Source organism: Aquamicrobium sp. (assembly GCF_023954335.1).
Classification (GTDB): Bacteria; Pseudomonadota; Alphaproteobacteria; order Rhizobiales; family Rhizobiaceae; genus Aerobium.
The window spans coordinates 165,441-220,069 of the sequence record NZ_JAMLIE010000001.1; the positions used below are offsets into that span (position 1 = coordinate 165,441).

Consider the following 54,629-nt stretch of genomic DNA (forward strand, 5'->3'; position numbering starts at 1 on the left):
GCCGATGAAGCCGAAGTTCCAGCCGAAGCCGAGCAGGATCAGCGAGACGAAGAAGTTGGCGAGGTCGAGCCCGGCCAACGCCACCACGCCGGACGCCGCGATCAGGACGAGGCCGAACGCGGTGATCTGCTCCTTGCCGAAGCGGGCGATCAGGTTGCCGGTGAAGAAGCTCGGCGCGAACATCGCCAGCACGTGCCACTGGATGCCGAACGCCGCCTCGCCGACGGTGAAGCCGCAGCCGACCATCGCCATCGGCGCGGCGGTCATGACGAAGCTCATCAGCCCGTAGGAGACGACGCCGGCGGCGACGGCGAGCATGAAGCGCGGCGTCTTCATGATCTCCCCGAGCGGCCGGCCTGCCGCCGCCTGCTGGCCGGCGGGCAGCGCGGCCGGCTTGGGCGCGCGCAGCAGCATCAGCACGGGCAGCGCCAGCAGCGCCAGCGCCGCCTGGCTGAGGAAGGAGCCGGCGAAGGGCGCCGCCGGCAGCGCGTCGCGCGTCCAGATGACGAGCTGCGGCCCGATCACGGCGGCAGCGAGCCCGCCGATCATCACCCACGAGATCGCCTTGGCCTTCAGCGCCCCGGTGGCGGCGTCGGCGGCGGCGAAGCGGTAGCTCTGGACATAGGCGCCGTAGAAGCCGGCGACGAAGGTGCCGAGGCAGAAGACGAGGAAGGTGGCGCCGACGATGCCGAGCGTGGCGACGAGGCCGGAGACGACGCCGATCGACGCGCCGAGCAGGTAGCCGGTGCGCCGCCCCATCCGCTTCATGATCATCGCCGCCGGGATGGTGCCGAGGGCGAGGCCGAGATTGTAGAGGCTGACCGGCAGCGTCGCCAGCGCCGGCACCGACGACAGCGTCTGCCCGACGATGCCGCCGAGCGAGATGATGATCGGCGGGCTGGCCGCGCCCAGCGCCTGCGCGGCGGTCAGAACGAGGATGTTTCTCTTGGCGGTCGCCTGGTCGGTCATGTCGCGTCTCGTCGTTGCCGGGCCGCGGGAGGAAGGGGAGCCGGCAGGGTGTGGCAAATGGCAGGTCGGGAGTGGCTGGGTGGTTCGCGGGAGCGGCCTGGCGGGATGTTTATGTCCGGGCTCGGCCCCGGGATCAACATTGCGGCGAGCAATAGGCGCCGTACAGCACCTCCATCACCGCGCGCGCCGGCCCGCTCTCGATGCGGTACCAGATCGTCTGGCCGTCGCGGCGGCCGGCGATGATGCGCTCGCGGCGCAGGAGCGCCAGATGCTGGGAGACCGTCGAATCGCGGATGCCGAGGAACTCGGCGAGCTGGCCGACGGATTTCTCGCCCTCGATCAGTTGGCACAGGATCAGCAGCCGGTGCTGGTTGGACAGCGCCTTCAGAAGCTCGCTGGCCTCGTCGGCGGCCGCGCGCATGACGTTCGGATCGATGGTCGTCTCGATATTCATAGTTGCGTATCTACATTATTGCGTATATACAGTCAATGCGAAAGACGCGTGCCAGGCCGTCCGGGCTCAAGCCCGTGAGGTCCGGCCGGCGCACATCGTCCCGAGGGAGTAGCACATATATGTCCGCCAGTCGCCAGATCGTCTGCCTCGCCTGCTCCGGCATCAACCGCGTGCCGCTGGACAGGCCGGCCGAGGCCGCGCTGTGCGGCCGCTGCAAGGCGCCGCTGTTTTCCGGCAAGCCGGCCGAGGTCGACGCCGCGATGCTCGACCGGCAGGTGCGGCAGGGCGAGGTTCCGGTTCTGATCGACGTCTGGGCGCCGTGGTGCGGCCCGTGCCGGATGATGGCCCCGGCCTTCGAGGCCGCCGCCGCGGCGCTGGGGCCAGAGATGCGGCTCCTAAAGCTCAATTCCGACGCCGAGCCCGACATGGCCGCGCGCCTCGGCATACGCGGCATCCCGACGATGATCCTGTTCGCCGGCGGGCGCGAGGTCGCCCGCGTGTCGGGCGCGATGGCGGCGCAGCAGATCGTTTCGTGGGCGCGCGGCAAGCAGGCCGCCACCGCCTGAGCCTTGCATAAAACGCGTTTCACTGGGGAGGAATAACGCCGATGAACAGACGCAAGTTTCTTTTGGGCAGCGGCGGCGCGGCCGTGCTCGCCGGCCTGCCTGTGGCCTTCGCAAGCCCGGCCGCCGCGCAGAGCTCCGATTCTCGCGCCCGCATCGTCATCGCTGGCGCCGGCGCGGCCGGCCTCGCCATGGCCGCACGCTTGCGTCGCGGCATGCCGCGGGCGAGCATCGCCGTCATCGACGCCAAGAAGGAGCATCACTTCCAGCCCGGCTACACGCTGGTCGGCGCCGGCTTGTGGACGCCGGGGCAAGTCACGGAACGCAACGCCGACTACATGCCGCGCGGCGTCGAGTGGATCGAGGAGGCGGTCGCCGAGTTCGATCCCGAGGCCAACGCCGTCGTCACCGCTTCCGGCAGGCGCGCCGATTACGATTTCCTGATCGTCGCCACCGGGCTGAAGCTCGACTATACAGCGATCGAGGGCATGGATGCGGCGCTGATCGGCAAGGACGGCATCGCCTCGATCTATGCCGGCCCCCATGAGGCCGCCGCCTCGGCCGCGGCCATCGACCGCTTCCTCGAGACCGGCGGCGTCGGCCTGTTCGGCCGTCCGGCCGGCGAGATGAAATGCGCCGGTGCGCCGTTGAAGATCACCTTCGTCACCGACGACAAGGCGCGCAGGCAGGGCCGGCGCGGCGCAGTCGAGCTGATCTACAACGCCCACGGCCCGGCCGTGTTCGCGGTTCCGCCGGTCAACGACAAGGTCAAGGAGATGTTTTCCGCCCGCGGCGTCGCGGTCAATTACGGCCATGTGCTGACCGCCATCGACCCCGGCGCGAAGCGCGCCACCTATCGCACCGAGGGCGGCGACGTCACGCTCGACTACGACTTCATCCATGTCGTGCCGCCGATGCGCGCGCCCGACGCGGTGCGCGCGAGCCCTTTGCCATGGCGGGAGGGCAACCTCGCCGCCGATGGCTGGGTCGAGGCCGACAAGCCGACGCTGCGCCATCCGCGCTATGCCAATGTCTTTGCCGTCGGCGACATCGCCGGCGTGCCGCGCGGCAAGACCGCCGCCTCGGTCAAGTGGCAGGTGCCGGTCGTCGCCGACAATTTGATCGCCGAGACGGCCGGGCGTACGGCGAGCGCCACCTATAACGGCTACACCTCCTGCCCGATGGTCACGGGCTACGGCAAGGCGATGCTGATCGAGTTCGACTATGACGGCACGCTGATCCCCTCCTTCCCCTTCATCGACCCGCTGAAGGAACTGTGGGTGTCGTGGCTGATCGAGGAAAAGGGCCTGCTCGGCGCCTATCGCGCCATGCTGCGCGGCCGGGCCTGAGGAGGAAAGACAATGAGCGATTTCAACCCCGTCACCCTGTTCTTCATCCTGTCCGAAAGCATGGGCGGCTGGCTGTGGCTGCTGCTCGTCGCCGCCGTGCTGCTGCTCGGCGGCATCGTCCTCGGCTTCTCCCGGCTGCGCCGCGCCGGCCGGCCGGCGCGGCGGCCGCTGATGGCGGCGGCGATCATGGGCACGCTGGCGACGATCGTCTTCACCATCCTGATGCCGGCATGGACGCTCGCCGGCATCGACGCCTTCGCGTCCGGCCTCGACGTCGCCATCGCTATCCTGCTGGCGCTGGTTCCCGGCGTCATGATCGCCGCGCTCGTCTTCACCATGGCGTCGCTGCGCTGCGCCTCGCGCGGCCTGCGGACGCAGACTGCGTAAGAGGGTCAGCCGCCGGCCGGCGGGGCCTTGCCCGCCAGCCGGCGGAACCAGCCGGACAAGAGGAAAGGCGTCAGGTACATCGGGATCTGGAAGCAGCCGATGAACAACAGCAGCTCGTCGATGGTCGCGGCCGGCAGCACGCTGAGGAACAGCGCCGCGTTGCGGTTGCCGGCGACGATGCCGATGGCCGGCGCGGCCGAGGGCTGGCGGCGCGCGACCAGCGCACTGACGGCGAGCTGGATCGGCATGTTGAGCGCAAAGGCGGCGGCGAGCGCGGCGAGGAGGCCCGGCCTGTCGTTGACGAGCGCCGGGCCGATCGCCGACATCAGGCCGATGACGACGAGGCCGAGCAGCAGCGCCGCCAGCCCGTCCATGGCGAGGTAGGACCGCTCGCTCGCCCGGACGATGCCGAGCTTGCGCAGCACCACCGCGGCCGCGCCGGCGAGCGCGATCAGCGCCAGGAGCTCGAGCGCGGCGCGCACCACCGCCTGCGGGCTGCCGAAGGCGGGCATGACCATGAACACCGGAATGACGGTCGCCGGCAGGAGCGCCGTGCCGAGGACGAGCTGGCGCAGGGCCGGGGCCGGGTCGCCCCCGGCCATCAGCGTGATGTTGGGGCCCCCTGTGATCGGCGCGGCGGCGAGCACCAGCACCGCGCCCATCGCCAGCGGATGGGCGAGGACCCCCGCCGCCATGAAGAGCGCCGCGGCGGCGAGCGGCAGCGCGAGCTGGAACAGGACCGCGAGCGCGGCGGCGCGATGCAACCCGCGCAAGCCGGCGACGAGCCCCTCGGGCCCCAGCCGCAGCATGGCGAGGAACAGCAGCCCGACGATCAGCGGGGCGATGGCCGGGCGGAACAGGAAGGCGAGGTCGGGCAGGAAGGCGCCGAGCAGAAGGCCCGCGATCAGCACGAGGCGCCCGTTGCGGGCAAGGAACGCCAGAACAGGCACGGCTAGACCGTTTCGGCTTTTGACGAAAACATGAAAACGCTCCTCCCCGTTTTGACGCGATCCCGAACGGAAAGGCGCTTCACGCCTTTCCCGGAACCGCCCTAGAGCGACGCCGCCGCCCGCGCGGCCTGGTCGTAGGCGCCCGACAGCGCCCGCAGCACGGCGGCGATGCGCGACAGGTCCTGCGGGTCGTGGCCGAGCTGGCGCGCGGCGCGCACCACCAGCGCCTCGCGCACCTCGCCGTAGCGCCGGCACAGCCGCGTGCCCTCCTCGGTGATGGCGATGGTCTTCTCCTTGCCGACCCGCCCGGTCTTCACCAGCCCGTGCTCGACCAGCTTCTTGATGGCGTAGCTGGCCAAATGCGTGTCCTCGATGTTGAGAACGAGGCAGATGTCGGCCAGCGTCTTCGGCCGCTCGCGGTGGTTGACGAGATGCACGATCAGCACCTCGAGCGGCGACATCGCCGGCCCGCCCGCCGCCGCCATGCAGCGCACCGTCCAGCGCTGGAAGGCGTTGTTGGTCATGGTCAGCGCGAACTCGATCTCCGACAGCGCCGGCAGGCTGGAATTCGCCAGATGCGCCGAGGAGACGACCGGCCCGATCGCCGCCGCTATCAATTGCTCATCATCGTGCCGGGCAGCCACAGCGCAATCTCCGGGAAAACGGTCAGGATGGCCGTCGCCAATACCAGAAGCAGGAAGAACGGCAACGCGTAATAGGCGATCTCGAAGATGTTGCGCCCCGTTATCGACTGGATGACGAACAGGTTGAACCCGACCGGCGGCGTGATCTGGCTCATCTCGACCACAAGCACGAGGAAGATGCCGAACCAGATCGGGTCGATGCCGGCGGCGAGCACCATGGGCAGGATGATCGACGTCGTCAGCACCACGATGGAGATGCCGTCGAGGAAGCAGCCGAGCACGATGAAGAAGACGAGCAGCACGGCCAGCAGCGCGTAGTGCGAGAAGCCCTGCTCGCCGATCCAGGCGGCGAGGATGCGCGGCACGCCGGTGAAGCCCATGGCGACGGTGAGGAACGAGGCGCCGGCGAGGATGAAGGCGATCATGCAGCTGGTGATCGCCGCCCCGCGCAGCGCGGTGACGAAGCTGTCGCGGTCGAGGCCGCCGGAGAACCAGGCGATGGCCAGCGCCCCGGCGACGCCGAGCACCGCCGCCTCGGTCGGCGAGGCGAAGCCGGCATAGATCGAGCCGATGACCGCGACGATGAGCAGCACCGTCGGCAGGAGCAGGCCGAGCGCGCGCAGCTTCTCGCCCGGGCCCGCCTTCGGTTCGGGCGGCGGCATGCCGTCGCGGTTCAGGAGCGCCCAGACCATGACATAGGCCGAGAACAGCGCGGCGAGCAGGATCCCGGGCCCGACACCGGCGAGGAACAGCCGCGCGATCGACTGCTCGGTCGCCGCGCCGTAGACGATCATGATGATCGACGGCGGGATCAGGAAGCCGAACGTGCCGGAACCGGCCAGCGTGCCGATGGCGATTCTGGGATCGTAGCCGCGCCGCTTCAGCTCGGGCAGCGACATGCGCCCGACGGTGGCGGTGGTGGCCGCCGACGAGCCGGAGACGCAGGCGAACAGCGCGCAGCCGAAGACGTTGACATGCAGCAGCCGGCCGGGCAGCCGGCGCGTGAACGGCGCCAGCCCCTCGAACATGTCGGAGGACAGGCGCGAGCGGAACAGGATCTCGCCCATCCAGATGAACATCGGCAGCGCGGTCAAATCCCAGACGTTCATCGACCCCCAGACGCGGCGGGCGAAGACGGAGGCGACCGGCGCGTTGGAGGCGAGCTCCATCGCCACCAGCCCGACGGCCATCAGCGCGAAGCCGACCCAAAGGCCCGCGAGCAGCAGGCCGAACAGCACGACGACGAGGAGGAGGGAAAGCAGGCCGATATCCATCTCAGTGCCCTCCCTCGGCGGCTTCGCGCCGGTTCTCGACGGTGCGGAAGGCGGCCTCGCCCCCGCGCAGCATGGAAACGAGCTCGTCGAGGAGCGCGATGGCGAAGATGACGAGCCCCAGCATCATCACGCCCTGCGGGATCCACAGCGGGATGGCGATGATCCCGACCGAGACCGAGCCGCGCTCGAAGGACGCCCGTGTCAGCAGCCACACCGACCAGACCGCGAAGGCGGTGAGGCCGAGCGCCGAGAGAAGGACGACGACCGTCATGATCCGGTCGCCGCGCGGGCCGAACCAGCGCATCAGCAGCGTGACGCGGACATGGCCGGCCGCGCGCAACGTCGCGGCCAGCGCCAGGAAGGCGGAGGCGACGAACAGGAAGCCGCCGATCTCGGCCAGCGACGGGATGGTGAAGCCGTAGCGCGGCAGGCCGAGGAAGACGGCGACCGCGTCGACCATGCGCGCCGCGACCTGGACGAATACCAGAACCGCGATGGCGATCATGGACAGGCACGCGCCGACGAGGGCGGCACCGTAGAGGGCATCGAGCGCCTTGCGCATCTTGAGCATCCCCGAAGCGAGGCGGCGGGCCGGAACGTCGGACCGAAAGCCGAAAGGCCGGCTTTCGGAACGCGCCGCCCGGCAGGAAGCGGGAGCCTTGCCGCGCCCCGGCGGGACGTTGCGGCGCTCCGGCCCGTCCGCGCTGCGCCTTACTGGTTGCGATAGGCCTCGACGGCCGCCTTGCCGGCCTCGGAGGCGCTGGCTTCCCATTCGGCGGTCATGGTCTGGCCGATCTCCTGGAGCTTGGCCGCCAGCGCCTCGGTCGGCTGCGACACCTTCATGCCGCCGGCCTCGAGCTCGGCGATCTTGGCCGAGGTCTCCTCCTTGGACATCTCGAGCCCGCGCGCCTCGGCGGCGGCGGCCGCGTCGAGCAGCGCCTTGCGCTCGTCCTCGCCGAGAGCCTCGAGCGCGGCCGTGTTGACGACGATGATGTTCTTCGGCAGCCAGGCCTGGGTGTCGATGTAATAGGTGACGAAGTCCCACGCCTTGGCGTTGGCGCCGGTCGAGGGCGAGGTGATCATCGCCTCGACGCGCCCGGTGGAGAACGCGGTCGGGATATCGGTCTCCTCGACCTGCGTCGGCGTCGCGCCGAGCAGGGTGGCGAGCCGCTCGGTGGCGACGTTGTAGGCGCGGAACTTCAGGCCCTGCATCTGCGCCGGGTCGGTCACCTCGGTCTTGAGGTAAAGGCTCTGGCCCGGCCACGGCACGGCGTAGAGCACGGTCAGCCCCTCTTCGGCCAGCTTGGCGGAGACCGCCTCGCGCGAGGCCTCCCACAGCTTCTGCGCCTCGTCATAGGAGGAGGCGAGGAAGGGGATGGAATCGAGCGCGAAGATCGGGTCCTCGTTGGCGAGGCGCGACAGGAGGAACTCGCCGATCGGCACCGAGCCGTCGACCACGGCGTCCTTGATCTCGGCATGGCCGAACAGCGAATTGGCCGAATGGACGGTGATCGTCAGGCCGCCGTTGGTCGCCGCCTTCACCTCTTCCGCGAACTGGTGGATGTTCTTGGTGTGGAAGATGCCGTCGCCATAGGGCGTGGGCATGTCCCATGCGGTCTGGGCAAAAGCGGCGGACGCCGCGAGCGTGACGAAAGCGGCGCCGAGCAGGCCTGCGCGCGTGAAATGCTTCATATCCCTGTTTCCCTCTGTCGGTTGCGATGCCGGTTATGATCGGTCTTTTCGCCGCGCCGGACGCGCGGCACTGATCGAAAGTTGACAGCTCACCCACAATTTGTCAACGATTTGTCAGCGAAGGGCGCAAGATCGCCACGCGAGGGGTTCAACCGGGAGAAAACCGATGGCTGAAGGCGTCCGCGAAAGCACGGACCAGCGGGGGATGATGGGCCAAGGGGGCACGGGCCTCTGGGATTTCTGGATCGACCGCGGCGGCACCTTCACCGACGTGATCGGCCGCGACCCGCAAGGCGCGCTCCATCCGCTGAAGCTGCTTTCCGAGAACCCGGAAGCCTATGAGGACGCGGCCATCGAGGGCATCCGCCGGCTGGTCGGCGCGGCCTCGAGCGACCTGCTGCCCGCCGCGCCCATCGGCACGGTGCGCATGGGCACCACCGTCGCCACCAACGCGCTGCTCGAGCGCAAGGGCGAGCGCACGGCGCTCCTCATCACGAGCGGCTTCCGCGACCAGCTCCGCATCGCCTATCAGGCCCGGCCCGACATCTTCGCAAAGGAGATCGTGCTGCCCGAGCAGCTCTACGAGCGGGTCGAGGAGGTCGGCGAGCGGCTTCTCGCCGATGGTTCGGTCGAGACCCCGCTCGACCTCGCCGGCGCGCGCGGCGCTCTGGAAAAGGCGAAGGCGGACGGCATCGACGCCGTCGCCATCGTGCTGATGCATGCGTGGAAGAACCCGGCCCACGAGGCCGAGCTCGCCGCGCTGGCGCGCGAGCTGGGCTTCGGCCAGGTCTCGGCCAGCCACGAGGTCTCGCCGCTGGTCAAGCTGGTCGGGCGCGGCGACACCACCGTCGTCGACGCGTACCTGTCGCCGATCCTCTCCCGCTACGTCTCGCGCGTCGCCCGCATCCTCGGCGCGACGCCGGCCGGCGAGCCCGGCCCGACGCTGCAATTCATGATGTCGTCGGGCGGGCTGACCGCCGCCGACCGCTTCCGCGGCAAGGACGCCATCCTCTCGGGCCCGGCCGGCGGCGTCGTCGGCATGGTGCGCACGGCGGCGCAGGCCGGCTTCTCCCGCGTCATCGGCTTCGACATGGGCGGCACCTCGACCGACGTCGCCCATTCGGCTGGCGAGTACGAGCGCGCCTTCGACACCGAGGTCGCCGGCGTGCGCATCCGCGCGCCGATGATGCGCATCCACACCGTCGCCGCCGGCGGCGGCTCGATCCTCCACGCCGACCCCGGCCGCTTCCGCGTCGGCCCGGATTCGGCCGGCGCCGATCCCGGTCCCGCCTGCTACCGGCGCGGCGGGCCGCTGACCGTCACCGACGCCAACGTCATGCTCGGCAAGCTCAACCCGGACTTCTTCCCGGCGATCTTCGGCCCCGGCCAGGACCAGCCGCTCGACCGCGACACGGTGGCCAAGAAATTTGCGGCGATCGCGAAAACCGTCGGCGAGGGCCGCTCGGCCGAGGAGGTGGCGGAAGGCTTCCTCAAGATCGCCGTCGAGAACATGGCCAACGCCATCAAGAAGATCTCGGTCCAGCGCGGCTACGACGTGACGCGCTACCTGCTCAACTCCTTCGGCGGCGCCGGCGGCCAGCACGCCTGCCTCGTCGCCGACGCGCTCGGCATGGAGCATATCCTGATCCACCCGCTGTCGGGCCTGCTCTCGGCCTACGGGATGGGGCTGGCGACGGTGACGGCGAGCCGCCAGCAGGGCCTCGTCCAGCCGCTCTCCGAGGAAAGCCGCGCCGCCATCGAGAGCCTTCAGGGCGAGCTGTCGGCGGCGGTGCTGGCCGAATTGTCCGAACAGGGGCTGGCTGCCGAGAAGGTCGAGACCCGCGCCAAGCTGCACCTGCGCTATGCCGGCACCGACACCGCGCTCGACATCGCCTTCGACGGCGACCTCACTGCTGCGCGCGCCGCCTTCGAGGCCGTGCACAAGGCGCAGTTCGGCTTCGTCATGCCCGACAAGGCCGTCACCGTCGAGGCGGTCGAGATCGAGGGCTGGGAACGGACCGCCGGGGACGGCGACGACGCGGTGGCCGAGACCGCCGGACGCGACGCGGCCACCGGGACGAAGACCCGCATCTTCTGCGGCGGCGAGTGGCGCGAGGCCGGCGTCTATCGCCGCGAGGGACTGGCGGCGGGGAACCGCGTGCGCGGCCCGGCGCTCATCATCGAGGCCAATCAGACCATCGTCGTCGAGCCGGGCTGGACCGCGCTCCTGACCGGCGCCGACCATGTCGTCCTGTCGCGCCACGAGAAGATGCGGCGCATCCAGGCGGTCGGCACGAGGCAGGCCGACCCGATCCTGCTCGAAGTGTTCAACAACCTGTTCATGAACATCGCCGAGCAGATGGGCGTCGCCCTCCAGAACACGGCGCATTCGGTCAACATCAAGGAGCGGCTCGACTTCTCCTGCGCCGTCTTCGACCGCACCGGCGCGTTGGTCGCCAACGCGCCGCACATGCCGGTGCATCTGGGCTCGATGGACCGCTCGGTCGAGACGGTCATCCGCCTCAACGAGGGCGCCATCGCCCCCGGCGACGTCTTCGCCCTCAACGCGCCCTACAATGGCGGCACCCATCTGCCCGACATCACCGTGGTCAGCCCGGTGTTCGACGATGCCGGGAAAGAGATCCTGTTCTGGGTGGCGAGCCGTGGCCACCACGCCGATGTCGGCGGCACCGCGCCCGGCTCGATGACGCCGCTCGCCACCACGGTCGACGAGGAAGGCGTGCTGTTCGACAATTTCCGCCTCGTCGAGCGCGGCAGCTTCCGCGAGAAGGAACTGCATCATCTCCTGACCGACCACCCCTACCCGGCGCGCAACCCGGCGCAGAACATCGCCGACATCAAGGCGCAGATCGCCGCCAACGAGCGCGGCGCGGCCGAGCTGCGCCGCATGGTCGAGGAGTTCGGGCTCGACGTGGTCGAGGCCTATATGGGCCACGTCCAGGACAACGCCGCCGAGGAGGTCGCGCGCCTGATCGGCCGGCTCGACGACTGCGAGTACGAGTATCCGACCGATACCGGGCAGGTCATCAGGGTCAGGATCACGGTCGACCGCGCCGCCCGCACCGCGACCGTCGACTTCACCGGCACCTCGGAGGCGCTGCCCAACAACTTCAACGCGCCCGAGCCGGTGGCGCGCGCGGCCGTGCTCTACTGCTTCCGCGTCATGGTCGAATCGCCGATCCCGATGAATGCCGGATGCCTGAGGCCGATCCGCATCGTCATCCCCGAGGGCTCGATGCTCAAGCCCGCCTATCCGCGCGCGGTGGTGGCCGGCAATGTCGAGACCTCGCAGCACGTCACCAACGCCATCTTCGGCGCGCTGGGGGCCATCGCCAACTCGCAAGGCACGATGAACAACCTGACCTTCGGCAATGACGAGTACCAGTATTACGAGACGATCTGCTCGGGCTCGCCGGCCGGGCGCATGAACGACGGCAGGGGCTTTTCCGGCACCTCCGGCGTCCATGTCCACATGACGAATTCGCGCCTGACCGACCCGGAAATCCTCGAAATGCGCTTTCCGGTCGTGGTCGAGAATTTCGGCCTGCGCGAGGGCTCGGGCGGCGAGGGCGCTTATCGCGCCGGCGACGGCACGACGCGCACGATCCGCTTCACGAAGAAGATGGATTGCGCGATCCTCTCCTCGCACCGCAGGGTCTACCCGCGCGGCATCGCGGGCGGCGGCGACGGCGAGCTCGGCCGCACCGAGGTCCGCCGCCTCGACGGCAGCATCGAGGTGCTGAAGGGCTGCGACCAGACAATGCTGGAAGCCGGCGAGGCGGTGACGGTGATCACCCCGACGGCAGGGGGCTACGGGAAGGCGTGAAGGCCGGCATGAAAAAGGGGGGCGAAAAGCCCCCTTTTCTCATTCGCCCGCGACGCGGTCGCTCAAGCCCACTCGCCCTTGCGGAACACCGGCACCAGCCCGCCGTCGGGCGTAATGCCGTCGATGTCGACCTTGTCGGAGCCGATCATCCAGTCGATGTGGATCAGGCTCGTATTGCCGCCCTGCGCCGCGATCTGATCCGGCGTGAGCTTGTCGCCGCCGACGAAGCACTTGGCATAGCACTGGCCGAGCGCGATGTGGCACGAGGCGTTCTCGTCGAACAGCGTGTTGTAGAACAGGATGCCGCTCTTCGAGATCGGCGACGAATGCGGCACCAGCGCCACCTCGCCGAGCCGCCGCGCGCCCTCGTCGGTGTCGAGCACCTTGTTCAGCACCGCCTCGCCGCGCGCCGCCTTGGCCTCGACGATGCGCCCGCTCTCGAAGCGCACGGAAATGTCGTCGATCAGCGTGCCCTGGTAGGACAGCGGCTTGGTGCTCGACACATGGCCCTCGACGCGCAGCGCGTGCGGCGTGGTGAACACCTCCTCGGTCGGGATGTTGGCGTTGCAGACGATGCCGTTCCTGGCCGTCGAGGCGCCGCCCTGCCATTCGTGGCCGTCCGCGAGACCCACGGTCAGGTCCGTGCCCGGCCCGGTGAAGCGCAGCGCCGAGAACCGCTCGCCGTTCAGCCAGTCGCGGCGCACCGCGAGCGCCTTGTTGTGCGCGGCCCATGCCGCGACCGGGTCGTCGCCGTCGACGCGCGAGGCGGAAAAGATGGCGTCGGCCAGCTTTCGAACCGCCGTCGCCTCGTCGTCGCCCGCAAACACCAGCTTCGCCCACGCGCTGCCGGGAAAGGCGACGATGTTCCAGTTGATGTCGAAGCCGGCGATCTTCTCCAGCGCCGGCTTGTAGGTCATGGAATTGACCTTGTTGGCGCGCGCCACCTTTTCCGGGTCCTCGCCTGAGAGCAGCATCGGGTTGTCGCCGACGATGGCGAGCCGCGCCGTATTCTGCGAGAACGCCTTGGCCATGCCCTCGTAGAGCCAGCCGGCCGCGCGGTCGAACGAGGCGTCCGGCGCGTTGCGATAGCGGGCGAGCGCGATCTCCTCGTCGGCGAGGAACGGCGTCACCAGCCCGGCGCCCGCCTTGTAGGCGTGGGCCGCGATCAGCCTGACCAGCGGCAGCGCCGCCGTCGGCGCGGTCAGCAGGAGGTCCTGCCCCGGCTGGAGGTTGAGGCCGACCCTGACGGCGACCTCGGCCAGACGGTCGAGCTTTGCCGGGTCGATGGCTGGACTGGTCATGATCTCTTTCCCATGAAGCGTGGTGTTCGGCCCTGATTGCGCCATCGCGGCCATGACGGCAAGCGGAGAATCCTCGGGCGAAGAATCCTTACGCGCCGGCGACGATGGCCTTGAGCTTGTCGACCGCCTCGGTGAATTCCTCGTCGCTCATCACGTCGAGGCCGAGCAGGTTCATGCCGCGCATGCCCTGGATGGAGAGATAGACGACCAGCGCCATCGCCGGGTCGCTCGCCGTCTGGCGCATCCGGTCGAGCAGCGCCCGGTTGTGGCGGCGCACCGGCGCGAGGAAGTCGGGGTCCTGCGACAGCGCCGCGAGCAGGCCGGAGGGCGGCGGGCGGCGGCAGTCGTGATCCTCGACGAAGAGTTCGAGATAGGCTTCGAGCATGGCGTCGGCGCGGCCGGCCTTCGTCTCCTGGCGGCGCGCCAGCTCCTCGTCGAACGAGGCGACGAAGGTCTCGACCACCGCCTTGAGCAGCGCCGTCTTCGACGGGAAATGATAGAGAAGGCCGCCCTTCGACACGCCGGCCCGCGCCGCGACCGCGTCGAGCGACAGGTTGCCGGGGCCGGACTCGCGCGAGATCTCGGCCGCGGCCTCCAGAATCTTCTGCCTTGTCTTGGAGCGGCGCCCGGACATGGGTATTTGCATTTTTCCTTGACTAAACCGTCCAGACGGTACACTAAGCGCATCACGCCTTGCAAGCCCCCCTGGCATGCTTCATATAGCCGCCCCAGCCAGAGGGACACCGCAAGGCCGCTTCCGTCTTTCTGGAAGAATCAGCGAGCGCCCCTGACCATGATCAAACGTTTCCTCATCGCCATCGTGCTTCTTGGCCTGATCGCCGGCGGTCTCGTCGGCTTCAACATGTTCCGCGACAAGGCCATCCAGGACTTCTTCGCCAACATGCCGGCGCAGGCCGTCACCGTCTCCACCGTCACCGTGGAGCCGGCGAGCTGGACGCCCGTCATCGACGCCATCGGCACGGTCAGCGCCAGCCGCGGCGTCGATCTCACCGTCGAGACGACCGGCATCGTCAAGGAGCTGAACATCGCCACCAACCAGCGCGTCGAGGAAGGCGAGGTGCTCGTGCGGCTCGACGACGCCGTCCAGCAGGCCGATCTCACCGCGACGCGCGCGCAGGCCGCGCTCGACAAGCAGGCGCTGGAGCGCGCGCTGGAGCTGCGCGAGCGCGGCGTCGGCTCGGCCGTCACGCTCCAGGCCGCGGAAGCGGCCGCCGCCGCCTCGGCCGCGCAAGTCGAGAAGCTCGAGGCCGTGCTGCAGCAGAAGCAGCTGCGCGCGCCGTTCCCCGGCAAGCTCGGCATTCCGCGCGTCGACGAAGGCCAGTACCTGACGCCCGGCGTCGCCGTGGTCACGCTCCAGGACATCGACACGATGCGCGCCGACTTCACCGTGCCGGAGCAGCGCCTGTCGCAGCTCAGCGTCGGCCAGAAGGTGCGGCTTACCGCCGATGGCGACGACACCGCCTTCGCCGGCGAGATCACCGGCATCGACCCCAAGGTCGATCCCTCGAGCCGGCTCGTCTCGGTGCGCGCGGCCATCGACAATCCGGAAGGCAGGCTCACCCCCGGCCAGTTCGTGCGCATCAATGTCGAGATGCCGCAGGAGAACGACGTCATCGCCCTGCCGCAGACCGCGCTCGTCACCAGCCTCTACGGCGACTACGTCTATGCCGCGCGCCCGAAGGAGGGCGAGGGTGAAGGCGACGACAAGACGCTCGAGGCCCGCCAGGTCTTCGTCGGCGTCGGCCGCCGTTCCGGCCGCAACGTCGAGATCGTGTCCGGCCTCTCCGCCGGCGACGTCGTCGTCACCGCCGGCCAGAACCGCCTGTCGAACGGCACGCCGCTCACCATCGACAACACGCTCGATCCGGCGACCGGGCTGAAGAGAGAGGCGGCCGCGCAATGAACTTCTCCGCCATCTTCATCCGCCGGCCGGTCCTGTCGACCGTGCTCGGCTTCCTGATCCTGCTGCTCGGCTTCCAGGGCCTGTTCAACCTTCAGGTGCGCCAGTACCCGGAGGTCGAGGAGACGGTCATCACCGTCACCACCGTCTATCCCGGCGCCAGCGCCGACTTGATCCAGGGCTTCATCACCGCGCCCATCGCCGCCGCCGTCTCGACCACCGAGAACGTCGACTACGTCTCGTCGCAGAGCCGGCCTTCCGCCAGCGTGGTCACGGTGCAGATGCGGCTCGGCTCCGATCCCGACGCGGCGCTGACCGAGGTGATGTCCAAGGTGCAGCAGGTGCGCAGCCAGCTGCCCGCCGACGCCGAGGACCCGACCATCGTCAAGGGCACGGGCATGCAGTTCGCCACCATGTACCTGGCGCTGCAGAACCCGAACATGACCGCCGAGCAGGTGACGGAGTATATCGAGCGCGTCATCCGCCCGCGCATGTCGACCATTCCCGGCGTCGCCCAGGTCGAGATCATGGGCGCGGCCAACTATTCGATGCGGGTGTGGGTCGATCCGATCCGCCTCGCCGCGCGCGGCATGACCGCCTCGGAGGTGCTGGCGGCGATCAACTCGTCCAACTTCCTCGCCGCCCCCGGCAAGACGCGCAACGAGTACGTCACCTATCCGGTGACGATGGAATCGACCCTCCAGACGCCGGAAGCCTTCGGCGCGCTGCCGCTCAAGGCCTCCGGCGACGACGTCGTGCGCCTGCGCGACGTCGCCGAGGTCGAGCTCGCCGCCGAGAACGCCGACATGGTCGTGACCTTCAACGGCCAGCCGGGCACCTTCATCGGCGTCTTCCCGACGCCCTCGGCCAACCCGCTCGACACCGCCTCGGCGGTTCTGGAGGAGCTGCCGGCGATCCAGAACAGCCTGCCGGACGGCATGACGATTACGCTGATGTACGACGCGACCGAGTCGATCAGCGCCTCGATCACCGAGGTCTTCAAGACCATCGCCGAGGCCGTCGCCATCGTCGTGGTCATCATCCTCCTGTTCCTCGGCTCGTTCCGCTCGGTGCTGATGCCGATCGTCACCATCCCGCTGTCGCTGATCGGCGTCTGCTTCATCCTGTTCGTGCTCGGCTACTCGATCAACCTCCTGTCGCTGCTGGCCATGGTGCTGGCCATCGGCCTCGTGGTCGACGACGCCATCGTCGTGGTCGAGAACATCCACCGCCACATCGAGGAGGGCCTGCCGCCCAAGCAGGCCGCCTTCGTCGGCATGAAGGAAATCACCGGCCCGGTGGTGGCGATGACCATCACCCTCGCCGCCGTGTTCGCGCCGCTCGCCTTCACCGGCGGCCTGACCGGCGCGCTGTTCCGCGAGTTCGCCATGACGCTCGCCGGCGCGGTGGTCATCTCCGGCATCGTCGCGCTGACCATCACGCCGATGATGTCGGCGCGGCTGCTCAAGCGCGGCGGCCACAGCCGCTTTCAGCAGGCGGTCGACAACACCTTCGACCGGGTCTCGAACCGCTACGAGCGCCTCGTCGCCGGCTCGCTGAAATACCGGCCGGTGACGCTGATGATCGTCCTCGTTCTGGTGGCGCTGACCGGGTACCTGTTCATGAAGACCTCGAGCGAGCTCGCCCCCGAGGAAGACGAGGGCGCGCTGTTCGCGCTGATCACCGCGCCGTCCTACGCCACGACCGACTACACCAACGCCTATGCCGAGCAGATGCGCGCCCTGACGAAGGACCTTCCCGAGCTCGACGCCAATTTCTCGGTCATCGGCTTCGGCGGCCAGACCAATTCCGGCTTCATGCTGTGGGCGTTCAAGGACTGGGCGCAGCGCGACCGCTCGCAGAAGGAGATCCAGCAGGATATCCAGGCCCGGCTCGCGCCGATCGCCGGCGTCGAGGCGCTGGTGTTCGCGCCGCCCTCGCTGCCCGGCACCGGCGGCGGCCTGCCGATCTCGATGGTCATCCAGTCGACCGGCGATTCCAGCCGCGTCTTCGAGGTCGCCGAGGAGATCCGCCTCAAGGCGCAGGAAACCGGCCGCTTCATCGTCGTGCAGAACTCGCTCGCCTACAACGCACAGCAGGTCGTCATCACCATCGACCGCGACCGCGCGGCGGCGCTCAACCTGCCGGTGCGCGACATCGGCATGACGCTGAGCCTCCTGGTCGGCGGCGGCGCGGTCGCCCAGTTCGACCGCGATTCCAACAGCTACGACATCATCATGCAGGTGCCGCAGGAATATCGCGACAACCCCGAGCGGCTGGGCGACTTCTTCGTGCGCTCGGCCACCGGCCAGATGGTGCCGCTATCCGCGGTCATCAGCGTCACGACGGGCGTCGCGGCCACCGCCATCGAGCAGTTCAGCCAGCTGAACTCGGCGACGATCGCCGCCTTGCCGATGCCGGGCGTGACCACCGGCGACGGGCTGGCCACCATCGAGGAGATCGCGCGGCCGCTGCTGCCCGACGGCTTCTTCATCGACTATTCCGGCCAGTCGCGGCTGGAGGTCGAGCAGGGCAACACGATCATGATCGCCTTCGGGCTCGCGGTGATCGTCATCTACCTGGTGCTCGCCGCCCAGTTCGAGAGCTTCCGCGATCCGCTCATCATCATGATGTCGGTGCCGCTGTCGATCTTCGGCGCCATCGTGCCGCTCAATCTCGGCCTCGGCACGCTGAACATCTACACCCAGGTCGGCCTCATCACCCTGATCGGCCTGATAACCAAGCACGGCATCCTGCTCGTCGAGTTCGCCAACCAGCAGCGCGAGATACACGGGCTCGACCGCTTCGAGGCCATCGTCGCCTCGGCCAAGGTCCGGCTCAGGCCGATCCTGATGACCACGGCGGCGATGTCGCTCGGCGTCGTGCCGCTGATCATCGCCTCCGGCGCCGGCGCGGCCGCGCGCTATTCGATGGGCCTCGTCATCTTCACCGGCGTCATCATCGGCACGATGTTCACCCTGTTCGTGGTGCCGATGTTCTACACCTTCATCGCCCGCAAGGAGATCGCGCACGACGAGGACGACATTCCGCAGGCGGAACCGACGACGGCGCACTGACCCGCCGTCAGGCGAGCCCCCGCGGGATGGACAGGGGCCGGCCCTCGCGCCGGCCCTTGGCTTTGCGGAATGCCCTATTCCTGCGGAATGGAGGCGAGGATCCCGGCGAACGCCGCCCTCGCCTTCTGCGGATGCGGCCCGGCGACCGCCCGCTCCAGCGCCGCGCGCTCCGGCATCTCGCCGACGACGACCAGCGCCACCATGCCGACCGCGTAGTGCGACTTGCACATCAGCGGATAGACGCCTTCCTCGGTCAGCGTCACCGTAAAGTCCTCGCCGATCCCGCCCTTGAAGGGTTCGGCGCCCGCCGGGACCATCGCCCGGATCGTTTCGGCCCCGATTGTCTGGGCATTGTGGTAGCCGTCGACGGGGACGAAGCGGATCGTGTCGCCCGGCGCGGCATGGACGAAGGCGGGCTCGAACGCCATCCGCGCCTCCGGCCCTTCGCCGAGCATGCGGATTTCATGCTCGGCCGCATGGCCCGCGCCGGCAACCAGCAAGCTCGCCACCGCAATCGCCATCCTTCCCGTCATGCCGGCTCCTCCTGTCTCGGTGCCAGCCCCAGCATGCCCGCTTCGCCCGCCAAGACAAGGCGGCGTCGTGTCGCCCCGTCGCTCAGAATGGCAGGAAGCGTAGAAGATCGCCCTCGGCGATCCGCTCGGCCTCGGCCGGGATGACCGCGAGCCCGTCGGCGGCGCAGAGCAGCGCCACCCGGCCGGAGAAGGACGGCTTCAGGAGGTCGATCCGCGGCTCTCCGCCCGCCGGCGCGGTCAGGGAAACGCCGCGGGCGAGCCGCGCCGGCCGGAACTCGATGCGGCCGGGCCGGCGCGTCTCGCCCGCCGCCGCCCGCGCCATGGTGACGAGCGGCTCGTGCCGGGTAATGCCCCCGCAGGCCGCGGCAACGCGCGCGCCGATCAGCCGCCACGTCACGAAGGCCGAGACCGGATTGCCCGGCAGCCCGAAATAGACCGCCCCGCCCAGCCGGCCGACGGTCAGCGGCTTGCCCGGCTTCATCGCCACCTTCATCACATGCGCCTCGCCGCCCGCCTCGGCGAGAAGGCGCGGCATGTGGTCCTCCTCGCCGACCGAGACGCCGCCGGTCGTGACGACGAGGTCGGCAATCGCGGCGGCGCGTTCGAGCGCGGCGCGAAGCGCCTCCGGCTCGTCAGGCACCGCGCCGAGGTCGATCGGCTCGATCCACGGCAGCGCCAGCGCCGCGCCGAGCTGGAAGCGGTTGGAGTTCCATATCTGGCCGGGACCGAGCGCTTCGCCGGGCTGGCGCAGTTCCGACCCCGTAGAGAAGAAGGCGATACGCAGCCGGCGGCGCACCGCGACGCTCGCCGCGCCGACGGCCGCCAGCGCCCCGGCCTCGCGCGCCCCGATCGTCACGCCGCCGTCGAGGATGGCGCTGCCCTGCGCAAGGTCCTCGCCGGCGCGGCGGATGTTCTCGCCGGGGCGCGGCCGCCGCCTTATGACGACGCAAGCCCCCTCGGCGGCCGTCTCCTCCTGCATGACGACGGCGTCGGCCCCGTCCGGCACTGGCGCGCCGGTGAGGATGCGCGCCGCGCTCCCTTGAGGCAGCGCCCCGCCGGAGGCGTCGCCGGCGGCGATGCGCTGTGCCAGCGACAGCCGCCACGGCCCCTCGCCGATGAGGTCGGCGCGGCGCACGGCATAGCCGTCCATCGCCGAATTGTCGAAGGGCGGCAGCGGAACCGGGGTGAAGACCGGGCCGGCCAGCACCCGGCCGACCGCGTCGCCGAGCGCCAGCGTCTCGGTCCCGTCCACCGGCCGGGCAAGCCGCAACGCCCGCGTCACCGCCTCGTCGAAGACGAGCAGCGTCCCGTCCTTCGCCGGCGCGTCGCAGGCGTCGTCCATCAGACCGTCTCTCTCAGGGCGGCCGGAACCGGGTCGGCAAGCGCCGCGCCGGTCCATGCGTCGATCTCCCCCCGCGCCGGGGAAAGCGTCGTGCCGAGCTCGCCGGCGAACGCCTCCCATGCCGGCAGCCATGTGTCGTGCACGGCGGTCAGCACCGGCACGCCGTCGAGCATCGCCTGGCCGATGGCGGCGCGCAGGCCGTGTCCCTCGGCCTCGCCCTTGCCGAAGCGGTTGAGGATCAGGATGTCGGCCCCGTGCGCCAGCGCGGCCTCGAGCAGCCCGCACAGCCCGGCCAGCGCCTGCGGGTCGAGCCGGCAGCCCTTCGCGCCACTGCCGAGCGCCTGCGAGATGACGTGACGCTCGCCCGTGACGATGTCTTCCAGCCAGGTGGTGGCGCAGCAATCCTCGTCGGCCGCCGTCTCGCGCTGGACATAGCCGGCGACGCGCGCACCCCGCGCCTGAAGATCGCGGGCCACCGCTTCCAGCAGAGGGTCGATCGCGTCGTCGCGGCGGTAGCGGACGGCGGCGAGAAGCGGGAAGGGAGATGTCATGCCGGTATCCTCATTCTGGTCTCGGCACGATAGGCGTTCGCGGCCGGCTTTTCACCTGCGAAACATCGTCCCGCCCGAACGGCCGCCGCATCCCTGCTTGATATGGATCAAGGGAGCCGCGCCCGAAACGGGAAACAAGGAACGTCTCGACAGGCATCGGCAGGGGACGCATGGAATCGACCGATCTGCCGCAGGCAAGGGCGCTGCCGCTCTTCGCGACCATGGCTGAAGCGAGTTTCGGCCGGCTCATGCGCGCGGCCCGCGTCGAGGTGCTTCCCGCCCAGACCGGGCTGATCCGCGAAGGCGAGCCGGCGGACTTCCTCCATGTCGTCGTCGAGGGCCGCGTCGAGCTCTATGCGCGCTGGAACGGCCGCGAGACGGTGCTGGAGATGGTGCGTCCGCGCCGCGCCTTCATCCTCGCCGCGGTGCTGAAGGACGGGGTGTACCTCAAGAGCGGGCGCACGAGCCAGCGCTCCCGGCTGCTGCTGATCCCCGCCGGGGACGTCAGGGAGGCGTGCAGCGAGGACGGCGCCTTCGCCCGCGCCGTTCTCGACGAGCTGGCGGGATGCTATCGCGAGCTCGTCAAGCAGCAGAAGGATCTGAAGCTGCGCACGGCGGTCGAGCGGCTCGCCAACAGCCTGCTCGCCTTCGACGGCGAGCAGAACGGCGGCGGCTCGATCGAGCTGCCCTGCGACAAGCGCACGCTGGCCTCGCTGCTCGGCATGACGCCGGAGAACCTGTCGCGCGCCTTCGCCACGCTGAAGCCCTACGGCGTCGAGGTCGACGGCGCGCGCATCCGGCTCACCGACATGGCCGCGCTCGAGCGGCTGGCCAAGCCGACGCCGCTGATCGACGACGCCACGCTCTGAGTTCTGGATAACAGGGATCGTTTCGGAGCCGTTTCGAAAATTCAGAACAGCTCGACCGCCCCGGCCTCGGCCGGCGGCGCGGCGGGACGGATGCGCTTCTCCACGTCGAAGACCTGCGCGCTCTCGCGCTCCATCAGCGATTGGCGCGCCCGGCCCGAGACCGGCCAGAACTGGATCTTGCGGCCATGCTCGCCGCGCAGGCTGCCGCCGACATGGGCGATGCCCTCCGCCGCGAGGAAGCGCAGCGCGAAGTCGGCGTTCTGGCTGCCGATGTCGGTCAGGCCGTCGATCAGCCGCGCGCCGCCGAACAGCTTGGCTTCCAGCCGCTCGCGCCGCGCCCCGCTCGACAGCAGCGCGTTGACCAGGAGCTCCATCGCATGGACGCCGTAGCGCTGCGCCGCGCGGTCCACGCCCGGCGAATGGCCGCCGGGCAGGAGGAAATGGTTCATGCCGCCGACGCCGGCGACCGGATCGCGGATGCAGGCGGCGACGCAACTGCCGAGGAGGGTGGTCAGGACCGCGTCGGGATTGTCGGTGATGAAGTGCTCGCCCTGAACGACATGCACCCGCATCACACGGCCTCGCGCGCGAGGTTGCAGCGGTTGACGATCTCCGCGCCGATGCGCTCCAGCGGCAGCTGCCGCTCGACCGCGCCGATCTCGTGCGCGACCTTGGGCATGCCGTAGACCACCGAGGTCGCCTCGTTCTGGCCGATGGTCGAAGCCCCAGCCTTGCGCATCGACAAGAGCCCTTGCGCCCCGTCGCGGCCCATGCCGGTGAGGATGACGCCGACCGCGGCGTTGCCGGCGCATTTCGCCACCGATTCGAACAGCACGTCGACCGAGGGGCGGTGGCCGTTGACCGGCGGCTCCGCGACCAGCCGGCAGCGCTTCTGCGCATGGCCGACGACCTGGAGATGCGCTTCGCCGCCCGGCGCCAGCCACACCTGCCCCGGCTCCAGCGGCGCGCCCTCATAGGCTTCGCCGACCTGCGCGGCGCAGGTCCGGTTCAGCCGCTCGGCGAAGCTGCGGGTGAAGGTGCCCGGCATGTGCTGGGTGATGACGGTCGGCGGGCAGTTGGCGGGAAAGGCCGACAAGACCGTCAGCAGCGCCTCGACGCCGCCGGTCGAGGAGCCGATGGCGACGATGCGTCCGTCGGGCCGGAAATCGCCGGCCGCGGCATGGGCGGGCGCGCGGTCGGAGCCGGGCCGCACCCGCGCCCGGCCGGCGGCCTTGACCCGCGCCGCGAGCTCGGCGAAGGCCTGCTCGGCCGGCAGGCCGGCGCCCGGCTTGCCGACGCAGTCGACCGCGCCGAGCTCCAGCGCGGCGAGGCTGACCTCGGCGCCGACATGCGTCAGCGTCGAGACCATCACCACCGGCATCGGCCGAAGGCGCATGATCTTCTCGAGGAAGGCCAGCCCGTTCATGTTCGGCATCTCGACGTCGAGCGTCACCACGTCGGGGTTGAGCCGCTTGATGGCGTCGCGCGCCTCCAGCGGGTCGCCGGCCTGGCCGACGACCGTAATCTCCGGGTCGCGGCGCAGCACGGCGGTGATCAGCCCGCGCATGGTCGCGCTGTCGTCGACGACCAGCACCTTGACCGTGCTCATCGCGCGCCCTTCAGGCGGTAGGTGGTGAGCCCGTCGGTCTCGAACCTGTCCATGTCGGTCACGCGCTCGGAATGGCCGACATAGAGCCGCCCGCCCGGATTGAGCAGCGGCGCGAAGCGCGACCAGATGCGCGCCTGCGTCGGCTCGTCGAAATAGATGACGACGTTGCGGCAGAAGATGGCGTCGAACCGGCCCTTCATCGGCCAGTTGCCCATCAGGTTCAGCTCGCGGAAGGCGACCAGCCTGCGCATGTCTTCGCCCGCGCCCCACGCCTCGCGACCGCCATCGCGCACCCGCACCATCCAGCGGTCGCGCAGGGCGGCCGGCACCGGCTGCACCGCCTCGTTGGAGTAGACGGCGGCGCGGCCCGTGGCCACCACGTTGGGGTCGATGTCGCTGGCGAGGATGCGCACGTCGAGGCTCGCCGCCTCGGGCAGCATCTCCAGCATCGTCAGGGCGATCGAATAGGGCTCCTGGCCCGTCGAGCAGCCGGCCGACCAGATGCGCACCCGGCCGCGCGCCCGCGCCCGCGCCACGAGCTCGGGCAGCACCTTCGTCTTCAGGTGCTCGAAATGGTGCGGCTCGCGGAAGAAGCGGGTGACGTTGGTGGTCAGCGCCGCCAGCATGTTCTGCCGCTCGCCGAGCCCCTCGGCGCCCGCCACCAGCCGGCAATAGTCCTGGAAGCTCTCGATGCCGAGGACGCGCAGCCGCTTGGCCAGCCGCGAATAGACCAGCGAGGCCTTGCTCTCGGTCAGCGCGATACCCGCATCCTCGTAGAGCATGCGCGCGATCGACGTGAAATCCTCGGTGGTGAAGAGAAACTCTCCATCGACGAGCGGCTGTCCGCGCCCGTCTCTGGAGCGGGCCGCAGTCGTCATGCCGCCTCCGCTTCCTGCTCGGGCAGGATGCGTTCGAGGCCGATCATGCCGATCATCCGGCCTTCGACGGCGAGGATGCCGCGCACGAAGGAGCGCACCGCGTCGCTCGCCACGTTCGGCGTCGGCTGCACCATGTCGTCGGTGACGGAGAGGATGTCGCAGACCGCGTCGACCAAGAGCCCGACCTCCTGCGCGCCGGTACGCACGACGATGATGACGTGGCGCGCTTCCGGCGTCGTCAGCCCGAAGCCGAGCCGCGCCGACAGGTCGATGATCGGCAGCACCGAGCCGCGCAGATTGATGACGCCGCGCATGAATTTCTGGGCGTGGGGCAGCGGCGTCGCCGGCGTCCAGCCGCGGATTTCGCGCACGGCCATGATGTCGACGCAGAATTCCTGCTGCCCGATCATGAAGGCGATCAGCTCGCGCCTGCGATCCGAAGCCCGCCTGTTATGCTCCTCGCTCATGTCCCGTTTCCCCAGCCCGTTCCCCAAAGCCTCGCGGGTCGCGGCAGCCGCCTGCGATCCCGCCAATTTCCGCGCCCCACACTGGGCTGGGCGCGGTTAATTTCGGGTTTAGAAAGAACCCGGCGAAAGCCCCCTCGCGCCGGATTCGCCCCGCCGCCCGGCATGGCCGGAGCGGCGGTTTTCGCGGAGGCTCAGAACTCCTCCCAGCCCTCGTCGGCGGGCTGGGCGGCCAGAAGCGCGGCCGCCTGCCCGGAGCCGGAAGAAACGCTCTTCAGGGCCGGAGCAGCGGGGCGCACCGGCGCGGCGGAAGCGGACGGGCGGCGCAGCGCCGGCTGCACGGCGTCGGGCTGCATCCCGAGGCGGAACTTCGCCACGAGCTGCGCCAGCTCCTCCGCCTCCTGGGCGAGGTTGTGGCTCGCCGCCGTCGACTGCTCGACCATCGCCGCGTTCTGCTGCGTCACCTGGTCCATCTGGTTGACGGCGGAGTTGACCTCGGCGAGGCCGGTGGACTGCTCGCGCGCGGAGGCCGCGATCTCGCTCACCAGCCCGGTGATCTCGCCGACCTGGACGACGATCTTCTCCAGCGCCTCGCCGGTCTGGCCGACGAGGTCGACGCCCTGTTCGACCTGCTGGGTCGAGGTCGAGATCAGCTGCTTGATCTCCTTGGCCGCCTCGGCCGAGCGCTGGGCGAGTGCCCGCACCTCCTGGGCGACGACGGCGAAGCCTTTGCCCGCCTCGCCGGCGCGCGCGGCCTCGACGCCGGCGTTGAGCGCCAGAAGATTGGTCTGGAAGGCGATCTCGTCGATGACGCCGATGATCTGGCCGATCTGCTGCGACGACTTCTCGATCTGCGCCATCGCCTTCACCGCCTGGCGCACCACCTCGCCCGACTTCTCGGCCCCGACGCGCGCGGCTCCCGTCACCTCGGACGCCTGATGCGCGCCCTCGGCCGTCTTCTTCACCGTCGCGGTGATCTCGTCGAGCGCGGCCGCCGTCTCCTCGAGGCTCGCCGCCTGCTGCTCGGTGCGCCGCGACAGGTCGTCCGCCGCCTGGCTGATCTCGCCGGTGCCGTTGCGCATGCCGCCGATCGCCTCGGCGATCGTCGCCATCGTGTCCTGGAGCTGCGCCGCGGTGCTGTTGAAGTCGTCCTTGAGCTTCTGCGCCTTGGACGAGAACGGCTCGGCGATGCGATAGGTCAGGTCGCCCGCTGCCAGCGCCGACAGGCCGTTGGCCAGCGCCGTGACGACGGCATGGTCCTCGGCCGCGTCGCGCGCCTTGTCAGCCTCGTTGCGGGCGCGCGCGCTCTCGGCCGCCGCCCGCGTCTCGTTGGTCTCTACTTCCAGCCGGATCTTCTCGATCGCCGCTTCCTTGAACACGAGGACGGCGCGCGCCATCTCGCCGATCTCGTCGCCGCGCGAAACGGCGGGAACCTCGACCGAGTTGTCGCCCGAGGCGAGGCGCCCCATCACGCCGGTCAGCGCGTTGACGGGCGTCGCGATCATCCGCGACAGCAGCCAGCCGAGCACGGCGGAGATGAGGACCGCGAGGCCGACGCCGACATAGAGCACCAACTCGGTCAGCGCCGTCACCGAATGGCGCTGCTCGATGGCGGCGGCCGCGGCCGCGCGCTCGCCCTCGGCAAGGGCGGAAAGGGCGTCCTCGATCGGCTCCATCAGCCCGTCGGCCTTGCCGTTCTGACCGACCATCGCGACCGCCTTGAAGCGGAAGATCGGATCGGCGGCGAGCTTGCGCCCTTCATCGACGATCTCGCGCTGCCAGGCGTCCATCTTCGCGGTCACGTCGGCGATGCCGGCGCCGATCTCGGCTTCGTCGCCGCGGCCGGCCTTGGAGGCGCGCAGCTCCTCGATATGGCGGTTGAAGGTGGCGCGGTGGCTGTCCAGCCGCTCGATATAGTAGGGGTCATTGGTCAGGAGGAAGCCGCGATAGCTGTTCTCCTGCCGCGCGAGGCGGAATTCGGCGCGGGTGATGATGTCGACCGCCAGATTGGCGTCAGCTTCCGCCTGCGTCGCCTTCTCGAGCTGGGCGATGTTCCAGAAGATCACCGCGCTCATCGCGACGATGGTGGCCACAACGGCGGCGAAGGCAAGCGCGAGCTTGCGCGAGATGCTGAGATTGTTGAACGACACTGTTGACCCCCAAGCCCCATGCTGATCCGGGCCGTCCACCCGGGCGCCGCATGCCCGAATCGGTAAGACCGATACGGGAAGGCGCACCGCACTCTTCCCTTGCTTCGATTAACAACCCGCTAATAAGGAAGTCCGCCGATCGGAAAAGTTAATCCGGCCGCATCAGATTTCGCATGTATCGTTTCGATGCCGAATCGGATGTGGGAAGTCGATCCGCCGCCCGCATCTTCAGAAGTCCGGCCGTTGGTCAGCCGGAAAGCTCCGCTTCGACTTCGGCGCGCACGCGCCGCGCCGCCTCTTCCTTGACCGGGCCGTAGCCGCGAATGTCCAGCGGCCGCGCCAGCACGCGGCACAGTCCGCCATGCGTTTCGGCGTCGAGCCTTGCGAGAGCGCGCTCCACGGCCGCCTCGTACCAGCCGATCAGCGCGCGCTCCATGCGCCGCTCGGCCGTGCGCCCGAACGGGTCGAACGGCGTGCCGCGCAACCGCTTCATCCGCGCCAGAAGCCGCATCGGCAGCCGGATCCAAGGCCCGAAGGCCCGCTTCAGCGGCCGGCCGCGCGCGTCGAGCCCGGCGGCGAGGAAAGGCGGCGCCAGATGATGGACGATGCGGAAATCGCCGTCGAACTCCGCCTTCAGCCTGTCGGCGAACCCGGTCTCCATATGCAGCCGCGCCACCTCGTACTCGTCCTTGTAGGCCATCAGCCTGAACAGCGCCCGCGCCACGGTCCGCGCCAGCGCATCGCTGCCGAGCGGCGCTTCCGCCCGCGCCACCTTGTCGACGAAGGCGGCGTAGCGGTCTGCATAGGCGGCATCCTGGTAGTCGGTCAGGAACACCATCCGGCGCTCGACGATGTCGTCGAGCGACTCGTCCTTCGCGCGCGGCGGCGCGAGGAGGCCGGCAAGCCGCTCCGGCATCGCAGCGGCGATGCGGCCGATGAGGAAGGCGCGGCGGTTTGCCTCGACGGCGACGCCGTTCAATTCGATGGCGCGGTCGAGGGCGGCGAAGCCGACCGGGACGAGGCCGCGCTGCCAGGAAAAGCCGAGCATGATGATGTTGGCGAAGACCGCGTCGCCCATCAGCGTCTCGGCGAGACGATTGGCGTCGAGCGCCGCCAGCCCGTCGCCGCCGACCGCCTCGCGGATCGCCGCCAACCGGCGCTCGACCGCAAGATCGGCGTCGCGCCGGCGCACGATATCGCCGGTCGGCATCTTCGCCAGATTGAGCGCGGCCTTCATGCCCGGCCGGTAGCAGGAAGACGCCTTGGGCGAGGAGGAGACGACGATGTCGCAGCCGATCAGCGCGTCGGCCGCGCCGCGGTCGATACGCACCTGGTTGATGGCGTCGGGGTTCTCCGCCAGCCGCACGAAGGACAGGACCGGGCCGAATTTCTGCGCGAAGCCGGTGAAGTCGAGCACCGACGCGCCCTTGCCTTCGAGATGCGCGGCCATCGTCACCAGCGCGCCGACCGTGACGACGCCGGTGCCGCCGACGCCGGTGATGAGGAGGTCGTAAGGCGTGCCGAGGGAAGGAAGCACCGGCGCGGCGAGGCCGGCGGCAAGGGCGTCGAGATCGAGCGCGACACGCCCCGCCTTGCGCCGCACCGCGCCTTCCAGCGTCACGAAGCTCGGGCAGAAGCCGCCGATGCAGGAGAAGTCCTTGTTGCAGGACGACTGGTTGATGCGCCTTTTGGTGCCGAATTCGGTCTCGACCGGCTCGACCGACAGGCAGTTCGACTGCACCGAGCAGTCGCCGCAGCCCTCGCAGACTAGCTCGTTGATGACGACGACGCGCTTGGGGTCCTCCATCGTGCCGCGCTTGCGCCGGCGGCGCTTTTCCGTGGCGCAGGCCTGCTCGTAGATCAGCACCGAGACGCCCCTGACTTCGCGCAGCTCGCGTTGGAGCGCGTCCATCTCGCGGCGGTGGTGGATCGTCGTGCCGGCGGGAAAATCGGGCGCGGAAAACTTCTCCGGCGCGTCGCTGGCGAGCGCGATGCGCTCGACGCCCTCGGCGCGGCAGGCGTGGGCGATGGCCGAAACACTGACCGGCCCGTCCACCGGCTGTCCGCCGGTCATGGCGACCGCGTCGTTGTAGAGGATCTTGTAGGTGATGTTGGCGCCGGCCGCGACCGCCTGCCGGATCGCCATCGAACCGGAATGATACCAGGTGCCCTCGCCGAGATTCTGGAAGACATGGCCGCCGCCGGTGAACAGCGACGAGGCCGCCCAGTTCACCCCCTCGCCGCCCATCTGGATCAGCGAGGTGGTGTCGCGGTCCATCCAGCTCGCCATGAAGTGGCAGCCGATGCCGGCCAGCGCCTGGCTCCCTTCCGGCACCTTGGTCGAAATGTTGTGCGGGCAGCCCGAGCAGAAATAGGGCGTGCGCGTCGCCCCCGGCACCGAGATGGAGATGGCAGGCCCGGCCTCGAGCCGCGCCGCGCGCGCCTGGAAGCCGTGGCCGGGAAACACGCCGTCGAGCCGCTTCGCCACCAGCGGCGCCAGCAGGCGCGGCGACAATTCGCCCGTCCACGGGATCAGCCGCGCGCCGGTCTCGTCGCGCTTGCCGACCATGACGCGCGGCTTGTGGCCGGGCCAGTCGTAGAAATACTCCTTGAGCTGGCTCTCGATGATGCCGCGCTTCTCCTCGATCACCAGCACCTCGTCCTTGCCGCGCACGAAGTCGAGCGCGTCGCGGCGGGCGAGCGGCCACACCATGCCGACCTTGTAGATGTCGATGCCGAGGGCGCGGCATTCGCGCTCGCCGAGGCCGAGCAGCCGCAGCGCCTCCATCAGGTCGAGATGGCCCTTGCCGGTGGTGACGATGCCGAAGCGCGCGTCGCCGACCTCGTAGACGTGGCGGTCGATCGGGTTGGCCTCGGCGAAGGCGAACACCGCCTGCTTCTTCGCCTCCATCCGCTCCTCGATCTGCGGGCCGGGCAGGTCGGGCCAGCGATAGTGCAGCCCGCCGGCGGGCAGCGCGATGGCCGGCTGCACGAACGCCCGGTCGGGCCGGAGCTCGACGGATGCGGCCGATTCCACAGTCTCCGAGATCGCCTTGAAGCCGACCCACATGCCCGAGAAGCGCGACAGCGCGTAGCCCCATTCGCCGAAGGCGGGATATTCGGCGATGGAGGCGGGGTTCAGCGTCGGCATGAACCAGGCCATGAAGGCGACGTCGGACTGGTGCGGCATCGAGGAGGAGACGCAGCCATGGTCGTCGCCGGCCACGACGAGGACGCCGCCATGCGGCGACGAGCCGTAGGCGTTGCCGTGCTTGAGCGCATCGCCGGCGCGGTCGACGCCCGGCCCCTTGCCGTACCACAGGGCGAAGACGCCATCGACGCCAGCGGCCGGGTTGGTCTCGACCTGCTGGCTGCCGAGCACGGCGGTCGCCGCCAGATCCTCGTTGACCGCCGGCAGGAAGCGGATCCCCGCCGCGTCGATCAGCGCGCGGTTGCGCCACAGTTCGAGGTCGAGCCCGCCGAGCGGCGAGCCGCGATAGCCGGAAACGAAGCCGCTCGTGTTCAGCCCGGCCGCGCGATCGCGCCGCGCCTGGTCGAGGACGATGCGCACCAGCGCCTGCGTCCCGGTCATGAAGACGCGGCCGGAGCCGCTGGCGTAGCGGTCCTCCAGCCTGTAGCGGGCCCCGTAGCGGAAAAGATCGCGGCCGGCTACGTGAATGGGCGCGTCAACGGTCATCGGTTCCTCCTGGGTGCCTTGCCCGGGTGCCTTTGGCGGTGCCTTCCCCGAGGATAGCCCCGACCGGCTGGAAGAACTTGCCAGAATGACCCCGTTTCACCACCGGATCGACAGGATTTGCCTTTTCGATCTATGATGTGGAACGATCTGCCGTTGATGCGCTGCAAAATGGAAAACTTGACGGAACAGGACCGGGCCCTGCTGCGCGCCTTGCAGCAGGATGCCCGCATCACCAACCAGGAGCTGGCCGAACGGGCCGGCATGTCGGCCTCGGCCTGCTGGCGGCGCGTCAGGGCGCTGGAGGAGGAAGGCGTCATCCGCCGCTACGCGACGGTGCTGGACGCGGCGAAGGCGGGCCTGAGCTTCCACGCCGTCGCCCATGTCACCCTGACCCGGCACGACCACCGCCACGTCGACACCTTCATCGCCGAGGTCGGCCGCCGGCCGGAGGTGCTCGACTGCTTCGCCGTCACCGGCGAGGCCGACTACATGCTGCGGGTGATGTGCGCCGACCTCGACGCCTACAACCGCTTCCTCGAGGCGTTCCTGTTCCGCCTGCCCGGCATCGCCAACGTCCGCACCAGCCTCGTCCTCAAGGGCGTCAAGCAGGAGACCGCCGTTCCGCTGTAGAATCCGGGCAAGACTTCCTTCACCACGCGACGAGCTAATCCGGCACGGCCGCGGCCGCTGTGCTAGTTTCGTCGGCCTCGGTCGGGGAGCAAGGAACAGTTTGGTCGATCAGGCATCCCTCTTCATTGCGGCGGGCGTTTGCGCGGGGGCCCTTGGCCTGACGATGCTGAACGTGTGGCTGCACAACCGCGCCGACACCTTCCTCATCGGCTGGACACTCGGCATGGTGCTGCTCGGCATCGGCGTCGTCGCCTACTACGCCTTCCCGGCCGACCGGCTGGAGATCGCCGCCGCCGCCTTCATGCTGGAGATCCTCGGCTTCGTCTTCGTCTTCATCGCCGCCTGCCAGTTCACCGGGCGCGCCACGACGCGCCGGCACTGGCTGGTTCTGGGCATGGCGGTGCCGCTCGTCGGCGTCCCCATTCTCATCGGCTATGACGGCCTCGGGATGATGATCTACAACTTCCTCGCCGGCAGCCTGCTGATGGCCACCGCCATGCAGTACTGGAACGCCCGCGCCGAGGCGCCGTCCCCCATCGCCGCGCTGTCGACGCTCTATGCGCTCGCAGCCGTCTCCTTCTATGCCTGCGGCACCATCATCGCCCACGAGCAGACCTGGGTGATGCGCGTCCACCCCGACAACTGGGCTGAGAAGTTCAACGCCATCATGTGCATCGCCGGCATCACCGGCATCGGCGCGCTGTCGCTCGGCCTCAACAACGCCCGCGCCGCGCGCAAGCACCGCGCGGACGCCGAGACCGACATGCTGACGGGCCTCGCCAACCGTCGCGCCCTGTTCGAACGGATGGCAAACGGCGGTTTCACCGCCGGCCATGCCGTGGTCGTCTTCGACCTCGACCGCTTCAAGGCGATCAACGACCGCTACGGCCACGCCACCGGCGACGAGGTGCTGCGCCGCTTCGCCGAGGCGCTGCGCCTCAACCTGCGCGCCGGCGACATCGCCGCCCGCACCGGCGGCGAGGAGTTCGTGCTGGTGCTGCGCGAGGCGTCGCTGCCGCTCGCCACCAGCACGGCCGAGCGCATCCGCGCCCTGTTCGCCGAAAGCCATGTCGAGACGGCGCGCGGCCGGGTCGCCGCCACCGCCAGCGCCGGCGTCGCCCTCGCCGGCCCCGAGGCCGGCGGTTTCGAGGAGGTGCTGGGCCGCGCCGACGCCTCGCTCTACCGGGCCAAGCACGGCGGCCGCAACCGGGTCGGCGCCGAACTGACGCTGCACAGCCTGCAGGTCGCGGGCTGAGCCGGCACGCCGGCCCGAAAGCCCGTTCCCGAAGCCGGCCTCCCTTGAAACCGGCCGCCTGAAGCCACATTTCTCGCTCACCCACTCGACCTGCCGCCCGCCTCTGCTATGAAGGCGGCGGCGGCTTCATTCCGCGCAGCAGGAGATGGCTTATGAGCGCGCAGGACAACCCTTTCGGCGGCGGCTACTCGGTCCAGTACGGCGGCGGCGCGGCGGCGACGCCCGATAGCCCCTCCCGCAACCCGGCGCACGGCCTGAACAGCGGCGCGCCCGGCGGGTCTTTCGTCAAGGACACGACCACGGCCGGCTTCGCCGCCGACGTGATCCAGGAATCGCGCAACCAGCCGGTTCTGGTCGATTTCTGGGCACCGTGGTGCGGCCCGTGCAAGCAGCTCGCGCCGGCGCTCGAGAAGGCCGTCGCCGAGGCGGGCGGCCGCGTCAGGCTGGTCAAGATGAACATCGACGACCACCCTTCCATCGCCGGCCAGCTCGGCATCCAGTCTATTCCCGCGGTCATCGCCTTCGTCGACGGCCAGCCGGTCGACGGCTTCATGGGTGCGATCCCCGAAAGCAAGATCCGCGAGTTCATCGACAAAGTGTCGGGGCCGGGCGGCGCGGCCGAGGCCGTTGCCGAGGCGCTGGCCGCGGCGGGCGAATTGCGCATGGCCGGCGACCTCCAGGGCGCGGCGCAGGTCTATGCCGCCGTGCTCGGCGACGCCCCCGACAATCTCGACGCCATCGCCGGGCTGGCGGAGACGCTGCTCGACGCCGGCGACGAGGCCAACGCCCGCGAGGTGCTGGCCCGCGCGCCCGAGGGCAGCGAGGAGGCGCCGCAGCTCGCCGGCGTCAGGGCGCGCCTTGCGCTGGCCGAGCAGGTCGCCGGGCTCGGCGATCCGGCCGAACTGGAGCGCCGGCTCGCCGCCGACCCCAAGGACCATCAGGCCCGCTTCGATCTCGCCCTGATCCACAACGCGCTCGGCGAGCGCGACAAGGCGGCCGACGCGCTGCTCGCGATCATGAAGGCCGACCGCAGCTGGCAGGACGACGGCGCGCGCCTGCAGTTGCTGAAGTTCTTCGAGGCGTGGGGCATGGCCGACGAGGCGACGTTGTCGGCACGGCGCAAGCTGTCGTCGCTGCTGTTTTCATGAGCAATCCGGGAAAAGCGTGAAGCACTTTTCCGCCCGGAATTGCGTTAAACTGAAAAGCCGGACCGTTTCACCGTCTCCGTGAAGCGGTGGAACGGTCGAGGAGCTGCCGGACGGGAGAGCGACATGCAGGCTGGAAACGCGCGATACCGGACCGAAGGCGACCTGCCCGCCGCCGTCGCCGTGTTCCCGCTGTCGGCCGCGCTGCTGCTGCCGGGCGGGCGCCTGCCGCTCAACGTCTTCGAGCCGCGCTATCTCGAAATGGTCGACCACGCGCTTGCCGGCAACCGGCTGATCGGCATGATCCAGCCGCGCCTCGACGGCGCGCTGAAGGCGAACAGCGAGCCGGAGCTGTGCGACGTCGGCTGCCTTGGCCGCATCACCTCCTTCGCCGAGACGGGCGACGGCCGCTACCTGATCTCGCTTCAGGGCGTGTGCCGCTTCCGCGTCGCTGCGGAGGACGCGGTCAAGACGCCGTTCCGCCAGTGCCGCATCACCCCCTTCCTCGCCGACCTCGACGCCGAGGCCGGCGCCGATGAGGTCGACAGGGCCGCGCTCCTCCAGGCCTTCCGCGCCTATCTCAAGGCCAACGAGCTGGAAGCCGACTGGGAGAGCGTCAGCCGCGCCGAGAACGCGACGCTGGTCAACGCCCTGTCGATGATGGCGCCCTACGGCCCGGCCGAGAAGCAGGCGCTGCTCGAGGCGCCGGACCTCAAGACCCGCGCCGAGACGCTGATCGCCATGACCGAGATCGCGCTGGCGCGCGAAAGCGGCGACGATTTCCCGTCGAGCCTGCAATGAGCGGCAAGGACGCGAAGGACCTCCGGCGCGCGGTCGATCCGAAGATGCTGGAGATGCTGGCCTGCCCGCTGACCAAGATGCCGCTGTCGTGGGACGCGGAGAAAAGCGAGCTCGTCTCGCGCGCGGCGCGGCTCGCCTATCCGGTGCGCGACGGCGTGCCGATCATGCTGCCGTCCGAGGCACGGCCGCTCGAGGAAGACGAGCTGTCCTGAGCGCCTTTCACCGTGCGGGTTCATCCTATGGGGCGACGGGGGGTCGAAACCGGCAGCGCAACGGTCTATATGCGGCCTCAAAGGACGACACATGGCCCGCATCTACCAGACCAGAGACTGGAGCGACCAGCTCTCCCCCTCGTTGCAGGAGTTCGAGCTGATGTCGCTCGAAGCCTACGCGCACCTGCCCGAGGAGTTCCGCCGGCTGACCGGCGAGATCATCATCCAGGTGACGGAATTCCCGACCGACGAGATCATGGACGATCTGGCGCTGGAGACGCCGTTCGACCTGCTCGGCCTGTTCGAGGGGCGCGGCATCGCCGAGCGCTGGAACCCGTCGACCGGCGAGGGGCCGAACCGCGTGACGCTCTACCGCCGCGCCATCCTCGACTACTGGGCCGAGAACGAGGAGACGCTGGGCGACATCATCACCCACGTGCTGATCCACGAGATCGGCCACCATTTCGGCCTCTCCGACGACGACATGGAGCGCATCGAGGCCAACGCGGAATGAGCGGGCCGTCCGGCGGATAGGCTACTGCTCGCCGAGCTTCATCTCCGGCGCGTAGTCCTTGCCCTCGACCTCCTTCACCACCGCCTGGCCGCAGCGCATCGTCCCGCTCGCTGCGTCGAAGGCGTAGGTCGGCGAGCCGTGCAGCGCCCAGCCCTTGTTCAGCGCCGCCGTCACCTTGTGGCAGAAGCCGGAATCGTCGGATCCGGTCAGGAAACGGTAGAGCTTCATCGCGAGGGTCCTTTGTTCGCCGATCCGCACCCCGCTGTTCTGGCGCAACGGTTTTTCCGACGCAAGCCCACCGTTGCCGCCCCGGCCCCCTTGCGCGCGTGCCGCGAAGCTGGTTCCTGATCCGTCGGACACAGCAAGGCAGGAATCGTCATGGCCGGCACGGATATCGTCATCATCGGCGGCGCCATCGTCGGCGCGTCGGTCGCCTATTTCCTGCGCGAGGAGGGCTTCGCCGGCTCGATCACGGTGATTGAGCGCGACCCGACCTTCGCCCGCGCCTCGACCACGCTGTCCGCCGCCTCGATCCGCCAGCAGTTCTCGCTGCCGGAGAACATCCGCCTGTCGCGCTTCACGCTCGGCTTCTTCCGCGAACTGAAGGACCGGTTCGGGCCGGACGCCGACATCGGCTTCCGCGAAAAGGGCTACCTCATCCTCGCCGGGCAGGACGGCGTCGGCCTGCTCGCGGCCAACCACGCGATGCAGACGGCCGAGGGCGCCGACATCGTGCTGGAGGACGCGGCCGCGCTGCGCAAGCGGTTCCCGTGGCTCTCGACCGAGGGCATCGCCGCCGGCGCCTATGGCCGCTCCGGCGAGGGCTGGTTCGACGCCCATGCGCTGCTTTCCCTCATGCGCCGGGGCCTGAAGGAGCGCGGCGTCACGCTGGTGACGGGCGAGGTCGCGGCGATCGAGCGGGCAGGCGGGCAGGGGGGAGATCGCGTCGCCTCGGTGACGCTCGCCGACGGAAGGCGCTTCGATGCCGGCCTCGTCGTCAACGCCGCCGGGCAGAATGGCGGCCGCGTCGCCGCCCTCGCCGGGATCGACCTGCCGGTCGAGCCGCGCAAGCGGTCGGTCTTCGTCTTCGAGGCGCGCGAGCGCTTCGAGGACATGCCGCTCACCGTCGACACCTCCGGCATCTGGGTCCGTCCCGAGGGCGCGGCCTACATCACCGGCGGGGCGGAAACGGAGGAAGGAGAGGGGCCGGCCGACCCCGACGATTTCGAGCCCGACTGGCACCTGTTCGAGGAGGCGATCTGGCCGGCGCTCGCCGCGCGCATTCCCGCCTTCGAGGCGATCCGGCCCGGCCGCGCCTGGGCCGGCCACTACGACTACAACCGCTTCGACCAGAACGCGGTGATCGGCCCGCACCCGCAGATCGCCAACTTCGTCTTCGCCAACGGCTTTTCCGGCCACGGGCTGCAACAGGCCCCGGCCGCCGGCAAGGCGCTGGCCGAGCTGATCGTCCACGGCGGCTGGCGCAGCATCGACTGCTCGGCCTTCGGCTACGAGCGGATCGTGGAGAACAGGCCGTTCCGCGAGCTCAACGTCATCTGACCGGCCCGGAGGGCGGGATGAAGGCCCCCGGAGCGCGGTCTTGACGTCTCGGCCACCCGCTCCTATCTCAGCGGCCGGGCCCGGAAGCCCCTGCCACCCGCGGGCGACAAGCCATGGTGAAGCTTCCGCTTGAAACGTTCGTTTCCCTGTCTTGCGACGGCCGGAACGGCAATGCGGGTTCCCGTCAGTCCTGATGCCGTCCGGAACCGGATAGGAGAAACGCGATGACCACGACGTCATCCAGCCATAGTGCCCCCGACTACAAGGTCCATGCGAGGCGCCTGCGCGACGCGCTCGCCGCCGAGGGCGTCGCCGTCAGCCACGGCAAGGCGCTCGACATCGTCGCCCGCCAGCACGGCGCGCGCGACTGGAACACCCTGTCGGCGAAGGCGAACGCCCCCGCGCCCTGCAGCCGCGAGGCGCGAACGGCGCCCTTCGCCGTCGGCGACCGGGTCGAGGGCACCTTCAACGACAGGCCCGCGAAAGGGCGCGTCATCGGCCTCGCCGAGACGATAAAGCCGGACCTGTGGCGCGTGACGGTGAAGTTCTCGCCGCCGGTCGACGCCTCGACCTCGGCCGCCTTTCGCGCCGAGCGCACCCGGGTCGAGATGGTCGTCGGCGCCGACGGCCGCTCGCGCCGCCTCACCGGCACCGAAACCGGCGTCATGGCGCTCGCCCGCGCCTGAGCCGCCGGCCCGGCCGTGCGCACCCGCGCGCGGCCGGCCTTCTCCAATCAACCGGCTTTGAATTTCCGTCCCTTGCGTGTAAAGCGGGCTGCAGGCAATCCCGCGTCGACAAACCGCAGGCACCGAAATGGACAAGTTCACCACGCTGACAGGCATCGCTGCCCCCTTCCCGATCGTCAATGTCGACACCGACATGATCATCCCCAAGGACTATCTCAAGACGATCAAGCGCACCGGCCTCGGCAAGGGCCTGTTCGCCGAGATGCGCTATCGCGAGGACGGCTCGGAGAACCCGGATTTCGTGCTCAACAGGCCGGCTTACCGCAAGGCGCAGATTCTCGTCGCCGGTGACAATTTCGGCTGCGGCTCCTCGCGCGAGCACGCGCCTTGGGCGCTGCTCGACTTCGGCATCCGCTGCATCATCTCCACCTCGTTCGCCGACATCTTCTACAACAACTGCTTCAAGAACGGCGTCCTGCCGATCAAGGTCAGCCCCGAGGACCTCGAGAAGCTGCTGGACGACGCCGAGCGCGGCGCCAACGCCGTCATCACCGTCGACCTCGAGGCGATGGAGATCAGAGGCCCCGACGGCGGCGTCATCACCTTCGACCTCGACGAGTTCCGCCGCCACTGCCTGCTGAACGGGCTGGACGACATCGGCCTGACCATGGAGAAGGCCCCGTCCATCGACCGCTTCGAGAAGACGAACGCCGAAGCCCGTCCCTGGGCCTGAGGCGACATCCGGTTCGAGCGGCGGGCGGATCATCCGCCCGTTCGCCGTTTCAAGCCCGGCCGCCCAGCCGCCAGCGAGGCGCCAGCCGTATCTCTTCTGAGTCGCTCATCTCCTGAAAGGTTCCCCTCATGGCATCGCGCAAACTCCTTCTCTTTCCCGGCGACGGCATCGGCCCCGAGGCGATGGCGGAAGTCCGCAAGCTGATCGCGGTGATGAACACCGATCTCGGCGCCGGCTTCGAGACCGAGGAAGGGCTGGTCGGCGGCGGCGCCTACGACGCGCACGGCCAGTCGATCTCGGAGGACGACGTCGCGCGGGCGCTCGCGGCCGACGCGGTGCTGTTCGGCGCGGTCGGCGGGCCGAAATGGGACGTCGTGCCCTACGAGGTGCGCCCCGAGGCCGGCCTGCTGCGGCTGCGCAAGGATCTCGAGCTGTTCGCGAACCTGCGCCCCGCCATCTGCTATCCCGCGCTCGCCGCCTCCTCCTCGCTCAAGCCGGAGGTGGTCGAGGGCCTCGACATCCTGATCCTGCGCGAATTGACCGGCGGCGTCTATTTCGGCGAGCCGAAGGAGATCATCGACCTCGGCAACGGCCAGAAGCGCGGCATCGACACCCAGGTCTACGACACCTACGAGATCGAGCGCATCGCCGGCGTCGCCTTCGAGCTGGCGCGCACGCGCAAGAACCACGTCACCTCGATGGAAAAGCGCAACGTCATGAAGTCGGGCGTGCTGTGGAACGAGGTGGTGAGCGCCACCCACAAGGCGAAGTATTCCGACGTCAAGCTCGACCATATGCTGGCCGACGCCGGCGGCATGCAGCTCGTACGCTGGCCCAAGCAGTTCGACGTCATCGTCACCGACAATCTGTTCGGCGACATGCTGTCCGACGTCGCGGCCATGCTCACCGGCTCGCTCGGCATGCTGCCCTCGGCCTCGCTCGGCGCGCCGGACGGCAAGACCGGCAAGCGCAAGGCGCTCTACGAGCCGGTCCACGGCTCCGCGCCCGACATCGCCGGCAAGGGCATCGCCAACCCGATCGCCATGATCGCCTCCTTCGCCATGTGCATGCGCTACTCGTTCAACATGGTCGCCGAGGCCGACCGGCTGGAGGCCGCGATCTCGGCCGTTCTCGACGACGGCTACCGCACGCGCGACATCATGTCGGACGGCATGACCGAGGTGTCGACCACGACCATGGGTGACGCGATCGTCGAGAAGTTCCGCACGCTCTGAGCTCCCCTCATATGCGCCGGGCGGTCCTCACAGGAAGCCGGTGAACCGGCCGGCGACGAGGATCGCCGGCCACAGCGCGATCGACAGCACCGCCAGCGCCTTGGCGGCCGGCGGATAGGCCGTGCCGGCCGCCGCCGGCGCAGCGATCCGCCGGAACGCCCCGAAGTTCAGCCCGGCGAGGACGAGCAGCGCCAGCTTCGCCTGGAAGGCGGGATTGGCCGCGTACTCCCCCGCCCGGACCGAGAACAGGGCGAGGCCGGTCAGCGCCGCGACCGGAAAGGCGAGCGCCGCCGTGACGCGCATCAGATGCAGCAACGGCTCCCGCTCGACCCCGCGCGCGAGGCCGAGAATGCGCAGATCCATCAGCACCACCGCGCCGACCAGCATGCCGATCGACAGGATGTGCAGCGCGTTGACCAGCGGATAGGCGTAGAACGACGCCTTCAGCGCGCCGACGACGGGCAGGCGCTCGACGGCGGCGAGGAGATCGGGCAGCATCCCGGTCAGTTCGATGGCGCCCGGTCGGGATAGACGTCGTAGGTGGCGCCGTTGACGACGATCCGCGCGGCCTTCATCCAGCGTTCTGTCGCGTCGCGCGAGCGGTTGCCGATGGCGGTGACCTCGTCGCCGACCTTTGCCGTGTCCTCCATGAAGCCGGCGCGGGCCGTGGCCCGCGGCGTGGCGAGGTCGACGCGCCACACCTCGCCCTCCACGTCCACGTCCAGCGTCGGGTGCGGATTGCCGTAATAGATCGCGGTGATGGTGCCGGTCAGCTCGAAGAACCCGTCCTCGGTCCAGGCCCAGCCGTGATGCGCGAGCGCCGCGGGCGCGCCGGAAGCGGCGAGCGCCGCGGCGGCGAGGGCGGCGCGGAAGAAGGCGGAGACGGCCATGTGTTCCTCCTGCATCGGATCAGCCTCCCCGCCGGAAAGCCTATGGTGCGCCGGGCGGGCGTCAAATCACTTACGCCTGATCGCCGCGATGGCGCCGATTGACTCTTGTGCCGAAGGGCGTAAAAGGCGGGCGCGAACCGGGATCAACGCGATGCGCGGCCTTGTGACTGCATTTCTGGCACTTTACGCCTCCGGCGGGATTTTCTCCGCGCCAGAGGCCGGGTCCTCGCGCGTGCATTCCGGCAAAACCACGGCCAAGACCACGACCGCGAAAACGGTCTGATCCCCTTTGGCCTGCTCGCCCCTCTCCCCGGGTCCGGCCCGAGGGAGGCGGACCCCGCGGCGGCCGGCGGGGCTTCTCCTGAACGAACAAGCGGAGAGATCGAGCGCGATGCCGAACCGAAAGCCCGTCTGAATCGAACGCGGCGGCCGGTTTTTCCGGGACGGGATCGCGCTCCGACAAGGAGCAACCGGAATGGGTTTCAAGATTGCAGTCGCTGGCGCCACCGGCAATGTCGGGCGCGAAATGCTCACCATCCTCGAGGAACGCGGCTTCCCCGCCGACGAGGTCGTGGCGCTCGCCTCGCGCCGCTCGGTCGGCACGGAAGTGTCCTACGGCGACAGGACGCTGAAGGTGAAGGACCTCGCCACCTACGATTTCTCCGACACCGACATCTGCCTGATGTCGGCCGGCGGCAACGTCTCCAAGGAATGGTCGCCGAAGATCGGCGCGCAAGGGTGCGTCGTCATCGACAACTCCTCGGCCTGGCGCTACGACGCCGACGTGCCGCTGATCGTCCCGGAAGTGAACCCCGATGCGGTCGAGGGTTTCTCGAAGCGCAACATCATCGCCAACCCCAACTGCTCGACGGCCCAGCTCGTCGTCGCGCTGAAGCCGCTGCATGACCGCGCCACCATCAGGCGCGTCGTCGTCGCCACCTACCAGTCGGTCTCGGGCGCTGGCAAGGAGGGCATGGACGAGCTGTTCACCCAGACGCGCGCCGTCTTCGTCAACGATCCGGTCGAGCGCAAGAAGTTCACCAAGCGCATCGCCTTCAACGTCATTCCCCATATCGACGTCTTCATGGAAGACGGCCAGACCAAGGAGGAGTGGAAGGTGACGGCCGAGACCAAGAAGATGCTCGACCCGAAGATCAAGGTCACCTGCACGGCCGTGCGCGTGCCGGTGTTCATCGGCCATTCCGAGGCCGTCAACATCGAGTTCGAGAAGCCGATCACCGCCGACGAGGCGCGCGACATCCTGCGCGAGGCGCCCGGCTGCCTCGTCATCGACAAGCGCGAGGACGGCGGCTACATCACGCCGCACGAATCCGCCGGCGAGGACGCGACCTATATCAGCCGCATCCGCGAGGACCCGACCATCGACAACGGCCTCAACATGTGGGTCGTCTCCGACAACCTGCGCAAGGGCGCGGCGCTGAACACGGTGCAGATCGCCGAGTTGCTCGTCGCGCGCGGCCTGATCCAGCCGAAGAAGCAGGCCGCCTGACCTGCTTTCCCATCCGGTGGCGCTGCCGCAAAGGCCCGCGCCACCGCCTCAGGCGGGCGAGGCGGGCCAGATAGAGCTCATGCGAGAAGGAGAAAGCCTAGCCGGCTTTCTCCTTTTTCGTGTCGGCGTCCGCCGGCGTCGAGATCGGGGCTTGAACGGGCGCCTTGATGCTGGCGACGGTCCCCTTGTCGACCGAGGCGGTCGTGTCGCGTTTCATCGGGCAGGCGCTCGCCACGGACAGCGAAAGTCCAAGAGCGGCGGCTACGGCAAGAACGGTCTTCATGCGTGGTCTCCTCGGCTTGCTTGGTTGACATGCCGGACAGCGGGCCGGGCAACTGCGCGATCCTGCCGCCCCGGCCTGCTTCCTTTGCCGCATCGTGCGACACCGGACGAATCCCGTCCGGCCGCAAAATGCTCCGGGCAACGACAGGAAGGCTAGCAGCCGTTCGCGGCTTCGCCAAATCACGTTTGGCGTGAAACGGACACGGGAACCATTCGCGGCGTCTTCGCATTTCCCGTTGGTCCGGCAACATTACAGTGCAAGGAGAGGGTCATGGACGACGCAGGCATCGGCTGGATCGCGGCCATCATCATCGGCGGTCTCGCCGGCTGGATCGCATCCAACTTCATGAACAGCAACACCGGCGTTCTCGCCAACATCATTCTCGGCATCGTCGGCGCAGCGGTGGCGAGCTTCCTGCTCGGCCTGCTCGGCGTCTCGTTCGGCGGCTGGCTCGGCTATCTCGTCGCCGGCTTCGTCGGCGCCTGCATCCTGATCGCCGGCGCGCGCGCCGTCAGGAGCTGACGCGCCAGCCGCGCGGCAGGGGTTACCGGATCGCCTCGACCCGGTAGCCCTTTTCGCGCAGCAGCTCGATCACGCCTTCCTCGCCGGGCAGGTGCAGCGCGCCGACGGCGATGAAGGCCCCGCCCGCGTCGATGAAGGGCGCGGCGCGGTCGGCCATGGTGCGGTTGCGCGCCGTGACCATGGTTTCCTCGAAGGCGGAGAAGCCGGCAGCGTCGGCATCGCCGCCGGCCGGCAGCGCGGCGCGGAAGAACGGCCAGAACATGCCGGTCTCCTCGGCGAGATAAAGCACCACCATCGTCTCGATCACGTCGTCGACGGCCTCGCCCAGCTTCAGCGTATCGATCAGCCCGCGAATGTGGAACTCCATCGGCAGCGACGCCATCGCGCCGAGCTGGTCGGCGATGGTCTCCAGCCCGCCCAGCGCCTTGCCCGCCGCCTCGCCGTCATTCGCCAGTTGGGCGTCGAGCACCGGCGCGCCGGCCGCCTTGCGCGCATGCTCGCAGGCCGGCAGCGCCACCATCGCCGAGATCATCCACGGCTTCATCTTGGCGACGCTCGCCGGCGGGATGCCGCGTTCGGCGAGCGCGGCCTCGAGCGCGGCCCGCTCGCTCTCGGGCACCAGCGACAAGAGCGTCGTGCCGTCTGTGAACATGGTCAGCTCCGGATTGGCGAGCATCGCCGCCATCACCTTGGCCTGGTCGAGCACCTCGGTCGTCTCGATGACCACGGTCGAGGACCCGCCGAACGCCTCCCTTGCCTTAGGGCCGAGCGCGACCACGCGCGGGTCGGCCATGTGCATGGTGCCGAAGAGGTGGGACGGCTCCACCCCGTCCTTCTCGATCCGCCACAGAACGCCCTTGCCGTTGACGACTTCGGCCGCCTCGGCGCGGATGTCGGCCAGCTTGCCCGGATCGTCGCGCTCCAGCGCCGCGAGGAGGTTCTCGCCGGTGCAGGCAACCGGCGGCGCGCCCTGCGCCGCCGCGCGCGGAACGGAAAAGGCCAGCGTCGCCAGCAAGGCGGCGAGGAAAAGGATGTTGAGCGCCGCCAGTCCCTTCAGGGCAAGCTCGGCGGCGCGTTCGGAAATTGCGAGGCTGCGCGGGTTCATGCCTGCACGCTAGCGGCGAAATGCGGCCAAACCGTTAAGCGCGGCGGTGGATGACGAGGCCGCTCACATCTTCTCGCCGGGCAGGCGGCTGGCCTGCGCCACCCAGTCGGCGAACCGCGCCTCGTCGAACGCCTCGCCCTCGTGGATGTGGAAATAGCGCACGTTCTGCTGCTTCGACGCCACCGGCGGCACGGGGTCGAGCGCCGCGCCTCGGAAGAACGCGACCTTGATGTATCTGGTCATGCAGTGGAAGCTCAGGAACCAGAGGCCGTCCTCCACGCCGTAGAGGGGCGAGTTCCATTTCACCGCCTTGCACACGCCGGGAACCGTGCGCGCGATGATGGCGTCGATGCGGCGGCCGACGCCGCTTTTCCAGCCCGGCATGGCGGCGAGATAGGCCTCGACCGGCGCGTCGCCGTAACCCTTGGGGATCTGCGGGTTGCCGCCCGACAAGAGCACGGGCTTGTCCGTCGCTTTCCCTGCCATCGCATTCTCCTTCTGGAGCATTTTGCAGTCAGACGGAATCGTCTGACGTCGCATAAATGCGGCTAAGAAAAAACTGGAGCAGCGGAGCCGGCGTTCGTCAGAACGCCCGCTGCTCTAGGCGCGCGGATGCGCGGCGTCGTAGATGTCGAGCAACCGCGCCGTGTCGACGCCGGTGTAGATCTGCGTGGTGGAAAGGCTGGCGTGGCCCAAAAGTTCCTGGATGGTGCGCAGATCGCCGCCGCCGGCCAGGAGGTGAGTGGCGAAGGAATGGCGCAGCGCATGCGGCGTCGCGCTGTCGGGCAGGCCGAGCGCCGAGCGCAGCCTGACCATCTCGCGCTGGACGATCTCGGGCCTGAGCGGCCCGCCGCGCGCGCCGCGGAACAGCGGCCCGTCGGCATCGAGATGGAAAGGGCAGAGCCGGCGGTATTCGGCGACGGCCCGCAGCGCGGCCGGCAACACCGGGGCGAGCCGCGTCTTGCCGCCCTTGCCGGTGACGCGCAGCATCGTCCCGCTCTCGTCCGCGAGGTCGCTTCCGGTCAGCGCCAGCGCCTCGGAGATGCGCAGGCCGCAGCCGTAGAGCAGCGTCAGCACGGCGGCGTTGCGGGCCGCGATCCACGGCTCGTCCGCGAGCTGCCCCTCGGCCGAGACGACCGTGCGCGCGTCGCGCGCGGTCAGCGGCCGCGGCAGCGATTTCGGCTGCTTCGGCGCGCGCATCGCCGCCGCGCCGGCCGCGTTGACCAGCCCGCGCCGCTCGAGGAAACGCAGGAACGAGCGGATGCCGGCAAGCCCGCGCCCGAGCGAGCGGGCGCCGACGCCGTCCTTGCGCCGCCGGGCGAGGAAGGCGCGCAGGTCGACCGGCTTCAATGCCGCGATATCGGCGATGCCAGGCGCGCCGCCATTGTACCCGGTCATGAAATGCAGGAACTGGCGCGTGTCGCGCTCATAGGCCTCGACCGTCGCCGGCGACAGCCGCCGCTCGCCCGCCAGCGCGGCAAGCCAATCTGCCCGCGCCTTCTGCAAGTCAGGCCCGGCGGGGATGAGGAACTGTTCCATGCCGCCACTGTGGAGGATCGTGGTTAGCGCCCGGTGAATCAAACCGCTTTCCCGAAAACCCGCCAAACGGCCGCAGGCCGCAAGCCCGACCGGGCGTCGGGCCTCGTGGCCCGCCCCCGCGGAGGGCCAGCCGCCGGAGGCGGCGGTGCGGCCCGTGAGCGAGAAACATTGATCCCCGCCCGCCGCGCCGCTACAGACGAGCGATGAAAAAGCTCGAAAATCCGGTCCGGATGGCGACCATCGGCGCGGCGCACGGCGTCAGGGGCGAGGTGCGGGTCAAGACCTTCACCGGCGACCCGCTGGCGCTGGGCGACTACGGCCCGCTTCAGGACGAGACGGGCCGGACCTACACGGTCGCCGCGCTGCGTCCGGCCAAGACCGTGCTCGTGGTGCGCTTCCGCGAGATCACCTCGCGCGAGGCGGCGGAAGGCGCGACCGGCACCGCGCTCTATGTCGACCGCTCGGCGCTGCCCGACGAGCTCGAAGAGGACGAGTTCTACCATGCCGACCTGATCGGCCTTGCCGTCCGCGACGAGACGGGCGGCGAGATCGGCAGGATCGCGGCGATGCAGGATTTCGGCGGCGGCGACATCGTCGAGATCGCGCTCGCCGGCGGCCGGACGGCGATGGTGCCGTTCACGCTGGCGGCGATTCCCGAGATTTCGATCGCGGGCGGCTTCGTCCGCATCGACACGGCGGCGGCCGGGCTCGGCGAGGACGAGGACGGCGAAGGCGGGGAAGGAGAATGAGCTTCCGCGCCACGGTGCTGACGCTCTATCCAGAGATGTTCCCCGGCAGCCTCGGCCATTCGCTCGCCGGCAGGGCGCTGGAAGCCGGCACGTGGTCGCTGGAGACGGTGCAGATCCGCGACTTCGCCACCGACCGCCACCGCACGGTCGACGACACGCCGGCCGGCGGCGGCGCAGGCATGGTGATGCGCGCCGACGTGCTGGCAAGGGCCATCGACCACGCCGCCCCGCAAGGCGACCCGCGCCCGAAGCTGCTGATGAGCCCGCGCGGAAAACCGCTGGCGCAGGCGCGCGTGCGCGCGCTCGCCGCCGGGCCGGGCGCGGTGATCCTGTGCGGCCGCTTCGAGGGCGTCGACCAGCGGCTGATCGAGGCGCGGGCGCTGGAGGAGGTCTCGGTCGGCGACTACATCCTCTCCGGCGGCGAGCCGGCGGCGCTCACGCTGCTCGACGCCGTGGTGCGGCTCCTGCCCGGCGTCATGGGCAACGAGGCGTCGGGTGAGGAGGAGAGCTTCGAGGGCGGCCTGCTCGAGCACCCGCATTACACCCGGCCGCAGCTCTTCGAGGGGCGCGCGATTCCCGACGTGCTCACCTCGGGCAACCATGGGCGGATCGCGGCCTGGCGGCGCGAGGAAGCCGAGAAGCTGACGCGCGAGCGGCGGCCCGACCTGTTGCCGGCAAGGGAGGGCGAGGAATGATCCGCCTGCTGCGGCTGGAGAACGCCGCGCTGGCGGCGCTCGCCATCGGCCTCTACTGGGTGAGCGGCGCGAGCTGGTGGCTGTTCGCCGCCCTGATCCTCGTGCCGGATCTCTCCTTCATCGGCTATCTGCGCGGCCCGAGGGTCGGCGCGCGCGTCTACAACGCCGCCCATAGCTGGATCGGCCCGGTCCTCGCCGGCGCGGCCGGCTGGTTGTGGCAGGAGCCGCCCGCCGTCTCCGTCGCGCTGGTCTGGGCCGCCCATATCGGCATCGACCGGGCGCTGGGCTATGGTTTGAAGCACGAAAGCGGCTTTTCCGACACCCATCTCGGCCGCATCGGCAGGCATTGACCGCCCGAAAGAAGGCCGGCAGTTGATTCTTTGCCGCAAATTGTGTATCGCCGCGCCAGTTCCGGGCTAAGCCGGACATCCGCCAACCAAAGAACTGGCGAAACCGCTCCTGCCTTTCCAGGGCATAGCCGCGCGGCCATTGGCTGAAGCGGCGAGGGTCGAGCGCTCTGGCTGTTCGAGAAGAACCAAGGATCAGGACGATGGTCGACATCATTCGCCAGCTCGAGGCCGAGCAGGCCGCCAAGATCGAAGAGAAGCGCAAGCTCCCCGAATTCCAGCCCGGCGACACGGTGCGCGTCAACGTGCGCATCACCGAAGGCAACCGCACCCGCGTGCAGGCCTATGAGGGCGTGTGCATCGCCCGCTCCGGCTCGGGCTTCCAGGAGAACTTCACCGTCCGCAAGATTTCCTACGGCGAGGGCGTCGAGCGCGTCTTCCCGGTCTATTCGCCGCTCGTCGAGGGCGTCGACGTCATCCGCCGCGGCAAGGTGCGCCGCGCCAAGCTCTATTACCTGCGCGACCGCCGCGGCAAGTCGGCCCGCATCTCGGAGAACACCGGCGTGCGTGCCCGCAAGCTGAACGACGAGGAGCGCGAGGCGCTCGCCGCCGAGAAGGCGCGGATCGAGGCCGAGAAGGTCGCCGCCGCGGAGGCGCTCGCCGCCGAGAAGGCTGCCGCCGAGGCCGCTGAAAAGGCCGCCGCCGAGAAGGTCGCCGCGGAAGCGTCGGCCGAATAGGTCGCCCCGCGAGGGACTGTTGAACATGGCGGCTCCGGCCGCCATTTTCATGTAAGCCGGCTTGAGGAAGCGCCGCGATTGTCGCGCGCCGCAAAGGCTGGTATGAGCAGGGCATGGAAGAGCTTTTCGGACATCCGGCCTACACGCGCTTCGTCCTTCAGGACGTCAAGCGCCTGCCGGCCCGTTTCTTCGCCCGCCTTTCCGGCGCGCGCCTTACGCGCGCGTCCTGAGCGCGCCCGCCGGCCGCCGCCGGCTTTCGTTCTTCCTTAGCCTTCATACCGATGGCCCATATCGACGGATCGACGCAAAATGACCGCACCGCGCACCCTCTACGACAAGATTTTCGACGACCACATCGTTGACCGGCAGGAAGACGGCACCTGCCTCATCTATATCGACCGCCACCTCGTCCATGAGGTGACCAGCCCGCAGGCCTTCGAGGGGCTGCGCATGGCCGGCCGCAAGGTGCGCCAGCCGGAAAAGACCCTCGCCGTCGTCGACCACAACGTGCCGACCTCGCCCGACCGCAAGTTCGGCATCAAGAACGAGGAAAGCCGCATCCAGGTCGAGGCGCTGGCGAAGAACGCCGCCGATTTCGGCGTCGAGTATTACGACGCGGCCGACATCAGGCAGGGCATCGTCCACATCATCGGGCCGGAGCAGGGCTTCACCCTGCCGGGCATGACCATCGTCTGCGGCGACAGCCACACCTCGACCCACGGCGCCTTCGGCGCGCTCGCCCACGGCATCGGCACCTCGGAGGTCGAGCATGTGCTCGCCACCCAGACGCTGATCCAGAAGAAGGCGAAGAACATGCTGGTGCGCGTCGACGGGCAGCTGCCCGAGGGCGTCACCGCCAAGGACATCATCCTCGCCATCATCGGCGAGATCGGCACCGCCGGCGGCACCGGCTACGTCATCGAATATGCCGGCGAGGCGATCCGCGCGCTGTCGATGGAAGGCCGCATGACCATCTGCAACATGTCGATCGAAGGCGGCGCCCGCGCCGGCCTGATCGCGCCCGACGAGACGACCTTCGCCTATGTCAGGGACAAGCCCCGCGCGCCGACCGGCGAGGCGTGGGCGCGCGCCGTCGACTACTGGAAGACGCTGCGCTCGGACGAGGGCGCGCATTTCGACAAGGTCGTGGTGCTCGACGCCGCCAAGCTGCCGCCCATCGTCACCTGGGGCTCCTCGCCCGAGGACGTCGCCGCCGTCACCGGCGTCGTGCCGGACCCCGACGCGATCGAGGACGAGAACAAGCGCAATTCCAAGAAGCGCGCGCTCGACTATATGGGGCTGACGCCGGGCACGAAGATGACCGACATCGCCATCGACCGCGTCTTCATCGGCTCGTGCACCAACGGCCGCATCGAGGATCTGCGTGCCGCCGCGAAGATGCTCGAGGGCAGGAAGATCGCGCCCACGGTCAGCGCCATGGTCGTTCCGGGTTCGGGCCTCGTCAAGGCGCAGGCCGAGGCCGAGGGGCTCGACCGCATCTTCATCGAGGCCGGCTTCGACTGGCGCGAGCCGGGCTGCTCGATGTGCCTCGCCATGAACGACGACCGGCTCAACCCCTACGAGCGCTGCGCCTCGACCTCGAACCGCAATTTCGAGGGCCGGCAGGGCTTCAAGGGCCGCACCCATCTCGTCTCGCCGGCCATGGCCGCGGCGGCGGCGATCGCCGGCCACTTCGTCGACATCCGCGACTGGCACTGACGGGCGCGTGGCGCCAGCACCGCCCGCCCCGGAACGGACAGCGGCCGGGCCGCGCCATCGACGCGGCCCGGTTTGCTTTTCGCCACCGGACAAGCCGGACGGCGACGAGCGGTTGCGTCCGGCGGCTTCGACAGCCGCGCGTTGCGTTAACCGGATTTTCGCCCCTCTGCCTCATCATGCCACGTCCGGATGGGTTACAGGGCATGAGTGGCGCAGGTTTCATCCTGATCATCAATCTCGCGGTCGCGGGCCTCTTCTGCGTCAGCTTCCTGCTGATCGCGGCCTATGACCGCCGCTACCGCTCGGCGCGCTGGTTCGCCGGGGCCTATGTCTTCGGCATGGTCTATATCGTGCTCGAGTTCCTGCTTCCCCTCTTCGCCAATGTCAGCCTCGGGGTCTTCCTCGGGCATCAAGCGTTCCTCGTCTCGCTCCTGCTGCTCAATATCGGCCTCGCCCACCGCTACGAGACCGCGCCGCCGCGCCTGATCCTGATCGCGGCCGTCGCGGCCTCGGTCGTTGCCGCCATGCTGATCCCCGGCCTGCCGCGCGGCAGCTTCCTGCGCAATTTCCTTTATCAGGGGCCGTATTTCCTGATGCAGGCGATCGGCCTCTACATCGTGCTGCACGCCTCGGCGACCCGGCCGGCCGGCCGGCGCAGGATCGACGTGGCTCTGGCCGCCTTCCTCGGCTTCAGCGCCCTGCATTTCCTGTCGAAGCCGTTTCTCGCCATCCTGCTCGGCGGCAACGGCGCTACGGCGCAGGAATATCTGTCGACCACCTATGCGATGGCCTCGCAGGCCATGGGCGCGGTCTTCCTCGTCGCCACGGCGCTCATCCTGCTCGCCGGGCTCATCCTCGACATGGTCAGGGACATCACCGCCCGCTCGGAGACCGATTCGCTGTCGGGCCTCCTGAACCGCCGCGGCTTCGAGGAGCGGCTCGCCGACATCGTCGGCCGCCTGCCGGTCGACGGCACGCCCGTCTCGCTGGTCATCTGCGATCTCGACCATTTCAAGAAGGTCAACGACACCTGGGGCCATGCGGCGGGCGACAGGGTGATCGCCGCCTTCGCCGCCACGCTGCAGGAAGGGGCGGCCGGCCACCATGTCCTCGGCCGCATCGGCGGCGAGGAGTTCGCCATCCTCCTGCCCGGCTCCAGCCTTGCCGCCGGCCGCCTGTTCGCCGAAAGCGCGCGCACCGCCTTTTCCAGCCGCGGCATCGACGGCTTCCCGGCCGACTGGCGCTTCACCGCCAGCTTCGGCGTCGCCGAGATCGCCCCGGCGGAAAGCGCGGCCTCGCTGCAGTCGCGGGCCGACGCCGCGCTCTACGCGGCCAAGCATGCGGGGCGCGACCGCGTGCGGCTCAGCCTTGCCTACGGCAGGGGCGGCGACAACGCCCTGGCGATCTCGGCCTGACGGAAAGGCCTGAAGAGAGGATCAGCGGCAGACCATGGGGGCCTGCGGCACCTCGCCCCTGTCCAGCCCGTACATGTGGCTGCGCCCGTGCCAGACATAAGGCGGGCGCCAGCAGCGGCGCGCCTCGCGCGGCGCTTCCCGCACGGCGATCTCGGGCTCGTAATAGGAGCCGGTGAGCTGGTAGGCCTGCGCCACCTCGCCCATGCCGACGATGATGCGCTTGTAGCCGGCATGGCTGTAGATCACCAGATTGCCGAAGCTGTCGGCATGGACGCGGTCGCGCCCGTCATCGGCCGCGCCGGCGGCGGTGAGGGTCAGCATCGTCGCCACCGCTGCGGCGGCAAGACCGGAGATCATGCGCATGACGTTCGCTCCTGTGGTTGCGGGAAACGGCGCGTCCCGTTCGCAGAAACTTAACGCGTTATTAACCTTTGTTAAGACCCGCCATGCGTGATTGTGGCCTGCCTTTGCATTATATGGTTAACGGAACGGCCGGCCATCCGGCCCGACAGGACGAGCCCGAAAGGAAAAGCATGGCCTCCGACCCCCAGATCGACATCTCGCTGCTGCGGCTGAAGGATGCGCGCGAGCTTGCCCCGCTGCTTGCCGCCTATGCCCCGGCGCTGAAGCGCGGCGCGCCGCGCCGACCGGACGAGTTCCATGCCGAGAGCCTGCTTCAGGACCGCACGGCCGAGATCATCGGCGCGCGGCTCGACGGCGTCCTCGTCGGCTTCGCCATCTTCACCGACCTGCCCGACCCGATCACCGGCCTGCGCTGCGGCCAGGTCGACCACCTCTACGTCCACCACGACCACCGCAGCAAGGGCATCGCCAAGGCGCTGATCGATCTCCTCGCCGACCGGGCCGAGGAGCGCGCCTGGTCGCGCCTGATCCTCAACGCGCCGCGCCAGCCCGAGGACGGCCGCCGCCTCTACGAGCAGATCGCCTCCCCCGCCGACTGGACCTCCTACATCATCCGCTTCGAGGACAATTGAGGGGTTCGGTTTTCTTTTGCCTCACGGCAGCTCGCTGCGCGCGCCTCCGGCGGGGCGGCCTGGCCGGCCGGCGGGCGGTCGCCCTTGCGAACCCTGAAGGGTTCGATTCCGCGTCGCGCGGGCGCCTGCGCGCATCGTGGCGCGGCCCGTTGATCTTTCGCCATGATTGGCGCTAAGTCTCGCGCCCATGACTGCGAAGACCACGGCGATTCCACGTTCCGCCCGCCCGGCCCTGCGCGCCCTCTTCATTGCGGGGCTCGCGCTCGGCCTTTCCGCCTGCGTCGCCGACGGCGCTTCCGGCGTCTCCTCGCTCCAGTCGGTCGAGACCGGCCCGGCCCAGCCCCGGCGCGTCACCTACAATTGCGGCGAGGATGGGCCGATCATGGTCGAGGCCATGCGCGGCGCGGTGCGGCTGGTCGAGCCCGAAGGGTCGAGCTACGACCTTCCCGCCTCGCCGCCGACCCAGAGCAACCGCTTCGGCGAGGGCAACATGGCGCTCGTCGTCGAAGACGGCGAGGCGCTGTGGATGAAGGCCGGGCGCGAGCCGATCGCCTGCAAGCAGTGATTCGCCGGGCGCGGCGCCTCCTCGCCGGCCGCGCGGCACGGCCGGCAAACCCCGGCATCGGGCTTCAACCGATTGAACTGCCCGCCGCCCCGCACCCGATTTCATAGATTCCGCTAAACGGAAGCCCTGCCGTGGTTTTCCGGCTTTGACGCGGCGCAAAATCCGCATTAGAAAGCGGCAGCCATAGGCTGTCTCCCGGAACCAGTTCCTTCTTTTCGCGAAGCTCCGGAGCATAGCCGCGAGATTGGGGGAGCCATGAGCAAATCCGCAGCCACCCACGAGAGGCCCCGCGCGCGGCCGCTTTCACCGCATCTGCAGGTCTACACACTGATCCCGACCATGGCGATGTCGATCATCCATCGCATCACCGGGGCCGCGCTCTATTTCGGCACGCTGCTTGTCGCCGCCTGGCTGATCGCCGCCGCGGTCTCGCAGGACTGCTTCGAGACCGTCGCCTGGGTCTACGGCTCGTGGATCGGCCAGCTCGTGCTGTTCGGCTACACCTGGGCGCTGGTCCATCACCTGATCGGCGGCATCCGCCATCTGGTCTGGGACACGGGGGCCGGCTTCGACAAGCATCTGTCGACCAGGGTCGCCGTCGCGATGCCGTTCGTGTCGGTCGCCGTGACCGTCCTGATCTGGATCGCCGGCTACATGCTGCGGGGGGCCTGACCATGAGCGATTTCCGCACGAATGATTTTCGTACGCCGGCCTCGCGCATCCGCGGCCTGGGTTCCGCCAAGGAAGGCACCGGCCATTTCTGGCACCAGCGCATGACGGCCGTGGCGCTCGTCCCGCTCACCCTGTTCTTCGTCGGGCTGCTCGTGGCGCTCAGCGACGCGTCCTATGCGGAGGTGCGCGCCACGCTCGCCAATCCCTTCGTGGCCGTCACCGTCGGCCTGATGCTCATCGCCGGCATCTATCACATGAAGCTCGGCATGCAGGTCATCATCGAGGACTACATCCACGGCAAGCTGCTCAACGTGACGCTGCTGATGCTCAACGTCTTCTTTTCCCTGATCGTCGGCGCGGCCTCGCTGTTCGCGCTGCTCAGAATCGCCTTCGGAGGCTGATACCGTGGCCGAATCCAGAAAGAACGTCTCGCGGCCGGGGGTTTCGGGCAGCGCCTACACCTATGTCGACCACTCCTTCGACGTCGTCGTCGTCGGCGCCGGCGGCGCCGGCCTGCGCGCCACGCTCGGCATGGCCGAGCAGGAACTGAAGACCGCCTGCATCACCAAGGTCTTCCCGACCCGCTCGCACACGGTGGCCGCGCAGGGCGGCATCGCCGCCTCGCTGAAGAACATGGGCCCCGACAACTGGCAGTGGCACCTTTACGACACCGTCAAGGGCTCGGACTGGCTCGGCGACGTCGACGCCATGGAATACCTCGCCCGCGAGGCTCCGGCCGCCGTCTACGAGCTCGAGCATTACGGCGTGCCGTTCTCGCGCACCGAGGACGGGCGCATCTATCAGCGGCCCTTCGGCGGCCACATGCAGAATTTCGGCGACGGCCCGCCGGTGCAGCGCACCTGCGCCGCCGCCGACCGCACCGGCCACGCCATCCTGCACACGCTCTACGGCCAGTCGGTCAAGAACAACGCCCAGTTCTTCATCGAGTATTTCGCCCTCGACCTCATCATGACCGACGGCGTCTGCACCGGCGTCGTGGCGTGGAACCTTGACGACGGCACCATCCACCGCTTCGCCGCCAAGATGGTGGTGCTGGCGACCGGCGGCTACGGCCGCGCCTATTTCTCGGCCACCAGCGCCCACACCTGCACCGGCGACGGCAACGGCATGGTCGCCCGCGCCGGCCTGCCGCTCCAGGACATGGAGTTCGTCCAGTTCCACCCGACCGGCATTTACGGCGCCGGCTGCCTCATCACCGAGGGCGCGCGCGGCGAGGGCGGCTATCTGGTCAATTCCGAGGGCGAGCGCTTCATGGAGCGCTACGCGCCCTCGGCCAAGGACCTCGCCAGCCGCGACGTCGTCTCGCGCTGCATGACGCTGGAGATCCGCGAGGGCCGCGGCGTCGGCAGGAACAAGGACCACATCTTCCTGCATCTCGACCATCTCGACCCGGCGGTCCTTCATGAACGGCTCCCCGGCATCTCGGAATCGGCGAAGATCTTCGCCGGCGTCAACGTCACCCGCGAGCCGATCCCGGTGCTGCCGACCGTGCACTACAACATGGGCGGCGTGCCGACCAACTACTGGGGCGAGGTGCTGAACGCCGATGGGACCAATCCCGAGCGCATCCAGC

The 54,629-nt window shown here is 69.3% G+C and carries 56 protein-coding genes (2 of these 56 cut by a window edge); 30 read left to right on the forward strand and 26 right to left on the reverse strand.

Annotated elements, in window-relative coordinates; translation table 11 throughout:
* Together M9945_RS00855 and M9945_RS00860 are read right to left on the reverse strand one after the other, a co-directional pair.
* Nucleotides 1-969: the 5' portion of an MFS transporter gene (locus M9945_RS00855; protein WP_367943040.1), read on the reverse strand. It extends 231 nt beyond the left edge of the window; only the first 969 of its 1,200 coding nucleotides appear in the window; the start codon lies at nt 967-969; its stop codon lies beyond the left edge, outside the window.
* A 133-nt stretch (nt 970-1,102) separates the two neighbouring features.
* Complete coding sequence (locus M9945_RS00860; RefSeq protein WP_367943041.1) at nt 1,103-1,423, reverse strand: ArsR/SmtB family transcription factor; 321 nt, start codon at nt 1,421-1,423, stop codon at nt 1,103-1,105.
* A 119-nt stretch (nt 1,424-1,542) separates the two neighbouring features.
* Here M9945_RS00860 and trxC point away from each other — a divergent pair, with 119 nt between their 5' ends.
* From trxC to M9945_RS00875, 3 genes are read left to right on the forward strand one after another with little or no spacing between them, the layout of a single operon-like run.
* The gene (trxC, locus tag M9945_RS00865; protein ID WP_367943042.1) at nt 1,543-1,989 is read left to right on the forward strand and encodes a thioredoxin TrxC; all 447 of its coding nucleotides are present in this window, start codon (nt 1,543-1,545) and stop codon (nt 1,987-1,989) included.
* Nucleotides 1,990-2,030: 41 nt separating this feature from the next.
* Nucleotides 2,031-3,335: an FAD/NAD(P)-binding oxidoreductase gene (locus M9945_RS00870; protein WP_367943043.1), complete on the forward strand. Its 1,305-nt coding sequence runs from the start codon at nt 2,031-2,033 to the stop codon at nt 3,333-3,335.
* 12 nt (nt 3,336-3,347) lie between these two features.
* The gene (locus tag M9945_RS00875) at nt 3,348-3,722 is read left to right on the forward strand and encodes a DUF5368 family protein (protein WP_367943044.1); all 375 of its coding nucleotides are present in this window, start codon (nt 3,348-3,350) and stop codon (nt 3,720-3,722) included.
* 5 nt (nt 3,723-3,727) lie between these two features.
* Here M9945_RS00875 and M9945_RS00880 read toward each other — a convergent pair whose 3' ends face one another.
* The 5 genes from M9945_RS00880 to M9945_RS00900 form a co-directional block, all read right to left on the reverse strand.
* Entirely contained in the window at nt 3,728-4,672 is a 945-nt protein-coding gene (locus tag M9945_RS00880; protein ID WP_367943045.1) for a hypothetical protein, read from the reverse strand.
* A gap of 101 nt (nt 4,673-4,773) precedes the next feature.
* The gene (locus tag M9945_RS00885) at nt 4,774-5,289 is read right to left on the reverse strand and encodes a winged helix DNA-binding protein (protein WP_367929987.1); all 516 of its coding nucleotides are present in this window, start codon (nt 5,287-5,289) and stop codon (nt 4,774-4,776) included.
* Nucleotides 5,286-6,590, reverse strand: coding sequence for a TRAP transporter large permease (locus M9945_RS00890; protein ID WP_367943046.1), 1,305 nt, complete (start codon nt 6,588-6,590; stop codon nt 5,286-5,288). The genes M9945_RS00885 and M9945_RS00890 overlap by 4 nt, the downstream gene beginning before the upstream one ends.
* 1 nt (nt 6,591) lies before the next feature.
* Nucleotides 6,592-7,152 carry a TRAP transporter small permease gene (locus M9945_RS00895; RefSeq protein ID WP_367943047.1) on the reverse strand — a complete coding sequence of 187 codons (561 nt, stop codon included), beginning with the start codon at nt 7,150-7,152 and terminating at the stop codon, nt 6,592-6,594.
* A gap of 149 nt (nt 7,153-7,301) precedes the next feature.
* Nucleotides 7,302-8,282 carry a TRAP transporter substrate-binding protein gene (locus M9945_RS00900; RefSeq protein WP_367929984.1) on the reverse strand — a complete coding sequence of 327 codons (981 nt, stop codon included), beginning with the start codon at nt 8,280-8,282 and terminating at the stop codon, nt 7,302-7,304.
* A gap of 208 nt (nt 8,283-8,490) precedes the next feature.
* Between M9945_RS00900 and M9945_RS00905 the strand changes: the two genes are divergently transcribed.
* Nucleotides 8,491-12,129: a hydantoinase B/oxoprolinase family protein gene (locus M9945_RS00905; protein WP_367944736.1), complete on the forward strand. Its 3,639-nt coding sequence runs from the start codon at nt 8,491-8,493 to the stop codon at nt 12,127-12,129.
* Between the two features lie 62 nt (nt 12,130-12,191).
* On the opposite strand, the gene M9945_RS00910 is transcribed toward M9945_RS00905, so the two are convergent.
* The gene (locus M9945_RS00910) at nt 12,192-13,430 is read right to left on the reverse strand and encodes an aminopeptidase (protein ID WP_367943048.1); all 1,239 of its coding nucleotides are present in this window, start codon (nt 13,428-13,430) and stop codon (nt 12,192-12,194) included.
* A gap of 88 nt (nt 13,431-13,518) precedes the next feature.
* Entirely contained in the window at nt 13,519-14,064 is a 546-nt protein-coding gene (locus M9945_RS00915) for a TetR/AcrR family transcriptional regulator (RefSeq protein WP_367930821.1), read from the reverse strand.
* A gap of 159 nt (nt 14,065-14,223) precedes the next feature.
* Between M9945_RS00915 and M9945_RS00920 the strand changes: the two genes are divergently transcribed.
* Together M9945_RS00920 and M9945_RS00925 are read left to right on the forward strand one after the other, a co-directional pair.
* Nucleotides 14,224-15,354: an efflux RND transporter periplasmic adaptor subunit gene (locus M9945_RS00920; protein ID WP_367930820.1), complete on the forward strand. Its 1,131-nt coding sequence runs from the start codon at nt 14,224-14,226 to the stop codon at nt 15,352-15,354.
* Nucleotides 15,351-18,428, forward strand: a complete 3,078-nt coding sequence (locus M9945_RS00925) for an efflux RND transporter permease subunit (protein ID WP_367930819.1) — start codon at nt 15,351-15,353, stop codon at nt 18,426-18,428. The genes M9945_RS00920 and M9945_RS00925 overlap by 4 nt, the downstream gene beginning before the upstream one ends.
* Before the next feature lie 74 nt (nt 18,429-18,502).
* Here M9945_RS00925 and M9945_RS00930 read toward each other — a convergent pair whose 3' ends face one another.
* The 3 genes from M9945_RS00930 to M9945_RS00940 all read right to left on the reverse strand — a co-directional run bounded on the left by M9945_RS00930 (nt 18,503) and on the right by M9945_RS00940 (nt 20,854).
* Nucleotides 18,503-18,961 carry a pseudoazurin gene (locus M9945_RS00930; protein WP_367943049.1) on the reverse strand — a complete coding sequence of 153 codons (459 nt, stop codon included), beginning with the start codon at nt 18,959-18,961 and terminating at the stop codon, nt 18,503-18,505.
* Between the two features lie 82 nt (nt 18,962-19,043).
* Nucleotides 19,044-20,303, reverse strand: a complete 1,260-nt coding sequence (gene glp / locus M9945_RS00935; protein ID WP_367943050.1) for a gephyrin-like molybdotransferase Glp — start codon at nt 20,301-20,303, stop codon at nt 19,044-19,046.
* Complete coding sequence (locus M9945_RS00940) at nt 20,303-20,854, reverse strand: DUF2478 domain-containing protein (RefSeq protein WP_367943051.1); 552 nt, start codon at nt 20,852-20,854, stop codon at nt 20,303-20,305. Before M9945_RS00940 ends, glp begins: the two co-directional genes overlap by 1 nt.
* A gap of 170 nt (nt 20,855-21,024) precedes the next feature.
* Here M9945_RS00940 and M9945_RS00945 point away from each other — a divergent pair, with 170 nt between their 5' ends.
* Complete coding sequence (locus tag M9945_RS00945; protein WP_367943052.1) at nt 21,025-21,723, forward strand: helix-turn-helix domain-containing protein; 699 nt, start codon at nt 21,025-21,027, stop codon at nt 21,721-21,723.
* Nucleotides 21,724-21,764: 41 nt separating this feature from the next.
* Here M9945_RS00945 and M9945_RS00950 read toward each other — a convergent pair whose 3' ends face one another.
* The 6 genes from M9945_RS00950 to M9945_RS00975 all read right to left on the reverse strand — a co-directional run bounded on the left by M9945_RS00950 (nt 21,765) and on the right by M9945_RS00975 (nt 30,521).
* Complete coding sequence (locus M9945_RS00950; RefSeq protein ID WP_367930814.1) at nt 21,765-22,295, reverse strand: chemotaxis protein CheD; 531 nt, start codon at nt 22,293-22,295, stop codon at nt 21,765-21,767.
* Entirely contained in the window at nt 22,295-23,332 is a 1,038-nt protein-coding gene (locus M9945_RS00955; RefSeq protein ID WP_367943053.1) for a chemotaxis response regulator protein-glutamate methylesterase, read from the reverse strand. Before M9945_RS00955 ends, M9945_RS00950 begins: the two co-directional genes overlap by 1 nt.
* Nucleotides 23,329-24,210, reverse strand: coding sequence for a protein-glutamate O-methyltransferase (locus tag M9945_RS00960; RefSeq protein WP_367943054.1), 882 nt, complete (start codon nt 24,208-24,210; stop codon nt 23,329-23,331). Before M9945_RS00960 ends, M9945_RS00955 begins: the two co-directional genes overlap by 4 nt.
* Nucleotides 24,207-24,677 (reverse strand): chemotaxis protein CheW, encoded by a 471-nt coding sequence (locus tag M9945_RS00965; RefSeq protein WP_367943055.1) that lies wholly within the window; start codon nt 24,675-24,677, stop codon nt 24,207-24,209. The genes M9945_RS00960 and M9945_RS00965 overlap by 4 nt, the downstream gene beginning before the upstream one ends.
* Before the next feature lie 191 nt (nt 24,678-24,868).
* The gene (locus tag M9945_RS00970; RefSeq protein WP_367943056.1) at nt 24,869-26,824 is read right to left on the reverse strand and encodes a methyl-accepting chemotaxis protein; all 1,956 of its coding nucleotides are present in this window, start codon (nt 26,822-26,824) and stop codon (nt 24,869-24,871) included.
* Between the two features lie 247 nt (nt 26,825-27,071).
* Nucleotides 27,072-30,521: an indolepyruvate ferredoxin oxidoreductase family protein gene (locus tag M9945_RS00975; protein ID WP_367943057.1), complete on the reverse strand. Its 3,450-nt coding sequence runs from the start codon at nt 30,519-30,521 to the stop codon at nt 27,072-27,074.
* 168 nt (nt 30,522-30,689) lie between these two features.
* Here M9945_RS00975 and M9945_RS00980 point away from each other — a divergent pair, with 168 nt between their 5' ends.
* The 6 genes from M9945_RS00980 to M9945_RS01005 all read left to right on the forward strand — a co-directional run bounded on the left by M9945_RS00980 (nt 30,690) and on the right by M9945_RS01005 (nt 35,078).
* Complete coding sequence (locus M9945_RS00980; protein WP_367943058.1) at nt 30,690-31,151, forward strand: Lrp/AsnC family transcriptional regulator; 462 nt, start codon at nt 30,690-30,692, stop codon at nt 31,149-31,151.
* A 163-nt stretch (nt 31,152-31,314) separates the two neighbouring features.
* Nucleotides 31,315-32,406 (forward strand): diguanylate cyclase, encoded by a 1,092-nt coding sequence (locus M9945_RS00985; RefSeq protein WP_367943059.1) that lies wholly within the window; start codon nt 31,315-31,317, stop codon nt 32,404-32,406.
* 152 nt (nt 32,407-32,558) lie between these two features.
* Nucleotides 32,559-33,554 (forward strand): thioredoxin, encoded by a 996-nt coding sequence (trxA, locus tag M9945_RS00990; protein ID WP_367943060.1) that lies wholly within the window; start codon nt 32,559-32,561, stop codon nt 33,552-33,554.
* A 123-nt stretch (nt 33,555-33,677) separates the two neighbouring features.
* Nucleotides 33,678-34,352, forward strand: a complete 675-nt coding sequence (locus M9945_RS00995; RefSeq protein WP_367930805.1) for an LON peptidase substrate-binding domain-containing protein — start codon at nt 33,678-33,680, stop codon at nt 34,350-34,352.
* Complete coding sequence (locus M9945_RS01000; RefSeq protein WP_367930804.1) at nt 34,349-34,564, forward strand: Trm112 family protein; 216 nt, start codon at nt 34,349-34,351, stop codon at nt 34,562-34,564. The genes M9945_RS00995 and M9945_RS01000 overlap by 4 nt, the downstream gene beginning before the upstream one ends.
* 91 nt (nt 34,565-34,655) lie before the next feature.
* A complete protein-coding gene (locus M9945_RS01005) occupies nt 34,656-35,078 on the forward strand; it encodes a metallopeptidase family protein (protein WP_367930803.1) in 423 nt (140 codons plus the stop codon).
* 21 nt (nt 35,079-35,099) lie between these two features.
* Here M9945_RS01005 and M9945_RS01010 read toward each other — a convergent pair whose 3' ends face one another.
* A complete protein-coding gene (locus tag M9945_RS01010; RefSeq protein ID WP_367943061.1) occupies nt 35,100-35,306 on the reverse strand; it encodes a DUF1737 domain-containing protein in 207 nt (68 codons plus the stop codon).
* Nucleotides 35,307-35,456: 150 nt separating this feature from the next.
* Between M9945_RS01010 and M9945_RS01015 the strand changes: the two genes are divergently transcribed.
* From M9945_RS01015 to leuB, 4 genes are all read left to right on the forward strand, one after another.
* Entirely contained in the window at nt 35,457-36,638 is a 1,182-nt protein-coding gene (locus M9945_RS01015; protein WP_367943062.1) for an NAD(P)/FAD-dependent oxidoreductase, read from the forward strand.
* Nucleotides 36,639-36,862: 224 nt separating this feature from the next.
* Entirely contained in the window at nt 36,863-37,324 is a 462-nt protein-coding gene (locus tag M9945_RS01020) for a glyoxalase superfamily protein (RefSeq protein WP_367943063.1), read from the forward strand.
* 127 nt (nt 37,325-37,451) lie between these two features.
* A complete protein-coding gene (leuD, locus tag M9945_RS01025; RefSeq protein WP_367930800.1) occupies nt 37,452-38,057 on the forward strand; it encodes a 3-isopropylmalate dehydratase small subunit in 606 nt (201 codons plus the stop codon).
* A 128-nt stretch (nt 38,058-38,185) separates the two neighbouring features.
* Entirely contained in the window at nt 38,186-39,292 is a 1,107-nt protein-coding gene (leuB, locus tag M9945_RS01030) for a 3-isopropylmalate dehydrogenase (RefSeq protein ID WP_367943064.1), read from the forward strand.
* A gap of 27 nt (nt 39,293-39,319) precedes the next feature.
* Here the strand turns inward: leuB and M9945_RS01035 are convergent, their stop codons facing one another.
* Together M9945_RS01035 and M9945_RS01040 are read right to left on the reverse strand one after the other, a co-directional pair.
* Nucleotides 39,320-39,790 (reverse strand): hypothetical protein, encoded by a 471-nt coding sequence (locus M9945_RS01035; RefSeq protein ID WP_367943065.1) that lies wholly within the window; start codon nt 39,788-39,790, stop codon nt 39,320-39,322.
* A 5-nt stretch (nt 39,791-39,795) separates the two neighbouring features.
* A complete protein-coding gene (locus M9945_RS01040; RefSeq protein WP_367943066.1) occupies nt 39,796-40,182 on the reverse strand; it encodes a DUF6152 family protein in 387 nt (128 codons plus the stop codon).
* 475 nt (nt 40,183-40,657) lie between these two features.
* On the opposite strand from M9945_RS01040, the gene M9945_RS01045 reads away from it, so the two are divergent.
* Nucleotides 40,658-41,692, forward strand: coding sequence for an aspartate-semialdehyde dehydrogenase (locus M9945_RS01045; protein ID WP_367943067.1), 1,035 nt, complete (start codon nt 40,658-40,660; stop codon nt 41,690-41,692).
* Between the two features lie 97 nt (nt 41,693-41,789).
* Here M9945_RS01045 and M9945_RS01050 read toward each other — a convergent pair whose 3' ends face one another.
* Nucleotides 41,790-41,975, reverse strand: coding sequence for a hypothetical protein (locus M9945_RS01050; RefSeq protein WP_367930795.1), 186 nt, complete (start codon nt 41,973-41,975; stop codon nt 41,790-41,792).
* 270 nt (nt 41,976-42,245) lie between these two features.
* On the opposite strand from M9945_RS01050, the gene M9945_RS01055 reads away from it, so the two are divergent.
* Nucleotides 42,246-42,497, forward strand: a complete 252-nt coding sequence (locus M9945_RS01055) for a GlsB/YeaQ/YmgE family stress response membrane protein (protein WP_367930794.1) — start codon at nt 42,246-42,248, stop codon at nt 42,495-42,497.
* 22 nt (nt 42,498-42,519) lie between these two features.
* Here M9945_RS01055 and M9945_RS01060 read toward each other — a convergent pair whose 3' ends face one another.
* The 3 genes from M9945_RS01060 to M9945_RS01070 all read right to left on the reverse strand — a co-directional run bounded on the left by M9945_RS01060 (nt 42,520) and on the right by M9945_RS01070 (nt 45,141).
* A complete protein-coding gene (locus tag M9945_RS01060; protein WP_367943068.1) occupies nt 42,520-43,602 on the reverse strand; it encodes a TraB/GumN family protein in 1,083 nt (360 codons plus the stop codon).
* A 63-nt stretch (nt 43,603-43,665) separates the two neighbouring features.
* A complete protein-coding gene (locus M9945_RS01065; protein ID WP_367943069.1) occupies nt 43,666-44,109 on the reverse strand; it encodes a DUF1801 domain-containing protein in 444 nt (147 codons plus the stop codon).
* Nucleotides 44,110-44,202: 93 nt separating this feature from the next.
* Entirely contained in the window at nt 44,203-45,141 is a 939-nt protein-coding gene (locus M9945_RS01070) for a tyrosine recombinase XerC (protein WP_367944737.1), read from the reverse strand.
* Between the two features lie 203 nt (nt 45,142-45,344).
* Between M9945_RS01070 and rimM the strand changes: the two genes are divergently transcribed.
* The 6 genes from rimM to M9945_RS01100 all read left to right on the forward strand — a co-directional run bounded on the left by rimM (nt 45,345) and on the right by M9945_RS01100 (nt 50,803).
* A complete protein-coding gene (gene rimM, locus M9945_RS01075) occupies nt 45,345-45,890 on the forward strand; it encodes a ribosome maturation factor RimM (RefSeq protein WP_367943070.1) in 546 nt (181 codons plus the stop codon).
* Entirely contained in the window at nt 45,887-46,585 is a 699-nt protein-coding gene (trmD, locus tag M9945_RS01080) for a tRNA (guanosine(37)-N1)-methyltransferase TrmD (protein WP_367943071.1), read from the forward strand. The genes rimM and trmD overlap by 4 nt, the downstream gene beginning before the upstream one ends.
* On the forward strand, nt 46,582-46,935 hold the full coding sequence (locus tag M9945_RS01085) for a DUF4260 domain-containing protein (RefSeq protein ID WP_367943072.1): 354 nt from the start codon (nt 46,582-46,584) through the stop codon (nt 46,933-46,935). Before trmD ends, M9945_RS01085 begins: the two co-directional genes overlap by 4 nt.
* A gap of 200 nt (nt 46,936-47,135) precedes the next feature.
* Entirely contained in the window at nt 47,136-47,669 is a 534-nt protein-coding gene (gene rplS / locus M9945_RS01090) for a 50S ribosomal protein L19 (protein WP_367943073.1), read from the forward strand.
* Between the two features lie 309 nt (nt 47,670-47,978).
* On the forward strand, nt 47,979-49,388 hold the full coding sequence (gene leuC / locus M9945_RS01095; protein ID WP_367943074.1) for a 3-isopropylmalate dehydratase large subunit: 1,410 nt from the start codon (nt 47,979-47,981) through the stop codon (nt 49,386-49,388).
* 203 nt (nt 49,389-49,591) lie between these two features.
* Nucleotides 49,592-50,803, forward strand: coding sequence for a diguanylate cyclase (locus M9945_RS01100; RefSeq protein WP_367943075.1), 1,212 nt, complete (start codon nt 49,592-49,594; stop codon nt 50,801-50,803).
* 21 nt (nt 50,804-50,824) lie between these two features.
* On the opposite strand, the gene M9945_RS01105 is transcribed toward M9945_RS01100, so the two are convergent.
* On the reverse strand, nt 50,825-51,166 hold the full coding sequence (locus tag M9945_RS01105; RefSeq protein ID WP_367931619.1) for a hypothetical protein: 342 nt from the start codon (nt 51,164-51,166) through the stop codon (nt 50,825-50,827).
* Nucleotides 51,167-51,336: 170 nt separating this feature from the next.
* Between M9945_RS01105 and M9945_RS01110 the strand changes: the two genes are divergently transcribed.
* The 5 genes from M9945_RS01110 to sdhA form a co-directional block, all read left to right on the forward strand.
* Nucleotides 51,337-51,798 (forward strand): GNAT family N-acetyltransferase, encoded by a 462-nt coding sequence (locus M9945_RS01110; RefSeq protein WP_367943076.1) that lies wholly within the window; start codon nt 51,337-51,339, stop codon nt 51,796-51,798.
* A gap of 187 nt (nt 51,799-51,985) precedes the next feature.
* Nucleotides 51,986-52,363, forward strand: a complete 378-nt coding sequence (locus tag M9945_RS01115) for a hypothetical protein (RefSeq protein WP_367931617.1) — start codon at nt 51,986-51,988, stop codon at nt 52,361-52,363.
* A 255-nt stretch (nt 52,364-52,618) separates the two neighbouring features.
* Nucleotides 52,619-53,035 (forward strand): succinate dehydrogenase, cytochrome b556 subunit, encoded by a 417-nt coding sequence (sdhC, locus tag M9945_RS01120; protein WP_367943077.1) that lies wholly within the window; start codon nt 52,619-52,621, stop codon nt 53,033-53,035.
* A 2-nt stretch (nt 53,036-53,037) separates the two neighbouring features.
* On the forward strand, nt 53,038-53,436 hold the full coding sequence (sdhD, locus tag M9945_RS01125; RefSeq protein WP_367931615.1) for a succinate dehydrogenase, hydrophobic membrane anchor protein: 399 nt from the start codon (nt 53,038-53,040) through the stop codon (nt 53,434-53,436).
* A 4-nt stretch (nt 53,437-53,440) separates the two neighbouring features.
* A protein-coding gene (gene sdhA / locus M9945_RS01130) for a succinate dehydrogenase flavoprotein subunit (RefSeq protein WP_367943078.1) crosses the window boundary here: on the forward strand, nt 53,441-54,629 show its 5' portion. The gene runs 659 nt beyond the window's last position; 1,189 of the gene's 1,848 nt are visible here — the first part of the coding sequence; it begins with the start codon at nt 53,441-53,443; its stop codon lies off the right edge, out of view.

Coding starts and splice junctions, on each gene's coding strand:
- M9945_RS00860 (WP_367943041.1), bottom strand. CDS start 1,423: ATGAATATCGAGACGACCATCGATCCGAACGTCATGCGCGCGGCCGCC.
- trxC (WP_367943042.1), top strand. CDS start 1,543: ATGTCCGCCAGTCGCCAGATCGTCTGCCTCGCCTGCTCCGGCATCAAC.
- M9945_RS00870 (WP_367943043.1), top strand. CDS start 2,031: ATGAACAGACGCAAGTTTCTTTTGGGCAGCGGCGGCGCGGCCGTGCTC.
- M9945_RS00875 (WP_367943044.1), top strand. CDS start 3,348: ATGAGCGATTTCAACCCCGTCACCCTGTTCTTCATCCTGTCCGAAAGC.
- M9945_RS00890 (WP_367943046.1), bottom strand. CDS start 6,590: ATGGATATCGGCCTGCTTTCCCTCCTCCTCGTCGTCGTGCTGTTCGGC.
- M9945_RS00895 (WP_367943047.1), bottom strand. CDS start 7,152: ATGCGCAAGGCGCTCGATGCCCTCTACGGTGCCGCCCTCGTCGGCGCG.
- M9945_RS00900 (WP_367929984.1), bottom strand. CDS start 8,282: ATGAAGCATTTCACGCGCGCAGGCCTGCTCGGCGCCGCTTTCGTCACG.
- M9945_RS00905 (WP_367944736.1), top strand. CDS start 8,491: ATGGGCCAAGGGGGCACGGGCCTCTGGGATTTCTGGATCGACCGCGGC.
- M9945_RS00910 (WP_367943048.1), bottom strand. CDS start 13,430: ATGACCAGTCCAGCCATCGACCCGGCAAAGCTCGACCGTCTGGCCGAG.
- M9945_RS00915 (WP_367930821.1), bottom strand. CDS start 14,064: ATGTCCGGGCGCCGCTCCAAGACAAGGCAGAAGATTCTGGAGGCCGCG.
- M9945_RS00920 (WP_367930820.1), top strand. CDS start 14,224: ATGATCAAACGTTTCCTCATCGCCATCGTGCTTCTTGGCCTGATCGCC.
- M9945_RS00925 (WP_367930819.1), top strand. CDS start 15,351: ATGAACTTCTCCGCCATCTTCATCCGCCGGCCGGTCCTGTCGACCGTG.
- M9945_RS00930 (WP_367943049.1), bottom strand. CDS start 18,961: ATGACGGGAAGGATGGCGATTGCGGTGGCGAGCTTGCTGGTTGCCGGC.
- glp (WP_367943050.1), bottom strand. CDS start 20,303: ATGGACGACGCCTGCGACGCGCCGGCGAAGGACGGGACGCTGCTCGTC.
- M9945_RS00940 (WP_367943051.1), bottom strand. CDS start 20,854: ATGACATCTCCCTTCCCGCTTCTCGCCGCCGTCCGCTACCGCCGCGAC.
- M9945_RS00945 (WP_367943052.1), top strand. CDS start 21,025: ATGGAATCGACCGATCTGCCGCAGGCAAGGGCGCTGCCGCTCTTCGCG.
- M9945_RS00950 (WP_367930814.1), bottom strand. CDS start 22,295: ATGCGGGTGCATGTCGTTCAGGGCGAGCACTTCATCACCGACAATCCC.
- M9945_RS00955 (WP_367943053.1), bottom strand. CDS start 23,332: ATGAGCACGGTCAAGGTGCTGGTCGTCGACGACAGCGCGACCATGCGC.
- M9945_RS00960 (WP_367943054.1), bottom strand. CDS start 24,210: ATGACGACTGCGGCCCGCTCCAGAGACGGGCGCGGACAGCCGCTCGTC.
- M9945_RS00965 (WP_367943055.1), bottom strand. CDS start 24,677: ATGAGCGAGGAGCATAACAGGCGGGCTTCGGATCGCAGGCGCGAGCTG.
- M9945_RS00975 (WP_367943057.1), bottom strand. CDS start 30,521: ATGACCGTTGACGCGCCCATTCACGTAGCCGGCCGCGATCTTTTCCGC.
- M9945_RS00980 (WP_367943058.1), top strand. CDS start 30,690: ATGGAAAACTTGACGGAACAGGACCGGGCCCTGCTGCGCGCCTTGCAG.
- M9945_RS00985 (WP_367943059.1), top strand. CDS start 31,315: ATGCTGAACGTGTGGCTGCACAACCGCGCCGACACCTTCCTCATCGGC.
- trxA (WP_367943060.1), top strand. CDS start 32,559: ATGAGCGCGCAGGACAACCCTTTCGGCGGCGGCTACTCGGTCCAGTAC.
- M9945_RS00995 (WP_367930805.1), top strand. CDS start 33,678: ATGCAGGCTGGAAACGCGCGATACCGGACCGAAGGCGACCTGCCCGCC.
- M9945_RS01000 (WP_367930804.1), top strand. CDS start 34,349: ATGAGCGGCAAGGACGCGAAGGACCTCCGGCGCGCGGTCGATCCGAAG.
- M9945_RS01005 (WP_367930803.1), top strand. CDS start 34,656: ATGGCCCGCATCTACCAGACCAGAGACTGGAGCGACCAGCTCTCCCCC.
- M9945_RS01010 (WP_367943061.1), bottom strand. CDS start 35,306: ATGAAGCTCTACCGTTTCCTGACCGGATCCGACGATTCCGGCTTCTGC.
- M9945_RS01015 (WP_367943062.1), top strand. CDS start 35,457: ATGGCCGGCACGGATATCGTCATCATCGGCGGCGCCATCGTCGGCGCG.
- M9945_RS01020 (WP_367943063.1), top strand. CDS start 36,863: ATGACCACGACGTCATCCAGCCATAGTGCCCCCGACTACAAGGTCCAT.
- leuD (WP_367930800.1), top strand. CDS start 37,452: ATGGACAAGTTCACCACGCTGACAGGCATCGCTGCCCCCTTCCCGATC.
- leuB (WP_367943064.1), top strand. CDS start 38,186: ATGGCATCGCGCAAACTCCTTCTCTTTCCCGGCGACGGCATCGGCCCC.
- M9945_RS01035 (WP_367943065.1), bottom strand. CDS start 39,790: ATGCTGCCCGATCTCCTCGCCGCCGTCGAGCGCCTGCCCGTCGTCGGC.
- M9945_RS01040 (WP_367943066.1), bottom strand. CDS start 40,182: ATGGCCGTCTCCGCCTTCTTCCGCGCCGCCCTCGCCGCCGCGGCGCTC.
- M9945_RS01045 (WP_367943067.1), top strand. CDS start 40,658: ATGGGTTTCAAGATTGCAGTCGCTGGCGCCACCGGCAATGTCGGGCGC.
- M9945_RS01050 (WP_367930795.1), bottom strand. CDS start 41,975: ATGAAGACCGTTCTTGCCGTAGCCGCCGCTCTTGGACTTTCGCTGTCC.
- M9945_RS01055 (WP_367930794.1), top strand. CDS start 42,246: ATGGACGACGCAGGCATCGGCTGGATCGCGGCCATCATCATCGGCGGT.
- M9945_RS01060 (WP_367943068.1), bottom strand. CDS start 43,602: ATGAACCCGCGCAGCCTCGCAATTTCCGAACGCGCCGCCGAGCTTGCC.
- M9945_RS01065 (WP_367943069.1), bottom strand. CDS start 44,109: ATGCTCCAGAAGGAGAATGCGATGGCAGGGAAAGCGACGGACAAGCCC.
- M9945_RS01070 (WP_367944737.1), bottom strand. CDS start 45,141: ATGGAACAGTTCCTCATCCCCGCCGGGCCTGACTTGCAGAAGGCGCGG.
- rimM (WP_367943070.1), top strand. CDS start 45,345: ATGAAAAAGCTCGAAAATCCGGTCCGGATGGCGACCATCGGCGCGGCG.
- trmD (WP_367943071.1), top strand. CDS start 45,887: ATGAGCTTCCGCGCCACGGTGCTGACGCTCTATCCAGAGATGTTCCCC.
- M9945_RS01085 (WP_367943072.1), top strand. CDS start 46,582: ATGATCCGCCTGCTGCGGCTGGAGAACGCCGCGCTGGCGGCGCTCGCC.
- rplS (WP_367943073.1), top strand. CDS start 47,136: ATGGTCGACATCATTCGCCAGCTCGAGGCCGAGCAGGCCGCCAAGATC.
- leuC (WP_367943074.1), top strand. CDS start 47,979: ATGACCGCACCGCGCACCCTCTACGACAAGATTTTCGACGACCACATC.
- M9945_RS01100 (WP_367943075.1), top strand. CDS start 49,592: ATGAGTGGCGCAGGTTTCATCCTGATCATCAATCTCGCGGTCGCGGGC.
- M9945_RS01105 (WP_367931619.1), bottom strand. CDS start 51,166: ATGCGCATGATCTCCGGTCTTGCCGCCGCAGCGGTGGCGACGATGCTG.
- M9945_RS01110 (WP_367943076.1), top strand. CDS start 51,337: ATGGCCTCCGACCCCCAGATCGACATCTCGCTGCTGCGGCTGAAGGAT.
- M9945_RS01115 (WP_367931617.1), top strand. CDS start 51,986: ATGACTGCGAAGACCACGGCGATTCCACGTTCCGCCCGCCCGGCCCTG.
- sdhC (WP_367943077.1), top strand. CDS start 52,619: ATGAGCAAATCCGCAGCCACCCACGAGAGGCCCCGCGCGCGGCCGCTT.
- sdhD (WP_367931615.1), top strand. CDS start 53,038: ATGAGCGATTTCCGCACGAATGATTTTCGTACGCCGGCCTCGCGCATC.